The 54,204-nt window shown below is 60.8% G+C and carries 52 protein-coding genes and 2 tRNA genes; 18 read left to right on the top strand and 36 right to left on the bottom strand.

Annotation, left to right across the window (positions count from 1 at the left end; genetic code table 11):
- Positions 1-257: 257 nt before the first annotated feature.
- The 3 genes from ACM62R_RS14040 to ACM62R_RS14050 form a co-directional block, all read right to left on the bottom strand.
- Positions 258-1,136 (bottom strand): TIGR01459 family HAD-type hydrolase, encoded by an 879-nt coding sequence (locus tag ACM62R_RS14040; protein ID WP_415184667.1) that lies wholly within the window; start codon positions 1,134-1,136, stop codon positions 258-260.
- 122 nt (positions 1,137-1,258) lie between these two features.
- On the bottom strand, positions 1,259-2,176 hold the full coding sequence (locus tag ACM62R_RS14045) for a manganese-dependent inorganic pyrophosphatase (protein WP_415184668.1): 918 nt from the start codon (positions 2,174-2,176) through the stop codon (positions 1,259-1,261).
- 81 nt (positions 2,177-2,257) lie between these two features.
- Positions 2,258-3,259: a TraB/GumN family protein gene (locus tag ACM62R_RS14050; RefSeq protein ID WP_415184669.1), complete on the bottom strand. Its 1,002-nt coding sequence runs from the start codon at positions 3,257-3,259 to the stop codon at positions 2,258-2,260.
- A 192-nt stretch (positions 3,260-3,451) separates the two neighbouring features.
- On the opposite strand from ACM62R_RS14050, the gene ACM62R_RS14055 reads away from it, so the two are divergent.
- The 3 genes from ACM62R_RS14055 to ACM62R_RS14065 all read left to right on the top strand — a co-directional run bounded on the left by ACM62R_RS14055 (position 3,452) and on the right by ACM62R_RS14065 (position 5,883).
- Complete coding sequence (locus ACM62R_RS14055; protein WP_415184670.1) at positions 3,452-3,739, top strand: co-chaperone GroES; 288 nt, start codon at positions 3,452-3,454, stop codon at positions 3,737-3,739.
- Between the two features lie 46 nt (positions 3,740-3,785).
- On the top strand, positions 3,786-5,426 hold the full coding sequence (gene groL / locus ACM62R_RS14060; protein WP_415184671.1) for a chaperonin GroEL: 1,641 nt from the start codon (positions 3,786-3,788) through the stop codon (positions 5,424-5,426).
- Positions 5,427-5,676: 250 nt separating this feature from the next.
- Positions 5,677-5,883: a cold-shock protein gene (locus tag ACM62R_RS14065; protein ID WP_415184672.1), complete on the top strand. Its 207-nt coding sequence runs from the start codon at positions 5,677-5,679 to the stop codon at positions 5,881-5,883.
- 439 nt (positions 5,884-6,322) lie between these two features.
- Here the strand turns inward: ACM62R_RS14065 and ACM62R_RS14070 are convergent, their stop codons facing one another.
- The 8 genes from ACM62R_RS14070 to ACM62R_RS14105 form a co-directional block, all read right to left on the bottom strand.
- Positions 6,323-7,315, bottom strand: a complete 993-nt coding sequence (locus ACM62R_RS14070; protein ID WP_415184673.1) for an ABC transporter permease — start codon at positions 7,313-7,315, stop codon at positions 6,323-6,325.
- A gap of 29 nt (positions 7,316-7,344) precedes the next feature.
- Positions 7,345-8,856, bottom strand: coding sequence for a sugar ABC transporter ATP-binding protein (locus tag ACM62R_RS14075; protein WP_415184674.1), 1,512 nt, complete (start codon positions 8,854-8,856; stop codon positions 7,345-7,347).
- A 74-nt stretch (positions 8,857-8,930) separates the two neighbouring features.
- Positions 8,931-10,013, bottom strand: a complete 1,083-nt coding sequence (locus ACM62R_RS14080) for a sugar ABC transporter substrate-binding protein (protein WP_415184675.1) — start codon at positions 10,011-10,013, stop codon at positions 8,931-8,933.
- A gap of 228 nt (positions 10,014-10,241) precedes the next feature.
- Positions 10,242-10,949, bottom strand: a complete 708-nt coding sequence (gene rpiA, locus ACM62R_RS14085; RefSeq protein WP_415184676.1) for a ribose 5-phosphate isomerase A — start codon at positions 10,947-10,949, stop codon at positions 10,242-10,244.
- Between the two features lie 44 nt (positions 10,950-10,993).
- Entirely contained in the window at positions 10,994-11,833 is an 840-nt protein-coding gene (locus ACM62R_RS14090) for a MurR/RpiR family transcriptional regulator (RefSeq protein ID WP_415184677.1), read from the bottom strand.
- 13 nt (positions 11,834-11,846) lie between these two features.
- Positions 11,847-12,518, bottom strand: a complete 672-nt coding sequence (locus ACM62R_RS14095; RefSeq protein WP_415184678.1) for an HAD family hydrolase — start codon at positions 12,516-12,518, stop codon at positions 11,847-11,849.
- A gap of 18 nt (positions 12,519-12,536) precedes the next feature.
- A complete protein-coding gene (gene xylB, locus ACM62R_RS14100) occupies positions 12,537-14,054 on the bottom strand; it encodes a xylulokinase (protein ID WP_415184679.1) in 1,518 nt (505 codons plus the stop codon).
- Between the two features lie 3 nt (positions 14,055-14,057).
- Entirely contained in the window at positions 14,058-15,539 is a 1,482-nt protein-coding gene (locus tag ACM62R_RS14105) for an aldehyde dehydrogenase family protein (RefSeq protein WP_415184680.1), read from the bottom strand.
- Positions 15,540-15,799: 260 nt separating this feature from the next.
- Here ACM62R_RS14105 and ACM62R_RS14110 point away from each other — a divergent pair, with 260 nt between their 5' ends.
- The 8 genes from ACM62R_RS14110 (at position 15,800) to ACM62R_RS14145 (ending at position 24,287) form a co-directional block, all read left to right on the top strand.
- Positions 15,800-16,942 (top strand): fumarylacetoacetate hydrolase family protein, encoded by a 1,143-nt coding sequence (locus ACM62R_RS14110; RefSeq protein WP_415184681.1) that lies wholly within the window; start codon positions 15,800-15,802, stop codon positions 16,940-16,942.
- Complete coding sequence (locus ACM62R_RS14115) at positions 16,939-17,904, top strand: C-terminal binding protein (protein WP_415184682.1); 966 nt, start codon at positions 16,939-16,941, stop codon at positions 17,902-17,904. Before ACM62R_RS14110 ends, ACM62R_RS14115 begins: the two co-directional genes overlap by 4 nt.
- A gap of 15 nt (positions 17,905-17,919) precedes the next feature.
- On the top strand, positions 17,920-18,681 hold the full coding sequence (locus tag ACM62R_RS14120) for an SDR family NAD(P)-dependent oxidoreductase (protein WP_415184683.1): 762 nt from the start codon (positions 17,920-17,922) through the stop codon (positions 18,679-18,681).
- Positions 18,682-18,688: 7 nt separating this feature from the next.
- Positions 18,689-19,723 carry an NAD(P)-dependent alcohol dehydrogenase gene (locus tag ACM62R_RS14125; protein ID WP_415184684.1) on the top strand — a complete coding sequence of 345 codons (1,035 nt, stop codon included), beginning with the start codon at positions 18,689-18,691 and terminating at the stop codon, positions 19,721-19,723.
- A gap of 147 nt (positions 19,724-19,870) precedes the next feature.
- A complete protein-coding gene (glpX, locus tag ACM62R_RS14130; protein ID WP_415184685.1) occupies positions 19,871-20,836 on the top strand; it encodes a class II fructose-bisphosphatase in 966 nt (321 codons plus the stop codon).
- A 137-nt stretch (positions 20,837-20,973) separates the two neighbouring features.
- Positions 20,974-22,722, top strand: a complete 1,749-nt coding sequence (gene recJ / locus ACM62R_RS14135) for a single-stranded-DNA-specific exonuclease RecJ (protein WP_415184686.1) — start codon at positions 20,974-20,976, stop codon at positions 22,720-22,722.
- A gap of 103 nt (positions 22,723-22,825) precedes the next feature.
- Positions 22,826-22,900 (top strand) — tRNA-Glu (locus ACM62R_RS14140).
- 160 nt (positions 22,901-23,060) lie between these two features.
- Complete coding sequence (locus ACM62R_RS14145) at positions 23,061-24,287, top strand: tyrosine-type recombinase/integrase (protein WP_415184687.1); 1,227 nt, start codon at positions 23,061-23,063, stop codon at positions 24,285-24,287.
- A 337-nt stretch (positions 24,288-24,624) separates the two neighbouring features.
- Here ACM62R_RS14145 and ACM62R_RS14150 read toward each other — a convergent pair whose 3' ends face one another.
- From ACM62R_RS14150 to hemP, 11 genes are all read right to left on the bottom strand, one after another.
- Positions 24,625-25,497, bottom strand: coding sequence for a terminase large subunit domain-containing protein (locus tag ACM62R_RS14150; protein ID WP_415184688.1), 873 nt, complete (start codon positions 25,495-25,497; stop codon positions 24,625-24,627).
- A 354-nt stretch (positions 25,498-25,851) separates the two neighbouring features.
- Positions 25,852-26,076 carry a hypothetical protein gene (locus ACM62R_RS14155; protein WP_415184689.1) on the bottom strand — a complete coding sequence of 75 codons (225 nt, stop codon included), beginning with the start codon at positions 26,074-26,076 and terminating at the stop codon, positions 25,852-25,854.
- Positions 26,073-26,621, bottom strand: coding sequence for a head-tail connector protein (locus tag ACM62R_RS14160; RefSeq protein WP_415184690.1), 549 nt, complete (start codon positions 26,619-26,621; stop codon positions 26,073-26,075). The genes ACM62R_RS14155 and ACM62R_RS14160 overlap by 4 nt, the downstream gene beginning before the upstream one ends.
- Positions 26,618-27,064, bottom strand: coding sequence for a hypothetical protein (locus tag ACM62R_RS14165; protein ID WP_415184691.1), 447 nt, complete (start codon positions 27,062-27,064; stop codon positions 26,618-26,620). The genes ACM62R_RS14160 and ACM62R_RS14165 overlap by 4 nt, the downstream gene beginning before the upstream one ends.
- Positions 27,065-27,787: 723 nt before the next feature.
- On the bottom strand, positions 27,788-28,585 hold the full coding sequence (locus ACM62R_RS14170) for an energy transducer TonB family protein (protein WP_415184692.1): 798 nt from the start codon (positions 28,583-28,585) through the stop codon (positions 27,788-27,790).
- A complete protein-coding gene (locus ACM62R_RS14175; protein WP_415184693.1) occupies positions 28,582-28,980 on the bottom strand; it encodes an ExbD/TolR family protein in 399 nt (132 codons plus the stop codon). Before ACM62R_RS14175 ends, ACM62R_RS14170 begins: the two co-directional genes overlap by 4 nt.
- 45 nt (positions 28,981-29,025) lie before the next feature.
- Complete coding sequence (locus ACM62R_RS14180) at positions 29,026-29,406, bottom strand: ExbD/TolR family protein (RefSeq protein WP_415184717.1); 381 nt, start codon at positions 29,404-29,406, stop codon at positions 29,026-29,028.
- Positions 29,406-30,116: a MotA/TolQ/ExbB proton channel family protein gene (locus tag ACM62R_RS14185; protein WP_415184694.1), complete on the bottom strand. Its 711-nt coding sequence runs from the start codon at positions 30,114-30,116 to the stop codon at positions 29,406-29,408. The genes ACM62R_RS14180 and ACM62R_RS14185 overlap by 1 nt, the downstream gene beginning before the upstream one ends.
- A gap of 195 nt (positions 30,117-30,311) precedes the next feature.
- Positions 30,312-30,797 carry a bacterioferritin gene (gene bfr / locus ACM62R_RS14190; protein ID WP_415184695.1) on the bottom strand — a complete coding sequence of 162 codons (486 nt, stop codon included), beginning with the start codon at positions 30,795-30,797 and terminating at the stop codon, positions 30,312-30,314.
- A complete protein-coding gene (locus ACM62R_RS14195) occupies positions 30,745-31,044 on the bottom strand; it encodes a bacterioferritin-associated ferredoxin (protein WP_415184696.1) in 300 nt (99 codons plus the stop codon). The genes bfr and ACM62R_RS14195 overlap by 53 nt, the downstream gene beginning before the upstream one ends.
- A 38-nt stretch (positions 31,045-31,082) precedes the next feature.
- Positions 31,083-31,235, bottom strand: a complete 153-nt coding sequence (hemP, locus tag ACM62R_RS14200; protein WP_415184697.1) for a hemin uptake protein HemP — start codon at positions 31,233-31,235, stop codon at positions 31,083-31,085.
- Between the two features lie 474 nt (positions 31,236-31,709).
- Between hemP and ACM62R_RS14205 the strand changes: the two genes are divergently transcribed.
- Together ACM62R_RS14205 and ACM62R_RS14210 are read left to right on the top strand one after the other, a co-directional pair.
- Entirely contained in the window at positions 31,710-33,746 is a 2,037-nt protein-coding gene (locus ACM62R_RS14205) for a TonB-dependent receptor (protein WP_415184698.1), read from the top strand.
- A 152-nt stretch (positions 33,747-33,898) separates the two neighbouring features.
- Positions 33,899-35,011 carry an NAD(P)/FAD-dependent oxidoreductase gene (locus ACM62R_RS14210; protein ID WP_415184699.1) on the top strand — a complete coding sequence of 371 codons (1,113 nt, stop codon included), beginning with the start codon at positions 33,899-33,901 and terminating at the stop codon, positions 35,009-35,011.
- A gap of 9 nt (positions 35,012-35,020) precedes the next feature.
- Here the strand turns inward: ACM62R_RS14210 and ACM62R_RS14215 are convergent, their stop codons facing one another.
- The 4 genes from ACM62R_RS14215 to ACM62R_RS14230 all read right to left on the bottom strand — a co-directional run bounded on the left by ACM62R_RS14215 (position 35,021) and on the right by ACM62R_RS14230 (position 41,206).
- Complete coding sequence (locus tag ACM62R_RS14215) at positions 35,021-37,108, bottom strand: TRAP transporter permease (RefSeq protein ID WP_415184700.1); 2,088 nt, start codon at positions 37,106-37,108, stop codon at positions 35,021-35,023.
- Between the two features lie 76 nt (positions 37,109-37,184).
- Positions 37,185-38,192, bottom strand: a complete 1,008-nt coding sequence (locus ACM62R_RS14220; RefSeq protein ID WP_415184701.1) for a TAXI family TRAP transporter solute-binding subunit — start codon at positions 38,190-38,192, stop codon at positions 37,185-37,187.
- A gap of 109 nt (positions 38,193-38,301) precedes the next feature.
- Complete coding sequence (locus ACM62R_RS14225; RefSeq protein WP_415184702.1) at positions 38,302-39,681, bottom strand: phosphomannomutase; 1,380 nt, start codon at positions 39,679-39,681, stop codon at positions 38,302-38,304.
- A 91-nt stretch (positions 39,682-39,772) separates the two neighbouring features.
- Positions 39,773-41,206 (bottom strand): mannose-1-phosphate guanylyltransferase/mannose-6-phosphate isomerase, encoded by a 1,434-nt coding sequence (locus tag ACM62R_RS14230; protein ID WP_415184703.1) that lies wholly within the window; start codon positions 41,204-41,206, stop codon positions 39,773-39,775.
- A gap of 253 nt (positions 41,207-41,459) precedes the next feature.
- Between ACM62R_RS14230 and ACM62R_RS14235 the strand changes: the two genes are divergently transcribed.
- Positions 41,460-42,143, top strand: a complete 684-nt coding sequence (locus ACM62R_RS14235; protein ID WP_415184704.1) for an MOSC domain-containing protein — start codon at positions 41,460-41,462, stop codon at positions 42,141-42,143.
- An 82-nt stretch (positions 42,144-42,225) separates the two neighbouring features.
- On the opposite strand, the gene ACM62R_RS14240 is transcribed toward ACM62R_RS14235, so the two are convergent.
- Positions 42,226-42,302, bottom strand: a tRNA-His gene (locus ACM62R_RS14240).
- Between the two features lie 178 nt (positions 42,303-42,480).
- On the opposite strand from ACM62R_RS14240, the gene ACM62R_RS14245 reads away from it, so the two are divergent.
- The gene (locus tag ACM62R_RS14245; RefSeq protein ID WP_415184705.1) at positions 42,481-42,696 is read left to right on the top strand and encodes a DUF6324 family protein; all 216 of its coding nucleotides are present in this window, start codon (positions 42,481-42,483) and stop codon (positions 42,694-42,696) included.
- Here ACM62R_RS14245 and ACM62R_RS14250 read toward each other — a convergent pair.
- The 6 genes from ACM62R_RS14250 to ACM62R_RS14275 form a co-directional block, all read right to left on the bottom strand.
- Positions 42,680-43,144, bottom strand: coding sequence for an MmcB family DNA repair protein (locus ACM62R_RS14250; RefSeq protein WP_415184706.1), 465 nt, complete (start codon positions 43,142-43,144; stop codon positions 42,680-42,682). The two genes, ACM62R_RS14245 and ACM62R_RS14250, sit on opposite strands and share 17 nt — an antisense overlap.
- A gap of 260 nt (positions 43,145-43,404) precedes the next feature.
- Complete coding sequence (locus ACM62R_RS14255; RefSeq protein WP_415184707.1) at positions 43,405-43,719, bottom strand: hypothetical protein; 315 nt, start codon at positions 43,717-43,719, stop codon at positions 43,405-43,407.
- Positions 43,720-43,873: 154 nt separating this feature from the next.
- The gene (gene nusB / locus ACM62R_RS14260; RefSeq protein ID WP_415184708.1) at positions 43,874-44,374 is read right to left on the bottom strand and encodes a transcription antitermination factor NusB; all 501 of its coding nucleotides are present in this window, start codon (positions 44,372-44,374) and stop codon (positions 43,874-43,876) included.
- Positions 44,371-44,922, bottom strand: a complete 552-nt coding sequence (locus ACM62R_RS14265) for a 6,7-dimethyl-8-ribityllumazine synthase (RefSeq protein ID WP_415184709.1) — start codon at positions 44,920-44,922, stop codon at positions 44,371-44,373. The genes nusB and ACM62R_RS14265 overlap by 4 nt, the downstream gene beginning before the upstream one ends.
- A 4-nt stretch (positions 44,923-44,926) precedes the next feature.
- Positions 44,927-46,063, bottom strand: a complete 1,137-nt coding sequence (gene ribB / locus ACM62R_RS14270) for a 3,4-dihydroxy-2-butanone-4-phosphate synthase (protein WP_415184710.1) — start codon at positions 46,061-46,063, stop codon at positions 44,927-44,929.
- Entirely contained in the window at positions 46,060-46,659 is a 600-nt protein-coding gene (locus ACM62R_RS14275) for a riboflavin synthase (RefSeq protein WP_415184711.1), read from the bottom strand. The genes ribB and ACM62R_RS14275 overlap by 4 nt, the downstream gene beginning before the upstream one ends.
- Before the next feature lie 196 nt (positions 46,660-46,855).
- On the opposite strand from ACM62R_RS14275, the gene ACM62R_RS14280 reads away from it, so the two are divergent.
- From ACM62R_RS14280 to ACM62R_RS14290, 3 genes are all read left to right on the top strand, one after another.
- Positions 46,856-48,136, top strand: coding sequence for a capsule biosynthesis protein (locus ACM62R_RS14280; RefSeq protein WP_415184712.1), 1,281 nt, complete (start codon positions 46,856-46,858; stop codon positions 48,134-48,136).
- 81 nt (positions 48,137-48,217) lie between these two features.
- Entirely contained in the window at positions 48,218-49,351 is a 1,134-nt protein-coding gene (locus tag ACM62R_RS14285) for a polysaccharide biosynthesis/export family protein (protein WP_415184713.1), read from the top strand.
- Positions 49,351-51,399 carry a capsular polysaccharide biosynthesis protein gene (locus ACM62R_RS14290; RefSeq protein WP_415184714.1) on the top strand — a complete coding sequence of 683 codons (2,049 nt, stop codon included), beginning with the start codon at positions 49,351-49,353 and terminating at the stop codon, positions 51,397-51,399. Before ACM62R_RS14285 ends, ACM62R_RS14290 begins: the two co-directional genes overlap by 1 nt.
- On the opposite strand, the gene ACM62R_RS14295 is transcribed toward ACM62R_RS14290, so the two are convergent.
- From ACM62R_RS14295 to ACM62R_RS14305, 3 genes are read right to left on the bottom strand one after another with little or no spacing between them, the layout of a single operon-like run.
- Complete coding sequence (locus ACM62R_RS14295) at positions 51,400-51,669, bottom strand: nitric oxide reductase F protein (RefSeq protein WP_415184715.1); 270 nt, start codon at positions 51,667-51,669, stop codon at positions 51,400-51,402.
- 2 nt (positions 51,670-51,671) lie between these two features.
- Entirely contained in the window at positions 51,672-52,247 is a 576-nt protein-coding gene (locus ACM62R_RS14300; protein ID WP_415184716.1) for a cytochrome c oxidase subunit 3 family protein, read from the bottom strand.
- Positions 52,244-54,187 (bottom strand): nitric oxide reductase activation protein NorD, encoded by a 1,944-nt coding sequence (locus tag ACM62R_RS14305; RefSeq protein WP_415184718.1) that lies wholly within the window; start codon positions 54,185-54,187, stop codon positions 52,244-52,246. Before ACM62R_RS14305 ends, ACM62R_RS14300 begins: the two co-directional genes overlap by 4 nt.
- Positions 54,188-54,204 lie beyond the last annotated feature (17 nt).

The raw sequence follows: 54,204 nt of genomic DNA on the forward strand, positions 1-54,204 counted from the left end.
CTGCCGAGAACAGTCAAGCTGCATAAGCTGCGGTATCAATGGTACGGTTACGCTTCTTCTCCTATCGACTGGGATGATCGGCAGATAGGGCAAGGGAAGGACGAATGGAAAAGCTCGCATCGTAAAGGCTGCGAGCTTCAACATTTGCCGTCAGGGGCTGGGGCAGACAGCCCCCCACGCCACCCCCTTTGGGGGCGTCTCCCCCCGAGAGTATTTTAGCCAAACAAAAGCATATGGTTTTATCAATCAGTTGCAGGTCAGCGTAGCAGGCTGATTGCGTAGGTTGGGTTTTGATGATGGGCCGCTAGCCAGTCATTCAGCCGGGTCGGGTCCGGGTGATCAGCGCCGGGGCCGAAATGATCTGCGGCAATCCCGGCAGTAACGAAGACCGAGTCGAAGCCTTCGCCTTGCGCGCCTGCGATATCGGTGTTGATCCCGTCGCCTATCGCGAGCACCCGCCCCTCATCAACACCACCCATCGCGGCAAGGCGGCGGCGGGCGAGGTCGTAGATAGGCGGGTGGGGTTTACCGAAATAGAGCACCTGACCGCCCATTTCCTCGTAAAGTGCGGCCAGCGCGCCGGCGCAGTAAATGCGCCTGTCGCCCATATCCACGACAAGATCGGGGTTGGCGCAAAGCATTGGCAAACCCAATGTTTTCGCCATCAGAAAGCGGGCGCGGTAATCATCGGGGGTTTCGGTCATCTCGTCAAACGGGCCGGTGCAGACGATGCCGTCGGCCTGTTCCAGTGGGACACGTTCGATGGGCGGGGCATCGGCCCATTCGGTGGGGATATTGGTGAAAAACCCATCATCCTTGTCGGGGCCCAGGTGCCAGACCTTGTGCCCGACAGCGCCTGCGAACATGGCGTCTTGCGCGGCATCACCTGACGAAACCACCCCGTCCCACGCGTCGCGCGGCACGCCCAGCCGATCAAAGCTGGTGATGACGAAGGTCGCGGGCCGGGGGGCGTTGGTCAACAGCAGCACCTTGCCGCCCTTGGCACGAAATTGCTGCAATGCAGCAACAGCGTCCGGATAGGCTTTGACGCCGTTGTGCAGGCATCCCCAGAGGTCGCACAAGAGCGCGTCATAGGGCTGCGAGATGTCGGAAAGCGAGGCGATGATGCGGGTCATTGGGGTGTCTTTCTGGCTGAAATTACCGGTATGACATTCGTATGACTTGCGTATGACATCCGTGCATATGGCGAGGCGGCGGCGGGGCGGCCCAATGGCCCTGCCCCGCCGCCGTTTTTTGGTCAGAGTTTCAGCGCCGGGATGATTTGCTTTTTGCGGCTCATCACGCCGGGCAGCACGACGGTGTCGCCGCTGACAGTGCAGGGAAACGACGCCTCGGCCAGGGATTTGACCAGATCATTCGGGACCAGCAGGGTTGCTTCCTCGTTCAGGATATCGACGATGAAGAGCAGGACCTGATCGGCGCCGTCCTGGGTGGCGACGGCGGGCATGGCGGCCATCAGCGCGGCCTTGCGGTCGAGCAGCACCTTGGGCGCGGTCGTTTCGAGAACCGAGACGCGTAGCTGTTTGCCCGCAACTTCGTATTCCTTGCTGTCCATGCGCAGCAGGTCAGCATCCGAGAAGGCCGAGACATCGGATTTGGCGGCGAAGAGCTCTGCCGAGAAGGTGGCGATGTCGACGCCCAGATCAGCGGCGAGGCTTTCAGCGACGGCGCGGTCATGGGCGGTGGTGGTGGGCGAGCGGAAGGCAAGCGTGTCCGACAGGATGCAGGTCAGCATCGCGCCTTTGATCGCGCGGGGGGCGCGCGCCAGATCAGCGCCGATCAGGTCATGCATGATGGTCGCGGTGCAGGCCAGCGGGCGGATGGTCACATCGATCGGGGTTTTGGTCTTGAGGCCGCCGACCAGCATGTGGTGGTCGATGATCGCCAGGATCTTCGCGTCATTGATCGAGGGCGGCAGTTCGGCGGGGTTGTTGGTATCGACGATGACGCAGGTGTCATCGGCCGTCACGTCAGAGATGATTTCCGGTTTCGGCAGATCCCAGTGGCGCAGCATGAAGGCCGCTTCGGTATTGGGTTCGCCCAAAAGGACGGGGCGGGCCGGGGTGCCCTTTACCTCGGTCAGATACCAGGCCCAGATGATGGGCGAACCGGTGGCATCGGTGTCGGGGGATTTATGGCCAAGAACCTGAATCATTTGGGTGCCTTCGGATAAGTGGGTTTGGCGCCTTATAGGCGCTGTGAGGGGGGTTGTCATCCCGAGGTTGCGGGGGATGGGTCAGGGTATGGGCAGCGGTGTGAGGGTAAAGCCCGCCTCGGCCAGCAGATCCAGCAACCCGCCCTGCCCCGAGAGGTGCAGCGCACCAGCGGCCAGCACCACCGGGCCATCGGTCAGCGCCGCTTCGATCACCGGCAGCCAGGCACGGTTGCGCCGCAGCATCAGGATTTCTTCCGAGAGGGCAAATTGCGCGGCGACCTGCGCGGGGGAAAGACCCGAGTTTTCAAGGGCGTCATGGCGCGAGAATTCCCAGATCAGGCGGGGTTGCTGGGCAAAATAGGCATCGGCCAGCGTGGCAGTGTAGTCATCGGCGTGCTCGGCCATGGGCAGGGTCGACAAAATCATCTCGATCTGGGCGGATTCGGGGATGGTGCTGAACAGGGTAAAGACGGTGTCATAGGGTTCAAGCGCGCGGATCGTCAGGCCACGGGCAAGGGCGGCCTCCATCACCGCGTCATCAAGGCCACGCGCGCCGGCGGCGGCCTCGGCCATGGCACAGGGCGACAGGACAAGGGTGACGGCGGCATACCAGGGCTGAAACTTGGCCCCCAGAAAGGCAGGGATGGCGCGGGCCTGAAACGCGGTTTTGAGACGGTCCCATTCGGGTTTGGCCATCCGTTCAGGCAGGGTTGCACCGGTGGTGAACAACAGCGTGGGGTTGCTGCTGGCCGCGGCCTTTAGGGCGGCCTGTTCGTCTGGACCCGCCTCGACCAGCAGGGTCTTGGCATGGTCCAGATGCGGCGAAAGGGCAGTCAGCGTGGCGGCGTGACGCGGATCTGCAAAGTGGTAAGTGCCCAGCAACACAAGGGCCTGATCGCCGCGGACAGCCCGCCAGAGAAGGCCGCGGGCATAGGGGGCAGCGTCGGCCCTGGCGGCAAGCTGGGCCTGGGTTTCGGCGGGAAGGCGGGCAAAGAGGTTTTCGCCGGCACAGCCCGCCTGCACCTGCGGCGCGGTCAGCATAAACGCCGCAATCAGCCCGATGAAACCCCGTGAAACCCACATGCCCGCCGTGCCCCTTCTGGCTACCGTGAGCCAAACCCTGCCACGTTGCGCGCGCTTATCCAAGGGCGCGACATTTTTAGCGTCTGGCCTGTTGACACCGTGGGATGGGTTGCTTAGATCACCGGCTGTTGGCACTCACTGATAACGAGTGCCAATACCATTCAACCTGGAATCTCAAGGGAGTGTTACCAGATGGCATTCAAACCGCTGCATGACCGAGTGCTGGTCCGCCGCGTCGAAAGCGACGAAAAGACCAAGGGCGGGCTGATCATCCCCGATAGCGCAAAAGAAAAACCCGCAGAGGCCGAAGTTGTGGCCTGTGGCGAGGGTGCGCGCAAAGATTCGGGCGAGCTGATCGCAATGTCGGTGAAACCCGGCGACAAGGTGCTGTTCGGCAAATGGTCGGGCACCGAAGTCACGATCGACGGCGAAGAGCTGCTGATCATGAAGGAAAGCGACATTCTGGGCATTCTGGCCTGAGACTGCGCGCCTTTTAACGAAATTCAGACATACCAGGAGCTAGCAAATGGCAGCCAAGGACGTCAAATTCTCGACCGATGCCCGTGACCGTATGCTCAAGGGCGTCAACATCCTGGCCGATGCGGTCAAGGTGACGCTGGGCCCGAAAGGCCGCAACGTGGTCATCGACAAATCCTACGGCGCGCCGCGCATCACCAAAGACGGTGTGACGGTCGCCAAGGAAATCGAACTGTCGGACAAGTTCGAAAACATGGGCGCGCAGATGGTGAAGGAAGTCGCTTCGCGCACCAATGACGAAGCCGGCGACGGCACCACCACCGCGACCGTGCTGGCCCAGGCCATCATCCGTGAGGGCCTGAAGGCCGTGGCCGCCGGGATGAACCCGATGGACCTGAAGCGTGGCATCGACCAGGCCGTGACCAAGGTTGTGGACGCGATCAAGGCGGCTTCGCGCCCGGTCAAAGACAGCGACGAAGTGGCGCAGGTTGGCACCATTTCGGCCAACGGCGAAACCTTTATCGGCCAGCACATCGCACATGCGATGCAAAAGGTCGGCAACGAGGGTGTGATCACCGTCGAAGAAAACAAGGGCATGGAAACCGAGGTTGAAGTCGTCGAAGGGATGCAGTTCGACCGTGGCTACCTCAGCCCCTATTTCGTGACAAACCCCGACAAGATGGTTGCCGATCTGGAAGACTGTCTGATCCTGCTGCACGAAAAGAAACTTTCGTCGCTGCAGCCGATGGTGCCGCTGCTGGAATCGGTGATCCAAAGCCAAAAGCCGCTGCTGATCATCTCGGAAGACGTCGAAGGCGAAGCCCTGGCGACGCTGGTGGTGAACAAACTGCGCGGCGGGCTGAAAATTGCTGCCGTGAAGGCACCGGGCTTTGGCGATCGTCGCAAGGCAATGCTGCAAGACCTCGCGATTCTGACCGGTGGTCAGGTGATCTCGGAAGATCTGGGCATGAAGCTGGAAAACGTCGGCATGGACATGCTGGGCACTGCCAAGAAAGTCACGATCACCAAAGACACCACCACGATCGTGGACGGTGCCGGTGAGAAGGCCGAAATCGAGGCGCGCGTCAGCCAGATCCGCACCCAGATCGAAGAGACCACCAGCGACTACGACAAGGAAAAGCTGCAAGAGCGCGTGGCCAAACTGGCTGGCGGCGTTGCGGTAATCCGCGTTGGCGGGATGACCGAAGTCGAAGTGAAAGAGCGCAAGGACCGTGTCGATGACGCGCTGAACGCGACCCGTGCGGCCGTTCAGGAAGGCATCGTCGTGGGTGGCGGTGTTGCACTGGTGCAGGCCGGCAAGGTACTGGAAGGCCTGAAAGGCGATAATGCCGATCAGTCTGCCGGGATCGTGATCGTCAAGCGCGCGCTGGAAGCGCCGCTGCGTCAGATTGCTGACAACGCTGGCGTCGATGGCGCCGTGGTGGCTGGCAAGGTGCGCGAAAGTGACGACGTGACCTTTGGCTTCAACGCGCAGACCGAAGAATATGGCGACATGTTCAAATTCGGCGTAATTGACCCGGCGAAAGTCACCCGCACCGCGCTGGAAGACGCCGCCTCTATCGCGGGTCTGCTGATCACCACCGAAGCAATGGTGGCCGAAAAGCCCGAGCCCAAAGGCGCTGCTGGCGGCGGCATGCCCGACATGGGCGGCATGGGCGGCATGATGTAATCTGCCCCCGGACCCAGACAGTGGAAAGGGCGCCTACGGGCGCCCTTTTTCATGCGCGAATGGCAAAAGCCCGCCGCCTTTCGCAGGTAAGCACAGGCAGAGCTTGCATGATTCGCCAAAATGGTGCATATGGATCATGCGACGCTATCTCTATCGACCTTCTGTTTCCTCACGGTTCAGTTCTCGATCTTGATCTGACAGAGCCGGGCTACCGCGATTTTGTGGGTGGCAATGAACAGGAGTAAACACGATGGCCAAGGGCACCGTGAAATGGTTTAATGCTACCAAAGGCTTCGGCTTTATCGCCCCGGAAGGCGGCAACCGTGACGTGTTCGTGCACGTTTCGGCGCTGGAGCGCGCAGGCATCCGCCAGCTGGACGACGGTCAAGCCGTAACGTTCGACATCGAAGCCGGCCGTGATGGCCGCGAGTCGGCAACGAACCTCGCGCTGGCCTGATTTCGTCAGGTAGGAATTCGGATCAGGGCGCCTTTTGGGCGCCCTTTTTCATGCCCGGCAGTAGCGCATCGGGCACCGCCCGGAGCCTCCGGCGGGAGTATTTTTACCAAAAAAAAGCCAGGAGGAATGCTGCACCCCGTGAATGTAGCGGTGCGCTGGCGGGCCATTGAAAAGGCACCACCAGCGCTGGCGAAGGCTGGGCGGGCGATGATCATGGCGTTGATGAAGATAACGGGCGGCCGGCGTATCTGGCCTGTGCCTTGCGGCGTCTGGGCTGCATCAGGTGGCCCGAACCGGGGCCCCGACAACCGCGCACAATAGTGGGAACTATCTGGCAGTTGAAGATGGGGCACGGGGCGGGCGGCCCGATTACGGCCAAGGGCCACAAGCAGGTCAAACAGCTACGATCCGGCACAGCGATGACGCAACAGGTGCCGCGTCATCCAAAGTAGCGAACGCGCAGCGCGTCAATCGCCACGGCGATGAAGATCATCATGCCGCCGATCATTCCGACATAGAACGACGGCACATTGATGATTGCGAGTCCGACCTGAATGACCGTCAACAGCAGGACGCCGCCCAGTACCCCCCAGGTATTGCCACGCCCACCAAACACGCTGACGCCGCCGATGATTGGGGCCGCGATGGCGTAGAGCAGATAGCTTGCCCCCTGGTTCGAGGTGATCGCCATTTGCCACGATGCCAGCAAAAAGCCCGCAAGCGCCGCCAGAAAGCCCGAGATCGTGTAGGTGATGATCTTGACCCGGTCGACCCGTATACCGGCCGAACTGGAGGCCACCGGATTGCCACCCACGGCATAGACCGACCGGCCAAGAACGGTCCGGCGCAGAACCACGCCCATCACGGTCAGCGCAAGCAGAAAGACGATCGGCATCAGCGGCCAGCCGCCGATGGTGGCCTGACCGATCCAGACATAGCCATCGGCCAGGTTGGTCAGCGTTCTACCTTGGGTCAGCGCCAGTAGCGCGCCCTGCAGGATGATCATCATCGCCAATGTCTCGATCAATGAGACCATCTTCAGTTTGGTGATGCACAGGCCGTTGAAAAACCCGATCAGCGTGCCGGTCAGCAGCCCGATCAGTGTGGCGATGAACCAGGGCAGTCCGAGGTCGGAATAGGCAAGCGCCCCCACGGCTGCCGAAAACCCGGCATTAGCCGGAATCGACAGGTCAATTTCCGCCACCAGCAGCGGTAGCGCGACCGCAAGGCCCAGCATCCCCAGAACCGTCGCCTGCACCATCACGTTTTGCAAGTTGAAGATGGTCAGGAAGAAATCGTTGAAAGCGCCAAAAATCGCCACCAGGGCAATCAGCCAGATCCAGACGACGTTGTGCAAAACCCAGCCAAAGACTGCGTGGCGGGTGATACCGGATGCCGGGGCTGCCGTATCGTTAGCGGTTGCGTTGCTCATTGCCGAGCCTCCTGTCTTAACGGTTTGCGTCATGCCTGCACCGATGCGCGCAGACGCTCGACGGTGATGTCCCTGCCGGTCAGCATTTCCCTGATATCGCCCTGATCAAAAACGCACACCCGGTCAACGGCGCGCACCAATTCATCAGTGTCGGTCGAGACGATGATGACCGAAACGCCGGTATCTGAAAGCTCATCAATGATGCGCAGCACATCCTGTTTCACACCCACGTCAATGCCGCGGGTGGGTTCGTCGACGATCAGCAGGCGCGGATTGGTGGCCAGCACACGGCCCAGACACACTTTTTGCTGATTGCCACCGCTAAGCGTATCTACAGCATAGTCCGGGCTGGGCGCTTTGACGTCCATGGCGTCGAAATAACGTGTAATGACCGAGGCTTCTGCCCCGCGGTCAATGAAGCCGAATTTTGTGCGCGCCGGCAGCGAGGAAAGGGCGATATTCGCGCCGATCGACATCTGGCCAACCGCGCCATCCTTGCGGCGGTCATCCGACAGATAGGCAATGCCCGCCTTGATGGCGGCGTAGGGATTGGCCGGCAGGCCGCCGGTTTTCCCCTCCAGCATGATCGTGCCCGTCGCCGGGTTCAGGCCAAAGATTGCGCGGGCAAGTTCTTTTGCACCCGCACCCGGCAGCCCGGTGAACCCCACCACTTCGCCCGGCGCGATATCAAGCGCCTTGACCGAAAGATGCCGTCCCCGCACGTCGCGCACCGAAACTGTAGCCGCTTTGCCGCTGTGATCGCGGCGCTTGCGCTGAAAGAGTGCGAGACCCCGGCCCAATACCAGTTCGCTTAGCTGTTCAGAGGACATCGCCCCTACATCTTCTGAGCCTCCCGCAAGGCTGCCATCGCGCAAGACCGAAACCGCGTCACAGATTTCCAGGATCTCGTCATTGTAATGCGAGATGAAAATAAAAGTGACGCCCTCGGATTTCAGCCGCCGCATGAAATCAAACAGGACCTTGCGGTCGGCCACGGTCAGCGCGGCCGTTGGTTCATCCAGAATGATGACTTTGCCGCCCGAGAACATGGCACGCAGAATATTCAGCTTGCGCCGCGCCACCGCATCAAGCCGCCCTGCGGTTGCCTCGGCGGGAATACCCGAGCCGTCCAGCATCCGCGCCGCATCACTGCGCAGTTTCTTCCAGTCGACAAGGCCGCCGCGCGTGGGCCAGATACCCAGCATCAGGTTTTCGGCGGCCGTCATGTTGTCGATGATCATCGGTTCCTGCGTCACCAGAAAAACGCCGGCCTCTTCCATCGACTTCACATCGACATGCGCAAGCGGGGTGCCGTCCATGATGATCCGGCCTGATGTAGGCGCGCGCTGACCGGAAATGATATTGACCAGCGTCGATTTTCCCGCACCGTTTTCACCCAAAAGACCATGGATCGTTCCACGCCGGATCTTCATCGAAACGCCGCGCAGTGCCTTGACCGGCCCATAGATTTTCGCAACGTTCTCTATTTCAAGAACGGCATCCGCCATGGCGGGCCGTGTGCGCGGGTCATGCATCGCCATTTTGGTTCTCTCCACCTTTTAGAAAGAAACCGAAGCGATCAGGACCGCTTCGGTTTTGCCGCAACCGGCAGGCATCACGCGTAGGGGATGCCCCATTCCTTTTCAGCGACCGCGCCCCAGTGGCGCGGATCGGCGGCGTTGTCGCCATTGATGACAAAGGCCGGAATGATCAGCGTCGGGCCGGTCTTGCCTTCGACGATTTCACCCTTTTCCCAGAAATACTTTTTGTTTTCATAGGTGCCGAGCGGAACCGCCTCACCTTTCAGCGAGTGTTTCAGGATCATCTCGACCGCGATTTCGCCATAAGCGATCGGGTCTTGCGAGACGCAAGCATCCATATAGCCTTCCTGGACCCAGTTCACCGCCACCGGCTCACCGTCGATATTGACGAAGATCACATGCCCGTCCTCGCCAACCTTCTTCCAGCGGTCACGCTGCTGAAGGGCTGTGGCGATGCCGCGAGCCGGCGAATCCGAGGGGGCGTGAACCGCATCAAGATCAGGGTATTCCGACAGGGTCGAAAGGGTCACGGAAAGCATCTGTTCCAACTGACCTTCGGTCGGGCGCGCCAGATAGGTGATGTCGGGATACTGGGCAAAGACCGAATCCATGCCCTCTTTGCGCAGACGCCAGGCCACCGAGGCCAGCGCGCCGTAGCAGTTCAGAACGGTGCCTTTCGGGCTGCCGTATTTCTTGATCAGGCGGTTGATGATTTCGTTCGCGGCCATAACACCGCCTTCGAAGTTATCGAAGCTGACGGTGATCGCAACGTCGCCGCCATCGGCCGGGGTATCAATGATGCCCACCGGAATTTTTTGTTTGTTGTAACGACGGATCGCCGAAACGATCGCCTGACTGTCGATCGGGTCCGAGATGATCGCAGAGGGTTGCGACAGCAGAAGGCTTTGCCACTGCTCCAACTGACGGGTGTTGTCAAAGTTGGCGTTGGTGGCCTGGAATTCGCCTTTATTGGCCTCGACGGCGCGCTTCACGGCCTCTTCCTGGATCACAAAGAAATAGTAATCGAGGCTTTTGTTGGAATAGGGGATCGACAGGCGATCCTGCGCAAACGCACTGCGCCCCAGCATTGCACCCAGCCCCAGCGCGGCACTACCTGCCATGACCTGACGCCGGCTCACATTTGTCAATCTTGTCATAGTATCCTCCCTGAGACAAAACCGTTGATCTAGTAAAGCTAGATATTTTCGAGTCTGTCAATAGGCGGACACTTAGAGAATTCATATTTCGCCTTGTTGGTCGAACAGAGGTCAAGGTACGGTTTTCCCATTCCTCGTTAGATAACAATAAGTTACCTATAGTCACGCGTTTAAGGGATGCGCAAAGCCTTTGCCCTGCACACCCTTGCCATACGAAGTATTACTATATTACCGCATCGCAACGTAGGACGTACCGTCGAAGCAGCCCACCACCATGCCCGCCGCCTCACGGGTGAAAAGCCCGTTTTCGACAACCCCGGGGATCCGGTTCAGCTCGATCTCCAACGGGGCGGGGTTTGTAATCACCGGGCCGCAGTGGCAATCGAGGATGAAATTGCCGCTGTCAGTCACGACGGGTTGGCCGTCGCGCATCCGGCGTTCTATCCGGCTGTCTTTGATGCCATGTTCCACCAGAACCCGCGCGACCATGCGCTCGGTTTGCTTCCAGCCGAATTGCACCACTTCGACCGGCAAGGGAAACTTGCCCAGACAGTCCACAATCTTCGATTCGTCACAGATGCAAATCATCTTTTTTGATGCATGGGCGACAATCTTTTCCCAAAGCAGGCAGGCACCACCGCCCTTGATCATGTTCAGGTTGCGGTCAATTTCGTCCGGACCGTCGACGGTCAGGTCAATCTCACCAATTTCATTGGGATCGGTAATCTCAATCCCCACTTCGCGGGCAACGTCGATGGTTGAGCGCGAGGTGGTGGTGCAGGTCAGCTTCAGCCCTTCCGCTACATGCTTGCCAAGCTCCCGCACAAAAAAATGCGACGTCGTCCCCGAGCCGAGGCCAAGTTTCATCCCGTCACGCACGAATTCCTCGATCACCCGGCGTCCGGCGACCCGTTTGGCTTCGTCCTGCTGGCTCATAATTGTCTCCTCTGGCGTAGCCGCTGCCGCGCCGCTTCGGGGTTTCAGATCTTGTCGGTTTGCCAGCTATCAAGCGCTGGCAGCTGATCGGGGAACTGGCTGCCACTGTCGATGGCGATGGCAGTGACCAGCATATTGGTGACAAGGTGGTGGTTGAGCCGCGAGGCAAGCGGCGTCATCATCTCTGTCCGGTCATAGGGCAGCACGGCAACCACCGCATCCGAGACCCGCGCCAACGGGCTGTCGCCAGCCGCAACCGAGACCACGCGCCCACCCCCGGCGCGTACCGCCGTCGCCACCTCGACCATCTGTTTCGTATGACCCGACTGTGAAAAAATCAGCGCTACGTCTCCGGGGCGGGCGCTTTCGGCATGCATCCACTGGCGCTGCTTACCCAAAAGTGCCTGACACCTTATCCCCAGACGCTGAAACTTGTGTTCGGTATCCAGCGCGTTCACTTCGGAAATGCCGGTCGCGTAGATCCCGGTCCAGGTCGCGGCACCCAACAGCCCGGCGGCCGCCTGAATCTGCTCTGGCGCCAGATCTTCGGCCAGACGCTGAATTGCGTTCAGCGAATTGCGGCAGGTTTTCAGAACGATATTGGCAATGCTGTCCTGTGGCACGATCTGCTCATAGGCAAAAGGTGCCGACGGGACCAGGCTTTGCGCCAGAGAAAGCTTGAAATCCTGATAGCCATCAAAGCCGAAACGGCGGCAAAAACGCATGATGGTCGGGTCGCTGACCGAACAGGTTTCAGACAGTTTCGCCATGCTCATATGGATCACCTCAGAGGGCGACATACCAACAAAGTCAGCTACACGGCGTTCGGCCGGGTACATGTCATCGCGTTCCTGAAGGACCTTTTGCAATAGGCTGACTGTCATGGCTTTGCTACCTCTACCCCGTGGCGCTTGTTGTAGCATCGCGGTGAAGCAGATCAGCCAGCCTCGTCAACCGAAAACCGGGCGAAACCTCGACTTTGCGGCCGCCGCCCCAGGGAACGACAAAGAACGGGATACCCGCAGCGGCGGCTGTGGCCTTGTCAACGCCCGTGTCGCCAACATAGGCCCAGGTGCCGGGTTGCAGGTCCATCGCCTTGGCAACCGCCAAAAGATGGCCCGGATCGGGCTTGCAGGCCGGGACGGCATCCGCCCCGATCGCGGCTGTGAACAGATGGTCCAGTTCAAGTTGGGCCAGAACCTTCAGGGTAATGTCGTGGTTCTTGTTGGTGCAGATCCCCAACCGGATGCCCGCCGCATGTAACGACGTCAGATCCTCGCGCACATGGTCAAAGAACCGTGTTCGCCCGGCTGGATCTGCAAGGTAGGCTTCCAGATAGCCCTGATAAGCCGAATGGATCAGCGCCTCGTCATAGGGGATATGCTGTTCTTCGAGAATGTCGATGATCAGGCGGTGCGGCCCATTCCCGATGAAACGCTCAACGTAGCGGGTCTCCATCGCGGGCCAACCATTGCGGGCGAACCCGGAATTGATGGCTGCTGCAATGTCAGGCGCGCTGTCAATCAGCGTGCCGTCCAGATCGAAAATGAGCGCCGAATAGTTTGGCATAATGCGGGCTCCTGAAGATTACTGATCGAAAATACGGTCACCAAGCGCAGCAAAGCTGTCGCTGAGCAACGGGTAAAGGTTGCGGTAAATCTGATGCGCGTGGGCGTAGACCGCGCCGGTCATCGGGTCGGGATGCTCGGTTGTCAGATTACGGCAGGTCGTGACGGCGGTGGCGGCGTCGGGCCAGACATCAACCGCAAGCCCGGCAACCAGCGCCGCCCCAAAGGCCGCCCCTTCGGCCGCGCTATCCGTCGTCACCACATCGCAACCGAAAATATCGGCCTGGATTTGGCGCCATAGCGGCGATTTCGCCCCTCCGCCCGACGCATTGACGATGCGCCCGTCAATCCCCATCGGCTTCATCAGCGAATGCATGTCCGCAAAGGCGTGAACCACACCTTCCATCAATGCGCGGGTGATCGCGCCGCGACCGTGGCGACCGGTCAGCCCGATGAAGGCGCCCCGCGCGGTCGGGTCGGGGTGCGGGCAGCGCTCGCCATTCAGATAGGGCAGAAACAAAAGCCCCAGCGCGCCTGCGGGGGTGGCGGCAGCCTCTTCGACGATCGCGTCGAAGGACGGTTTTGCGCCGTCGGGTCCAACGCAAAGCGTGTCACGATACCACCCCATCGCGCCACCGGCATTCAGCGAAACGCCCATACAGTGCCACTTGTCTGCGGCCACATTGCAAAAGACCTGAAGGCGCCCGTCGGGGTTGTTCTGCGGCGCATCCAGTGCCGCCGCAAGAATCCCCGCCGTGCCGATGGTGGTTTGCAATTCGCCCGGCGCGATCACGCCTGAACCAATTGTCTGAATCACACTGTCGCCGCCGCCCCCCGCTACCGGGATACCTTTGGGCAGGCCGAAAAGCGCAGCACCCGCAGCGGAAATCCGCCCCGAGATCACCTTTGATTCATGGACCGGCGGCAAAAGGTCGGGGTCGATGCCGATGGCCCCGATCAGCCCCGTCGCCCAGGCACGCCTACGAACATCGAAAAGACCGGTTCCAGACGCATCCGAGACTTCGGTAGCGATTTCCCCGGTCAGCCGAAAACGCAGATAATCCTTTGGGTTCAAAAAGACCTTCATGCGCGCAAAAAGGTCAGGCTCGTGGTTTCGCATCCACAGGATCTTGCCGCCGGTGTAGCCCACCAGCATCCGGTTATTTGTGGCCGCCAGCAGACCGTCGATACCGCCCGCGGCTTCGGTGATCGCCGCGCATTCCGCGCCGTTGCGCTGATCGTTCCACAAGATTGCCGGCCGCAGAACCTGATGGCGGCCATCCAGCGGCGTCAGCCCGTGCATCTGCCCGGAAAGCCCGATACAAAGAATTTCTGTTGCAGGAGCCTTCGCAAGCGCACCGGCCACCGCCTTGCGCGCGCCTTCGATCCAAAGTTCCGGGTCCTGTTCGGTCCAGCCCGGACGCGGCTGCGACATCGGATAGGTCGCGGTGTCGGCGGCAATCACCGCCCCATCGGTCGCAATCAGCAGCGCCTTGCAGCCGGATGTCCCGATATCAATGCCCAAAAGCGCCTGCACAGCTTAGTTCCCGACGCCGTGGTGCAAACGGACGTGTTTAAAGTTGAAATACTCCAACAGCCCTTCGCGCCCGTGTTCATAGCCTACGCCGCTTTGTTTGCGCCCACCGTAAGGGGCGTTCATGATCCCCGCATCGACATTGTTGATGGCGACATTGCCGTAATCGAGCTCTTGCGAAAGGGTCTGGATTTCGACCAGATCGCGGGCATAAACGTAAGAAGCAAGGCCGTAGGGCGTATCATTCGCCAGCCGGACCGCCTCATCCAGGTCATCAAAGGGCGCCACACCGATCAGTGGGCCGAACGTCTCTTCGGTCATCACCTTCATCGAATGATCACAATCGGCCACGACGGTCGGGCGAAAGAAATGCCCCCCGGCATATTCCGCGCCTTCGGGCGCCTTGCCGCCTGCAATCAGCCGCGCGCCTTTTTCCAGCGCATCGGCAAGATGCTCTTTCGTTTTCGCCAGCGGCTCGCCCGAGGCCATCGCCCCCAGGTCTGCGGCCGCATTTTCGAGGCCGTTGCGCACGCTCAGCGCATCTGCCGCCGCACCAAGCTGCGCCACGAATTCATCGTAGACGGAACGGTGCACATAGATCCGGTTGATCGCGATGCAGATCTGCCCACAATTGCGAAAGCTGCGCCGCGCAGCCCCTTTGACCGCCGCGGCTACGTCTGCGCTGGCCGTCACGACCAGCGGGCAGTTGCCGCCCAATTCCAGTGACAGCCGCTTCACCTGCGGACAGCTTTGCTGGATATGCAGGCCCACCGCGCTGGACCCGGTGAAGGCAATCTTGTCAACATGCGGATGTTCGACCAACGCCTGCCCCACCTGCGACCCCTTGCCGGTCAGCACATTCACCACACCCGCCGGAATGCCCGCGTCGGCGCATTTTTCCGCGATGGCCAGCGCGGTGTAGGGCGTGATTTCAGCCGGTTTGATGACGATGGTGCAGGCAGCCGCGAGGCTTGCGCACAGCTTCCAGCCGACCAGTTCCGCCGGGTAGTTCCAGGGCGTGATCGCCCCGACAACGCCGATCGGCTCGCGCACGACAAGGCTTTGGAAACCGGGCTGATCATTGGGCACAATCTCGCCATGCACGCGGGTCGCCTCTTCAGCGTAGAAATGACAGGCCTCGGCAAGCTTCAAGATCTCGCCTTTCGCCTCATTTACAGGCTTGCCCTGTTCGGCGGTCATGATCCGCGCCATGTTCAGCGCGTCCGCCGCAATCAGATCACCCAGCCGGTGCAGGGCATTGGCGCGGGTACGCGGCAGTTCGCGCGACCAGATACGGAACGCAGCGCGGGCAGCAGCAACGGCCGCATCGACCTCGGCCCCGGTCGCGGCGGCAATATGGCCGATGGTTTCGCCCGTCGCGGGGTTTTCAACCGGCAGTCTTGATCCTTCGCCGGGGCGGAAAGCACCACCGATGAAAAGCTGTCCATCAAGGCGGGAAATCGAGTCGAAGTACGATGCATCGGCCATATTGATTCTTCACCCCTTCGCGGTTCCGTGATCCTGATTTAGCATCAAACATATAGCACAACTAGATTATCGCAAGATGTTTTTGCCCCTCCCCATCATCCGCTTCAGGGCATGATGTTTGGGTAATAGCAACTAATATATTGATAAATAGTGTATTTATTTGGAAATATACGAAACGGCCCATCAATAATCTCTGTGCTTGCCAGAATTGTAGTAGCGTGTATATCTAGTTAAACTATTTATTCGAGGAGGAGTCATCCATGCTGCCCAATTCCACCGAAACCGCAAAGTTCGTTGGCCGCGCCTGGCTACCCGGAAAGGGGCCGTCGGTTGTCATCTTGCGCGATGGCAAGCTTGTCGATGTGACGGCCGAGGTCGTCTCGATGGCGGATTTCCTTGACAGCGACCCAGCCGCGCGCTTTGCGGCGCTGAAAGGCGAGGTAATCGGCACGCCCAAAGATCTGGTGCTTGATCCGGCCGAAATGGGCTATCACTCTGATCGTCCCTGCCTGCTGGCTCCGTGCGATTTTCAGGCGCTGAAAGCCTGCGGCGTAACCTTTGCGCGCAGCATGATCGAACGCGTTATTGATGAGCGCACATCGGGTGATCCGGCGCGTGCCGATACCCTGCGCCAGCGGATCGGCACGCTGATCGGTGACAGCCTGTCGAATGTGCAGGCCGGGTCGGAAAAGGCCGCCGAGGTGAAGGCCGCGCTGATCGCTGAGGGGCTTTGGTCGCAGTATCTTGAGGTTGGTATCGGCCCCGATGCCGAAGTGTTCACCAAATCGCAGCCTATGTCGTCGGTGGGGTATGGCGCCCAGGTTGGGGTGAACCGGATTTCCCAGTGGAACAACCCCGAACCAGAGGTGGTGCTGGCGGTCGATGCCAGCGGCAATATCCGGGGCGCAACGCTGGGCAACGACGTGAACCTGCGCGATGTCGAAGGGCGTTCGGCGCTGCTTTTGGGCAAGGCCAAGGACAACAATGCATCGTGTTCCATCGGCCCGTTCATCCGCCTGTTCGACGAAAACTTCACTCTGGCTGATATCGAGAATGCCGAACTTACCATGACCGTCACCGGCACGGACGGGTTCGTCATGTCGGGCAAATCGAACATGGCCGAAATCAGCCGCAAGCCCGCCGATCTGGTCGCGCAGACGTGCAACAAATCGCATCAGTACCCCGATGGGTTCATGCTGTTTTTGGGCACGATGTTCGCGCCAACCCAGGACCGCGCGGAAAAGGGCTCGGGTTTCACCCACAAGCCCGGCGATAAGGTCGAAATTTCGACCCCGCTACTGGGAACGCTTACCAACACGGTGGTGTTTTCTGACGAGGCGCCCCAGTGGACCTTTGGCACCCGCGCCCTGATGCGCAATCTGGCAAAGCGGGGGCTACTGTGAGCGGATCGAATCTGAAATTGGTGGTTACCGACCAGGCCTTTGGCAACACCCGCCACGAACAGGCGGCCGCAAAAGCCGCCGGAGCCGTCTTTTTTGAACATCAGTGCAAAGCCGAGGACGAGACCTTGGCTGCAGTTCAGGGTGCGCAGGCGGTTTTGAACAATTTCGCGCCGATGACGCGGAAGGTGATGGCCGCACTTGCGCCCGGTGCCGTGGTGGTGCGCTATGGCGTTGGCGTTGACAATGTTGACCTTGTGGCGGCAAAGGACCTTGGCGTTCGGGTCTGCAATGTGCCCGATTACGGGGTCGAAGAAGTGGCCGATCACGCCACCGCCTTCTCGCTTGCGCTTGCGCGCAAGCTGGGCAGTTTTGATAGCGGCATCCGCTCTGGTGAATGGAAGATCGCCAGTATGGTCAGTGGGTTGCGCTCACTGCGCGACACCACGGTCGGGCTGATCGGCATGGGCCGGATCGCCCGCGCCTATGCGGCGCGGATGGCGGTGTTTGGATGCAAGATCACCGGCTTTGACCCCTATGTCAGTGACGAGGATGCAAAAGCTGCCGGAATCACGCCGCTTGCGCGCGATGAGGTTATCGCCTCGGCCAATATCCTGTCGCTGCATCTGCCCTTTACACCGCAGACCCGGCATCTGATCAACGCTGCCGCGATTGCGACGATGCCGGCAGGCGCCATCGTGATCAACTGTTCGCGCGGCGGCCTGATCGACGAGGATGCCCTGGCAGCGGCGCTGGTCTCGGGGCAGCTTTCGGGGGCCGGACTGGATGTGTTTGAGAAGGAACCGCTGCCGGATGCCTCGCCGCTGCGCAAGGCGCCGAATGTTCTAATGTCGCCTCATGCGGCATTCTATTCGGATGCGTCGGTCCGGGCGCTGCAACGGCTGGCATCGGAAGAGGCATTGCGCGGCCTGCGCGGCGAGGCGCTGCGCTGTGCGCTGACCTGAATGAAAGAGGCGGAAATGGATTACAGGGCGAAACTGGATCTGACCGGCAGGCTGGCGCTGGTTACAGGTGCCGGCCAGGGGATTGGCGCGGCGATAGCCGGGGCGCTGGCCGCGACCGGGGCCGAAGTGGTCTGCACCGATATCTTGAAAGAACGCGCCGAGGCCACCGCCGCCGATTTGCGGGCCCAAGGCTGGAAGGCGCAGGCCAAGGCGCTTGACGTGACCGACAGCACCGGAATTGATGCCTTGGCCAAGGCGCTTTCACCCCTTGATATTCTGGTCTGCAATGCTGGCGTGGTGACAAACACCCCGGCCGAGGACATGACAGACGCCGAATGGGACAAGGTGATCACCGTCAATCTGACCGGCGTGTTTCGCACCTGCCGCGGTTTTGGCCGCCGGATGCTGGAAGCGGGCCGTGGATCCATCATCAATATCGGATCGATGTCGGCAGAAATCGTCAATGTTCCGCAACCGCAGTGCCATTACAATGCGTCAAAGGCCGGGGTGCATCACCTGACGAAATCGCTGGCCGTCGAATGGGCAAAGCGCGGCGTGCGGGTGAATGCGGTCGCGCCCACCTATATCGAAACGCCGCTTTTGAAAGAACTGGAAGGCACGCCCGGCCTTCTATCCCGTTGGCTGGACATGACGCCCGCTGGCCGAATGGGGCAACCCCATGAGGTTGCCTCGGTCGTCCAGTTTCTGGCGTCGGATGCGTCAAGCCTTCTGACTGGATCCATCCTGACGGCTGACGCCGGCTATACCTGTATATGAGGCGAAAATGGCAAAAGCACTTGTTCTGGAACGCCCGCGCGAACTGACGTTGCGCGATATTGATCTGCAAATGTCGATGGGGCCGCAGGATGTGCGCATCCGAATGGATGTTGTCGGCATCTGTGGCAGCGATGTGCATTACTATCGTCATGGCAGGATTGGCCCCTTCGTGGTGACCGAACCGATGGTGCTGGGCCATGAAGGCGCGGGCACGGTGCTGGAATGTGGCGCGGACGTCAGCCATCTGCGGCCCGGCGACCGTGTCTGTATCGAGCCCGGTATCCCCGATTTTTCCAGCGATGCCAGCCGGATCGGGCTTTATAATCTTGACCCTTCGCTGACCTTCTGGGCAACGCCGCCGGTGCATGGCTGCCTGACACCGGAAGTCACCCATCCAGCCGCGCTGGTTTACCGCCTGCCCGACGGCGTTTCACAGGCCGAAGGCGCGATGGTGGAACCACTGGCGGTAGGGATGCAGGCGGTATCGAAAGCGCGGGTGATGGCGGGCGATGTTGCGGTTGTCATGGGGGCCGGGCCGATTGGTATTCTGACGGCGCTTTGCGCGCTTGCCGCGGGCTGCGTGCGGGTCTTGATCTTTGATCCATCTGCGCAAAAGGTGAAAACCGCCACGCAATACCCCGGCATCGAGGCGCTGGCAGCCCATCCAGAGGGGCTGCCAGCGCAGGTTATGACGCAGACCGGGAACCGTGGCGCTGATCTGGTCTTTGAGTGTTCCGGCGCGGCGGCGGCCTTTGCCGGTGTAGCAGGTCTTCTTCGCCCGGGGGGAACGCTGGTTTGCATCGGCATGCCGGTAACGCCGGTGGCGATGGATATAGTCGCCCTGATCGTGAAGGAAATTCACATTGTGACCGCCTTTCGCTATGCGAATGTTTACGACCGGGCCATTGCGCTGCTGGCCAGTGGCAAGATTGATGTAAAACCCCTCATCTCGGCCAGCTATCCCTTTACGCAATCTATCGACGCCTTTGAACGCGCAGATCAGGCCCGGCCAGACGACGTGAAGCTGCAAATCTTTTTCTGATTGCCATGGGGTCAATGGCAGGATGCGGGACGCAGCATCAGCGGGCAGGATGCCCGGTGGTTTGCGTTGGCGCTACCGGACTTGCCCAACGGCCGACAAGCGCGCTAGATGCCGCCAAGAGCCTATCCCCGATGCAGGACCCATAAAATGTCAAACTCGCTTGAATTCTCTGACCGTATGCTTTCGCTGGGCCTTGCCCGTGTGTCGGAGGCCGCCGCCCATGCCTCTGCACACCTGATCGGCCGCGGCGATGAAAAAGCCGCCGACCAGGCCGCGGTCAACGCGATGCGCCAGCAACTCAACATGCTTGATATCAAAGGGGTTGTGGTGATTGGCGAAGGCGAACGCGACGAAGCCCCGATGCTGTTTATCGGTGAAGAGGTCGGCACCGGCAACGGCCCTGCGGTCGATATCGCGCTGGACCCGCTGGAGGGCACGACGCTGACCGCCAAAGACATGCCCAATGCGCTGACCGTCATTGCCATGGCGCCACGCGGCACGCTGCTGCATGCGCCAGACGTCTACATGGACAAGCTGGCAATCGGGCCGGATTACCCCAAGGACGTCGTCAGCCTTGATATGTCACCCTCAGAACGCGTCAATGCGCTGGCAAAAGCGCGCGGCGTAAAACCCCAAGACATCACCTGCTGCGTGCTTGAGCGCCCCCGCCATGATGATCTGATCGCGGAAATCCGCGCCACCGGGGCGGCAATCCGGTTGATCACCGATGGCGATGTTGCCGGTGTGATCCACTGCGCCGAAGCCGATATCACCGGGATCGACATGTATATGGGATCTGGCGGCGCACCTGAGGGGGTATTGGCGGCCTCGGCGCTGAAATGCATGGGCGGGCAGATGTGGGGGCGGCTGCTATTTCGCAACGACGATGAACGTGGCCGCGCCGCCAAGGCCGGGATTACCGATCTGAACCGCATCTATGCCCGCGACGACATGGTCACCCGCGATGTGATTTTTGCGGCGACCGGCGTCACCGACGGCTCGATCGTGCGGGGGATCAAGCGCGAGCCGGGCTATGTCACCACCGAGACAATCCTGATGCGCTCAAAAACCGGGTCGGTGCGCCGGATGATCTACCGTAGCCCGGTCAAGTGATCGCATTGTAGCGCCGGGGGGCTGTCTGCCCCCCCAACGCCGCTTTTTCAAAGCGGCGCCCCCCCGAGAGTATTTTCACCAAACAAAAGCCAAATGAAACCTATGGCACCCCGGGGCGGAATCAGCGATGAAGGGGCATGACTGTATCAGCCTTTTTGAATGTCGAAAGCTCGGCCACAGGCAGACGCTGGATTGGCCCCGGTATCGAAGCTGATCGGCTTGCCGAAGCGATGGCACAGGAAACCCGCCTGCCGTTGCCGCTGGCCCGTGTGTTGGTGGCGCGTGGGGTCGAGCCGCAGGATGCGGCACGATTTCTGGCGCCGCAGTTGCGAGATCTGCTGCCCGACCCACGCAGCCTCAAGGGTATGGAGCGTGCAGCCACTCGGTTTTTGACCGCCGTCAAGGCGCACGAGAAAGTGGCGATTTTTGCCGATTACGATGTGGATGGCGGTGCCTCTGCTGCGCTGCTGATCACCTGGTTACGGCAGATGGGGCAGCGGGCGACGCTATATATTCCCGACCGCATCAGTGAGGGCTATGGCCCCAACGAGCCTGCGATGGCCGAACTGGCGCAGGCTCATTCGCTGATCATTTGTGTTGACTGCGGCACGTTGAGCCATGCGCCGATTGCGGCGGCTGAAGGCGCAGATGTGCTGGTACTGGACCATCATCTTGGCGGTGAGGAGCTGCCCCCTGCATTGGCGGTGGTCAACCCGAACCGGCAGGATGAGGATGGCGCGCTGGGGCATCTGTGCGCCGCCTCGGTGGTGTTTTTGATGTTGGTCGAGGCCAACCGCCAGCTGCGCGCGGACGGCGTGCAGGGGCCGGATCTGATGGCGATGCTGGATCTGGTCGCACTGGCGACGGTGGCAGACGTGGCACCGCTGATCGGCGTCAACCGTGCATTGGTGCGCCAGGGGCTGAAGGTGATGGGACGGCGCGAACGCCCCGGCATGGTAGCGCTTTGCGATGTGGCACGGATGGATCAGGCCCCCAGCACCTATCATCTGGGCTTTCTCCTGGGGCCGCGTATCAATGCTGGTGGCCGGATCGGTGCCGCTGATCTTGGCGCAAGGCTACTGGCCAGCGACGATCCACATGAGACGCAGGCCTTGGCCGAACGGCTGGATATGCTGAACACCGAGCGGCGGGATATTGAAAACCGGGTGCGCGACGCGGCCTTGGCGCAGGCTGAGGCGCGCGGGCTGGATGGCCCTTTGGTCTGGGCAGCGGGCGAAGGCTGGCACCCTGGTGTGGTGGGTATTGTCGCTGCGCGGTTGAAAGAGGCAACCAATCGCCCCGCAGTCGTGATCGGATTGGAAGGCGGTATCGGCAAGGGCTCAGCCCGGTCGGTGGCGGGGGTAGATCTTGGCGCGGCAGTGCAGCGCGTCACCGCCGAGGGGCTGTTCTTGAAAGGCGGCGGCCACAAGATGGCCGCCGGGCTGACATTGGCCGCGGATAAGCTGGAACCCGCAATGGCGCGGCTGGCCGAGCTGCTGGCCCGCCAGGGCGCTGGCAATGCCGGGCCCCGCGATCTGCGCCTTGATGGTCTGCTAATGCCCGGCGCCGCCACCACAGGGTTGATCGACGAAATCGAGAAGGCCGGCCCGTTTGGTCAGTCCGCCCCTGCGCCCCGCTTTGCCTTTGCCGCGATGACGGTTTTTGCGCCGCGCCGGATTGGCGAAACCCATCTGCGCTTTAGCTTTGGCGATGGAATGGGCGCCCGTATCGACGCCATCGCCTTTGGCGCCTTTGACGGCCCGCTGGGGCCGATGCTGGAACAGCCGGGGGCTGCGCGCTACCATCTAGCCGGGCGATTGGAGATCAACAGCTGGGGCGGGCGCAACAAGGTACAACTACGCCTTGAAGACGCGTCAAAAGCCTGAGATTGCTTATCTTTCATCCCCACCCGCAAAGTTTTGCGAAAATCATGAAAAACCCCTTGCGAGTCACACCCGCCTGGCCTAAACACCGCTCCACGCCAAGTGTGGCCCGTTCGTCTATCGGTTAGGACGTCAGGTTTTCAACCTGAAAAGAGGGGTTCGACTCCCCTACGGGCTGCCACTTCCCCTTCGAAATGTGTTACAGTCGATTTCGCAGGCGAGAAAATCGTTTAAAATCAATCTTGCCAAAACCCATGCGTCTCCATGAGTGTCTATGCATCTCAGCGATGTTGGTATCAAATGCTGGTATCGGATTCGTCCGCGATACCAACAGGTGAATCATGGCTCTGGTTGACACGGCACTCAGGGGGCTGAAACCCCAACAAAAGCCCAAGAAATATAGCGATGGCGGCGGGCTGCACCTCTTGGTGAACCCCAATGGATCGAAGCTGTGGCGCTTGGTATACCGCTTTGAAGGCAAGCAAAAGACGCTGGCGTTCGGGGTCTACCCCAAGGTCTCACTGGCAGATGCCCGCGCCTTGCGGGACCGCGCTAAGAAGGCGCTGGCTGATGGTATCGACCCGGCGCGCAATACCAACAGCGCCACGACAGACCATGACACCTTCGAAGCCATCGGGCGTGAATGGCTGCGGGCGCAGGAACCGACATGGGCACCCAAATATGCCCCGCAGGTGTTCCGCCAGTTTGAACGAGACGTGTTCCCTGCGCTGGGCGCTCGCCCCATTACGGACATTGAACCCAGCGAAGTCTTGAAGCTCTTGCGGGCGGTAGAGGCGCGCGGGGCGCAGGACATTGCCAAGCGGCTGCGCCAGAAGATCAGCGCGATCTTCCGCTATGCCATCGCAAGCGACCGGGCCAAGCATGACCCAGCGGCCAACTTGAAAGGCGCGTTGAAGCCCCCACCCAAGACCCGCCACATGGCCGCGCTGAAAGCGGGTGAAATGCCCGAATTCATGCAGCGGCTACGCGCCTTCGACGGCCAGGCTAAGACCGCTTTGGCCCTGGAACTTGTCATTCACACCATGACCCGAACCAACGAAGTGCGCTTCGGGCGCTGGGCAGAGGTAGAGGGCGGTCTGTGGCGCATCCCTGCCGAACGTATGAAGTCGGGCCGGGATCACGTCATCCCCTTGTCACAGCAAGCCAAGGCAATCCTGGAACGGCTAAGGGCGCTGGCAGGCGACTCAGAATGGATAGCCGAAGGAACGCGCGGCAAGCCCATGAGCGAAAACACGATGCTCTTTGCTCTTTACCGCATGGGCTACCACAGCCGCGCCACTACGCACGGCTTCCGCGCCACCGCGTCGACCATTCTCAACGAAAGCGAACTGTGGCGTCCCGACGCGATCGAGCGCCAGCTTGCCCATGTTCCGGGCGACTCGGTGCGTTCCGCCTACAGCGCTGCGCTGTATCTGGATGAGCGGACGCGGATGCTACAATGGTGGAGCGACAAGCTGGATGAATTCGAGGCGGAGGGGAAGCCAGTCCAAGCAACGACAAACTCGCGCCTATCCGATACCGACCTATCAGACCTACTCGGCACCTAAGCGCGTAAGCTGTCTGCTTATCCAGACTTTCACATTTAGCGTGAAACTTCAATCACTTGCGCAGAATTCCCTCTGACGCTATAGTCGTCTTCGACCCTGTTCGATTCTGCCGCCACAAAAAAGAACAGGGCCATCGGGAAGCACCCCGATGACCCTTTGTGGAGATTACTATGGCAGAGTATGTCAGCACTATTGACCTTTTGCAATATCAAACTGACCCTGATCTGAGTGAAATTTCGACCAAAGCCCAAGGCTGCGATGTCCCACTAGCCGTTTCGATGTTCGCGGATGTGAAAGCGCAGCGGATTGAGTCGAACAACCTTTCCCTAAAACAGCTTCAAGCCCGGCTGCACCACACAACAGCTTCTGACAAGGCGTCCCTGCCGCTTGTCAAGCTGGCATCCTTCGGGGATTTGCGAACCGAAAATGGCAGCCTGCGCCATGATGCGAACCTGTTGAGCGTGTCGGGCGTGGAAACTCCCGCGCCTGTCAGCGCCGCTATCTGCACATCCAACTTCTGACCAACGCTGCTGCCTAAGCCGGACAGGATGGCGTTTTCTAGATCGTCGCCCTTGTCGCGCACCCATGCCGCCCGTTCATCCATGATTGCAAGCGTTGGGGCCCCGCCGAGAATGGACTTGCCATCAGCTGCGATCACCCGCACCAGCCCGCCGCCATTGCCCTCAAATTCAATTTCCAGTTTCGAGCCGCGCCGAATGATGAACTGCGCCTGATCCGCCTCGGGCAATCCTTGGATAAAGCCGAGAATAAAGCTGAACGCAGTCTTGGCCTGATCGCGGTTGCGGGCAGCGATGATGACTTCCCGCTGGGGCTGGGGCTTCACATCGAGTGCGCCAACCAGCTCAGCCAGAGCAAGGCCAGCGGAAAGGGCGGTCTTAGCGTTGCCGCGCCCGATGGACAGGACGCCAACCATCACTCCTTTGGAAAGTGCGCCTTTGACGAATTTCCTTTGAAAATCAGCGAGTTTAAGGGGTTTTCCAGCGTTTTTGCCTTGAGGAACGCGCAAAAGCCCCAAAAACTGAATTGCGCGTATCGGCTGCGATTTTCCCCGGATTTTTTCAAGAAGAGAGAAAGGACAACTCCCTCCCCGGTCCCCAGCCTTTTGCAAGGTCGCGGCATTGGGACCATTCCCGAAGAGGTCGGCGTGCTCATGAAGGTCTCTTGCTCTGATCATCGTGTTCTTCCTCATCTCTTCGCTTCTTCGTCGCTCTGTCCTCTTCATCCTGCTGGATGGTGAGGGTTGTTGTGATGGGTATAGGAAGGCAGCCCCGGCGCTTGCCGAGGCTGCCCCTATACCCACCGCGATCTTGCTGGCCGGAGCCGGGCCGCCGCTTAGGGTCCATCCATGCGCGCGTCCTCGCTGGATGGTTGACCGCTGCTTTCTGCACATGGACGCCGTGCAGGGGATCGGGCCTCGGTCTCTAGGACTGCCCTTGCTTTATGATCCCGCCCCGTGGTAAGCGCTTCCCTGTGCGGGGCCACTGTCTGAACCCTCCCCCGCACATCGGCCCGCCGCGTTAACGGCGGGCTTTCTTCTTTTCCCTCAACCCCTCTCGATCACGTCAATCTCGCCATCGTCAGCACCATGGATGAACAGCTCAGCAACCATCTGTTGCATGAGTGACAGTTGCTTAGATGAAGGGTGCCAGTCGGGGCGGCGGCGCGCCTTCTGGATCGACAGCGCGAAGTTGCGCGCCCATCCTGGCGGTGCCTTTCCAATCACTGTCCGCCAATGAAACAACAGCTCGTCAATGGTGCGTTGCGTCATAGCGAAACCCCCCGATACCTGGCCGCAATGCGGGCCATGTGTGGCGAGGTCGTCAGCGACTTGGCGCCCATCGGTGAACGCCCGTCATAGTAAAGCGCGGCCTGATCCATCACGGCTTGCGCAAGGTCGCGCGGCACATCTTGTTCAGACGCGCCAAACCCGGCTTGGTATTCAATGGTTAAGCGGTCGGGTAGTAACTCGTAGAATGGGGCGCGCCATCGAATATACGGACGCGCGCCGCCCTCAAAGGTGAACGCCGTAAACGGTTCGCCGTCTATTGTGACAGTTGGAACCGTGTCGTCAGCGGTTGGCCCGATAGGCAAGGTCAAGCTGCACTCGATTGCCGGGTCGAAGATCACCACACGGATGGTCTGATTTAGTAACGCGATCTGGGCGAATTGCTCGATCTCCGCAGTAGCCGCATCAATCATGATTGCAATTGCAGCGTCATCATCATTGTGACTGACGCGCATATGATTTTTTGCCGTATGGAGAGCGACAGCCGAGGCCGTGCCATTTGCGATTCGATGCACAAGCATTTTCATTGGCCGGCCTCCTTCTGCACATAGGCGAGGAAAGCGGCCTGATCCTTTGCGGGCATCGCCTGAAAGCAGACCAAGGCATAAGCTTTATGTTCTGCCGGAGTTGACCGCTTCGCCCAGCTCTTCGCTTCATCCATTGCGTTGATCAACGGAACGGGTGGCACTGGAACGCGCATGTCGTCCAGCGCGGCGGACATGAGCAACGCCGCGTCAAGTGGGTGGCAATCGGCAATCGCCTGGATCAACAAGGTTGAAGCCATCGCCCGAAGGCGATACTCTTCTAAGTCGAAGATACTGCTTTTCTGATCAGCCCCGATTGCGCCCGCCAGCGCGTCGGGGTTTTTCGTTTTGCCGTTGGACAAAGCGGGATTTTTCGCTTTGTTGTCAGAGGGGGTATTGGTGTCGATTGGACAGCCTATGCCCTTGTTATCGCTGGAAACTGACACAACCCTACGGGCTGTCACCTTACCATTTAAGTTTTTGATTTTATTGAGATTTTAAAAACTCTGAAATCTTTACCTAAAGACTGCCTAGACTTTCAAACGGCACGTTTAGGCGCGTGGACCACCAACCGAAGGCCATAACCGTTCACGCAAACGTGAGCCAGTCGCTTGCCGGGTGCATCCGCTTCGCGGCGTACTATGGCGACAGAAATGAATTTAAATGGAAAACATTACTTCGGACGCTCTTACGGGCTTGGGTTTGGTGATTACCTTTTTCGGGGCTGGAATAACGGCTCGCGCTGTCATGGTGAAGGACGACGGCGCAATTGAAATCGGAACGGCGCGGGTAATGGCCGATAACCGCGCCGACCGCATTCACAACCCAATGGTGCAGAACTTGCTTGCGTCCTCACGCGGGGCACGGCGTGGTTTGTGTCTTATCGCTGGCGGCACTTTGCTGCAAATTGTCCCAATAGCCTGTCGCCTTATTTCGTAGGCAATCGCTTAAAAACGCACCGGCGCTTCGCACAGCCGGGGTAGTCGTTCCTAATTGGGTCCATGGGATTTCAGAAACAGATTTCGGCGGCGCCGATTACAGGGCAATCGCACCGCCCTCGGCGGAATCTGGGCGGACAACCCCGTGAACTGCCGCGCCTATGGATATGCACCAGCCCAATATGGGCGCATTGATACCGCCGGAAAATTTTCCGCATTCCCAAAGCGGGCCTAACGGGAAAACTGGATCGCGAGCGAGAAGTCATAGCCCGTCTCCGAAAGGCCCTTGGGGGCAGCCGGGAATTTTCCGGCGCGTTTCACCGCCTGTAGCGCCGCCTGATCCAACGCCGCGTTACCCGATGACCGCACCACCGATACGGCCGCAAGCACGCCCGCACGCGTTACCTTCAGCCGCACCGTTACCTTGCCTGATGCACCATTGGCCGCCGAGGGATAGGTCTTGCGCCTTTCGATACGGGCGCGAATGGCTGCGCCCCAACTGGCCCGCAGATCCTGGGTGCGGGCCTTTGACAACGTGCCTGCCTGCGCCTGCCCGCCCGCCCCCACTGACGCGCCGCCCCCCGAACCCGCAGCACGCGCAGCGGGGGCAGCAGCGCTGGGTTTGCGGCTTTCAGCCTTTGGCTGAGGGTGTTTGACGGGTTTCGCCACAGGGTCGGGCTTGGGCAGGGGTTTGGTGTTTGGCAACGGCTTATCGGGGGGCGGTGGCGGGAATGTTGGCGCCTCTGGCGGCAACAGCGACAGTTCTGGCAACTCGATCTTGAACACCGGAATTTCGGGCGGGGTATCGGGCAGTTTCAAGTCAGGCTCGGGTAGGGTAATGCGTTCCCAATCTGCGATCAGCGCCAGCGTGGCGGCATCGGCGGGCTCCAGGCTGATCAGATCCTCGCCCCCCGCCCCCGAGGCAACCGCCCCCGCCCGCTGCGCGCCCATCGCAAACAGCCCCACATGCAGCCCCAGCGCCAAGGCGCCAAAAACACCAAACTCCAGCAGGCCGCGCGCGCGTGTCATGGTGCGGCCCCCACCACCGCCACCAGATCGACCGAGGCAAACCCCGCCTGCCCCAGTTGCGGCAATAACGCCGCCAGCCGGGCCGTTGGGGCCTGTCCGTCGGCGCGCAGCAGCAGGCGCGCGGGGGTCAGGTCACAATCCTCAAAGGCGCAAAATTCCTGACGCGCGGCGATCAGCGCCTCAAACAGTGGGGTGTCGTCATCGGCGCCGGTGCTGATCAGATCGTGAAAACCCAAAGCACCCTCAGCGCTGAGATAAAGGGTGAAATCCCCCAATGCCTCGGCCTCGGCGCGGGCCTCGGGCGGGGTGATGGCAAAGGGTTCGGGCGGGGCCATCTTTGCCGAGATCAGAAAAAAGATCAGCAGCAAAAACACCACGTTGATCATCGGCAACATGGTCTCACCGCCACGTCGGCGCGGAGGGGTGGAAAAATCCATCCCCTATTCCACCAGAATAAGCCGGGTAAAGCCGGCTTCGCGCAGATCATCCATTATCGTTACCAGATCTTGCAGGCTGGCGGTTTTGCCGCGCAGGATGATCGGGTCTGTCGGGGCGGACACCAACTGGCCAAGCTGTGCTATAAGGGCATCGCGTGGCAGATCCGCCCCGTTCAGCGCCAACATCCCACCGGCCCCGATATCCAGCAGACGCGCGGGCCCCTGCCACTGACCGCCTTGCCCCGTAGCCGCCGCCAGCGGGATAACACTGTCATGCGCAAACCGCGACGACAGCATAAAAAACACCAAAAGCAAAAACACGACGTCAATCATCGGCGTCAGGTCCGTGCGGCGGCGTGGTTTGGGGGTGGCAAAGGAAAACATCACTCGGCCGCGGCGGCGACAACCGGCTTGGCTTGGGTCGCGGCAGGCGCCGCGCCAATGAATACCCGCGTTGCGGTGTCTTCCATGTCGTGGCGCAGGCGGTCAACAACGCTTTCAAACCACGTCAACGCGATCTGCGCCGGAATTGCCACCGCCATACCGGCCGCGGTGGTCAAAAGCGCCTCCCAGATACCGCCGGCAAGGGCTGAGGGGTCTGCCCGCGCACCCGCCTCTTGCAGCGCCTGAAAGGCCGCGATCATACCCGTAACGGTGCCCAAAAGCCCCAGCAGCGGCCCGATGGTCGCGGCCAGTTCCAACCCGCGAAGCCCGCTGCGCGCCTGCGCCAAAAGCGCACGGGCCTGACGGGCGGTTTCAGTTTTGGCGTCCGCCTCAGAGAGGCCGGGGTCGGCGGCGCTGTCCATCGCAGCGCGCAGCAAACGCGCGCGCAATGACCGCCGACCGGCAAGGCAGATCCGCGCCTCATCTTGTTGCCCCTGCGCCCAGAACGCCAGCGCGCGCGCAGACCGCCGGCCGCCCGACCAGGCCCCAAACCACATCAACTGCCAGACCTTCCACAGGATCAACGTGGTCATCAAAACCGAGACCACCGCGATGGCCCACATCGCCGGGCCGCCCATGACGATAAAATCACGCAGCGTTTCAAGCCCCTGAGAGGCATCGAAAGCATAGGTCGTCAACAGTTGGTCCATCATCGTCTCCGGCAGGCGGTGTCAGCGGTTCGGCCCCGCATTTCCTACATATCTTCTCAATTTGCTTCCAGATATTTCGCGCAAGCGTTTGCTGGCGAGGCAAGTATAGGGCAAGACCCCGCCAATCAAAACAGCACGCCCAAACGAAAGGGCGCCCAAGGGCGCCCCGCGTTGCCTGAGATGATCACGGCGCGGTTATTCGGCCTCGTTCGCGGGCTTGGCGTTCAAAAGGCCGTATTTTTCTTCACCCAGACGGTCAAACAGGCCCAGTTGGGTCTCCAGATAATCAATATGCCCTTCTTCATCGGCAATCAGCGCATCAAAAAGGGCGCGGGTGACGAAATCACCCACCGCATCGCAGTGCTTGCGTGCCTCTATGTAAAGGGTGCGGGCGTCATGTTCGCCGGCAAGATCACATTCCAGTGTTTCGCGCAGGGTCTGGCCAATCCGCAGCGGATCCAGCTTTTGCAGGTTGGGATGGCCTTCCAGAAAGATGATCCGATCAATCAGCCGATCGGCATGGCCCATTTCTTCAATGCTTTCGGCACGGGATTTGGCGGCAAGATGACCGTAACCCCAATCTTCCTGCAAGCGAAAATGCAGCCAGTACTGGCTGACCGCTGTCAGTTCAGACCGCAGTGCCGCGTTCAGATACTCGATGACTTTGGCGTCGCCCTTCATGATATTTTCCTGTTCCAAGGTTCGGAATTGACCGGTCGGCCTCTGTTGCCCCAGCCACCTTCAAACTGGCACAACTACGCATTGTGTCAAGAAACAGTGGCATACAACCGCCACAATCAGCGCGTTTTCCCAATGCGCGATACACCTTGCCGGGGGTGATGATGGTAGCGGGATCAGCGGCGCGCATCCAATCCACAGCGGCGCGGATCTGGTGGTTCGTTATGTTCATGCAGTGGCAGACGATCATGGGACTCTCTGGGTAAGATTAAGCTGGGGGGTGAATACCTATTTGGTCAGGATCAGTTTTCCGGCCTTTGTGATGCGTAAAGTGTAGATCTGTTCATCCAGCACTATGCGCGCGCATGTCTGCCCCGCAGTCATGGCACGGGCATCATAGGAGGGCGTGTTATCCGCCAAGGTGGGGGACAGCATGCTCATGTCGCGTCCCTCAAGGGGTTCGACACTGCGTCGATCAGCGATTCTGGGCTGGGCCACCTTGAAAAGGCTTGCGCCAGTATTTCCATAAGCGACACGGACGTTTCCATATCATTCAAGTCCCACAAAGGCGTCTGCACAGTTTGCGCTTGCATATCTTTCTCCTTGGCAAGGCTACGCCGGGCTGTCCCCGCAGGGTGGCTGGGTCGTTTGTGTAATCTTATTTATTTAGTCACCTTTGTAAATCAGATTCTTTTAGTCACCTATAGCACGGCAATATTTGCCGCACCCGGTGCGGCACTATGGCGGCGCTTTGGTGTGGGAATTTGACCTATATCAATGATAACTCTGCCTAGAGTACGCATTAGCAACCGCTCGTTGGCGGGTAATCCGCTCGTTTTATATGGCGCCCGGCACGTTGCCGGGTTCCCGCCACCCCCGCTTGCCAGAACCGCCCTTGGTTCAAAGGATGACATCATGACCTGCCCTACCCCGCGCCACCCAAAGATCAGCCTCGCACTTTTGCTGGGGTCGGCCCTGCCGCTGGCCACCCCCGCCCTGGCGCAAGACAGCGATATTTTTGTTCTTGACGCAATTTCGGTAATCGGCACCGGCCTGCCAACCGAGGTGCTGAAAAATCCCGCCACCATCACTGTAATTGACGGCGAGGCGCTGAAGAAAACAGCGCCGGTTTCTGTTGCTGCGCTGCTGCGCGATGTGCCGGGGGTTCATATTGCCGAACAGGGAATCGAACGTATCAGCATCCGGGGCGAAAACTCGCGCCGGGTGGCAATTTTGATTAATGGGCAAAAGCTGGCCGATCACACAGACTATGGCCCCCCGGTACTGGTGGACCCAACCACGATTGAACGGATCGAGGTGGTGCGCGGTTCATCCTCGGTTGTGTCGGGTAGCGGCGCGATTGGCGGCGTGATCAACATCGTCACGAAAAAGGGGGCCAGCACCCCGTTCAGCCTGTCGACCACAGCGGGCTATATGTCCGCAACCGACGGCTACCGTTTGTCTGCCACCGGCGCGGGCACGATCAATATGGGCGAAGGCGCGCTGGATTACCGGCTGAGCCTGGGCAAGATGGATCAGGGCGACCGCAAAACACCCGATGGCACGCTGGACAATTCGGATGTGCAAGATGAAAGCCTGTCGGCGTATCTGGGCTACCGTCAGGGCGACCACTACTTTGGCGTCAGAACACAGGCCTATGACATCGCCTCCAACGTTTATACGGGCGATCCGAGTTTTACCCTGTCGCTGCCGCGCCGCGAGCTGCGCAAATTCTCTGCCTTTTACGAAGGCACCAATCTGACCCCTTGGCTAAACCATTTGACTGTTGACGCCTTTCGCCAGACGATTGACCGTGAATTGGTGACCAATCTCATCCAAGGGCCCATCGGTGTCAGGTCCCGCGCGGTTGATGATCAGGCAACCTGGGGCGCCAATCTGCGCGCAGAGATGAGCTTTTCCGACACCAGCCGCACCATGGCGGGGCTGTCCTATACCGATGATCAGTTGATCGCCAACAAGACCACATCCATAAGCCGCCCTCCCCTTCCCTTGCCGATCACTACCGTCACGCGTGATGACGCCACGCTCAAAACCTTTTCTGCCTTTGCGCAGCATGAAATTGAGCTTGGCAATAATCTGACCGCCACATTTGGCGGGCGCTGGTATGACGTTCAGGCCAGCCTTGACGCATCAACAAAAAATGGGGTCAACAACCCGCTGTTTTCAAACTCTGACAGTATGGGGCTTGTTTCGGCCGGGCTGGTCTGGTCGCCGGATGAGACGCTGGCACTGCGCGCGAACCTGTCGCAAGGCTATATCTATCCGACGCTGGGCCAGATGTTCCTGACCGCTACGGGTGGTGACCGCACAATTATCGGCAACCCCGATCTTGCGCCGGAAAAATCCACCACCTTCGAACTTGGCGGCCGGTTCGACCAAGGTGGCACAGTAATTGATGCGACGCTGTTTTACACTGACGCCAAGGATTACATCGCCGTTGTCAACACCAGCGCGCCCGGCGCGACCCCCCGTACCGCCACCTATGAAAACGTTGACAAGGCCCGCAGCTACGGGGTCGAGCTTTTGGCCGAGCAGCACATGGATGCCTGGGGCATCACGCCCTATGCCTCGGTTGCGCTGATGCGCCGGGAACTGACCTATGCCAATAGCTTCAGCACAACCGATAGCGGCACCCCGGCCTTTTCGGGCAGTGTTGGGGTGCGCAAGGACTGGGCACTAGCCAACGTCACAGGCACGTTCGATCTGTTCCTGCGCGGCGAATCCTCCGTCGATTTCCGGGCCGAAGATGGCGTGGTAACAGATTCGGCTGCGGGCTACGGCACACTGAACCTGCGTTCTGACATGGTATTCAACAACGGCATCACCCTGACGGCCGAACTGAACAACATCACCGATCGCAGCTATCAGGCCTACGATCAGGCGCCAGGAACAGAACGCTCGCTCAGCCTGTTTGTCACCAAGACATTTTAAGCATGCGAAGGGGGGCCTGCCCGTCCGGTGCCGGCCCCTCCATATTGACTGCAAAACCATCGGCGCCCAGGCCCACGGCTTGCCCGGTTGCAGCTTGGCACCGGCTTTGGGAAGTGTAACCTTGGGCGCGCAATCCTGCTGCCGGAGGTTTTATGGATACCGTCGATTGCATCGTTGTCGGCGCGGGGGTTGTGGGCCTTGCCTGTGCGCGCAAGCTGGCGGAATCCGGGCTTGAGACGATCATACTGGAGCGGGCCGGTGCCTATGGTACCGAAACCAGCTCACGCAACTCCGAAGTGGTGCATGCCGGGATCTACTACCCCACGGGCAGCCTGAAGGCTCGGCTTTGTGTTACCGGTCGCGCGCAGCTTTATGATTATGCCGTTCGCAAGGGGGTGCCGCACCACCGCTGCGGCAAACTGATCGTGGCGACCAGCGCAGCGCAGGATGCAGGGCTTGCCGCCATTGCCGAAAGGGCCGCCGCCTGCGGGGTCACTGATCTTTCCCTGCTTGACCGGGCAGAGGCGCAGCGCATGGAACCCGCCCTGAACTGCACCTCGGCGCTGCTGTCCCCTTCAACCGGGATCATCGACAGCCATGCGCTGATGCGCGCGCTTTTGGGCGATGCCGAGGCGGCGGGCGCGGTGCTAAGCCTTAACAGCGAAGTGACCGGCGGGCAGATCCGCGAGGGGCTGTTCGTGCTACGCACCCGTGACACCCAAACCGGCGAAGATTTCACGCTTGCCGCGCGGCATCTGGTCAACGCCGCCGGGCTATGGGCCAGCGGGGTGGCGGCGTCACTGGACGGATTGCCCGCGCGTCATGTGCCACAAACGCGCTTTGCACGGGGCAGCTATTTTGCGGTGCCGGGGCGCGCGGCCTTTTCGCGGCTGATCTATCCGGTGCCGGAACCGGGCGGGCTGGGCGTGCATCTGACGCTGGATTTGGGCGGCAACATGCGTTTTGGCCCCGATGTCGAATGGATCGACAGTATTGATTACCGCACATCGGACGCACGGCGCGATCATTTCGTGACCGAGATCCGCAAATACTGGCCCGCCTTGCCGGCTGATGCGTTAGCACCCACCTATTGCGGCATCCGGCCCAAACTTTCTGGCCCCGGCGAGCCGGCGGCAGATTTCAGCATCCAGGGCCCCGCGCAGCACGGCGTTGCCGGGCTGATCAATCTGTTCGGCATCGAAAGCCCGGGGCTGACGGCCTCTTTGGCCATCGCGGATGAGGTGGCGCGCGGGCTGGCGCGGTAGGCCAACGGCTTACCGCGCGACCCGCCGCACGGGCCAGACCCCCATCATCTGCCGCAAGATGATCGGGATCATCAGCGCAATGCCCAGCGCCGTTGCCATCAGATCCGGCGCCACCAGCAGCAATGCCGCCAGCACCAAAACGACCCGCTCAATCAGATGAAGCGGCGCGAACAGCCAGTTCGACACCGCCGAGGCCAGCGCCCAGATACCCAAGGCGGCCCCCCCGGCGGCAAGGAAAAACGCCCCCCAGGTGAACCCGTCCGTAACCAGCAACAGCGACGGCGAAAACGCAAAGACGAAGGGCACCAACACTTTGCCCATCCCCAACCTGAATGCGGTATTCCCGGCCTTGAAGGCGTTGCCCCCCGCAATACCCGCCGCCGCATAGGCCGCCATCGCCACAGGTGGCGTGATGTCCGCCAGCACCCCGTAGTAGAAGACAAAGAAATGCGCGACCAGCGGCTGCACCCCCAATAGCCCCAGGATGGGCGCGGCGACCGCCACCATGATGATGTAATTCGCCGTCGTCGGAATTCCGCAACCCATCAGGATGCAGACCACCGCCGTCAGCAACAGCGTGAACAGCAGCGTCAGCGCCCCGACGCCCATCACCTCAAACGGCAGCACCGACAGCCACCCCGACACCGACGTGGCCCAATCAGCGGCAACGCCAGTGACCATGTAGGCGATCTTGAAGCCCACGCCGGTCAGCGTCACCACGCCGATCACGACCCCCACCAAAGCCGCCGCAGCGGTGATCGCCAGCGACTGTTTGGCGCCCAGAACAAACCCTTCCCACAGATCCTCGGCCGCCGCGCGCAACCCGCGCACCACGCCCATTGCGATCAGCTTTTGCACCAACAGAACTGCGATACAGGAGGTGATTGCCCAGAACGCAGCGGCAAAGGGCGTGCGCCCGCTAAGCAGCACCACGATCAGCAAGATAAGTGGCACCGTCGACAGCCAGCCTGATTTGAACACGCGCCAGGCATTGGGCAGCTCATCCCGGCTCAGGCCGCGCAGGCCCAGGCGGCGGGCCTCAAGGTGGACCTGCACCAGCACCCCAAAAAAGTGCATGAAGGCCGGCACCAGCGCCGCTGTCAGAATCGTGGTCAGCGGCAGACCCAGATACTCGATCATCAGGAACGCGACAGCGCCCATGACCGGTGGCGTGATCTGCCCCCCGGTCGAGGCAGCCGCCTCAACCGCCGCTGCAAAGTGGCGCGGATAGCCAATGCGGATCATCGCCGGAATGGTCAGCGCCCCCGTCGTCACCGTATTGGCAATGGACGACCCGGAAATCGACCCCAGCATCGCAGACGACAGCACCGCAACCTTGGCAGGCCCGCCCGCATATCGCCCCGCCAGCGCCGAGGCGAGGTCAATGAACAACTGCCCCAGCCCGATCTTGGTCGCCATCACGCCAAACAGCACGAAATGGAACACATAGGTTGCAATCACCCCCAGCGCGGTGCCGTAAATACCCTGCGACGTCAGATAAAGATGGTTGACGATATTGGACCAACTTGCCCCCGGATGCACCAGTATCCCCGGCATCGAACGGCCAAAATAGGCATAGGCCATGAACAGGATCGCAATCACCGGCAGCGGCCAGCCCATGGATCTGCGCGTCGCCTCCAACAGCACGACAATCAAGATGGTGCCCATCACAATGTCGATCGGCAGCGGGTTGCCCACGCGAAACGCAAGCTGGTCATAGATCCACGGCACATAAAGCGCCGCCACCGCCCCGGCGATAGCCAGCACCCAATCCGCCAGCGGTAACCCAAACGGGGCCAATATCCCGGCGCGCACGGGCCGGTCGGAAAAGGCCGAAAAGCTGAGAAATACCAGAAAAATCGTAACCGCCATATGGATGCCGCGGTGCGTCGTTGCCCGCGGAATACCGTAACCGGCGGTGTAGAAGTGATAACATGACAGCAAAAACATGATCGTCGCTGACAGGATCGTCAGCGACCGGCCAAGACTGCGAAACCGCATTTCGGGGTCAAACCGTTCTTCAAGCTTGGCCAGGTCCGCTGTTGTCAGAACAGGCGGGTCACCCGCGGCTTCGGTCTTGTCATGCTTTTCGTTCATCTATCCCGCCTCTGAAAATGCGAACGCAGGGCCACCCGTGTATGGCCGCCCTGCGCAATGGCTCGCCTCGTCTGGCTTACTTCAGCAGGCCGGCTTCCTTGTAGAAACGCTCGGCCCCCGGATGCAGTGGAATACCCACACCCGCCAGCGCGGTCTCGGCGCGGATCAGCTTGCCTTTGGCGTGACCTGCATCAAACTGCTTGCGGGTGTTTTCGTTCCACAGCGCCTTGGTGATGCCGTAGATCAGTTCTTCGGGCTGGTCGGCGCTGGTGATCCACTGGGCGCCTACCGACAGGGTTGGGGTGTCTACGTCCACGCCCTGATAGGTGCCGGCCGGCACCATATCGCTGGCAAAGAAGGGATACTTCTCACAGGTGTCGCCCGCCTCTTCGCAGCGGATCGGCACCAGCGTCACAGGATGCTGGCTGGCCAGTTCGGCAATCGCGCCGGCCGGAAAGCCGCCCACGAAAAAGAACGCATCCATCGCGCCGTCGCGCATCCGGTCAGCGGCCTGATCGGGCTTCAAAAATTCAGCCTGAACGTCATCCTCGCTTAGGCCATAGCCCTCAAGGATGATCCGCGCATCGACCAGCGTGCCAGAGCCGGGCTCGTCCATCGACACTTTCTTGCCCTTCAGGTCTGCCACACCGGAAATGCCCGCATCGGCGCGCGCGACCAGATGGATGCTTTCGGGGTAAAGGTTTGCAATCGCACGCAGTTTTTCGACTGCGGGTTTGCCTTCCCAGATCCCGGTGCCGCTATAGGCCCAGCTTGCCACGTCCGACTGCGCAAAGCCGGATTCCAGCGTGCCACCGGCAATCGCGTTCACGTTCGCCACCGAACCGTTGGCCGCCAAAGCCGAGGCCACCAGCCCCGGCACGCCGCACGATCCGCCCTGATCGCATTCGCGCGACCCCGGCGGGTTTGAAATCGCGTTGGCGATCAGCCCACCGATCGGATAGTAGGTGCCTGCCGTGCCGCCGGTGCCAATGCGGAAAAAGGTCATATCCTGTGCCACCGCAGGGCCAGTCGTCAGACCCAGGGCCATCACAAGGCCCACAATGGCGTTGAAACGTTTCGTCATAATCCTTCTCCCGTCGTGCAATAGGTTATCGTCACACTTGACCGGATGACTTTAGAGGCACCCTTTGGCTTGGCGCAACCCGGTATTGCGTGGCGGTCACCGCATCGCCCTAGGGTGCGGCAAACCCGGCCAGCACCGACCGGATACCGGCCACGCCCTCGGCCACACGCGCGGCGTTACCCTTGGCCTCGACGTTCAACCGCACCACGGGCTCGGTGTTGGACGCCCGCAGGTTGAAACGCCAATCCTCAAAGGTAAGGCTCATCCCGTCCATATCCTCGACCATCAGCGCGCCGGGGGCATAGGCCGCGCGCACGGCGGCCATTGCCGCCACCGGGTCCGACAGCCGAAAGTTGATTTCACCGGATGACGGAAATCTTGCCCGCCTGTCGGCCACCAAATCGGCCAGGCTGGTGCCGCTACGGCCCATCAGCTCCGCCACCAAAAGCCAGGGGATCATGCCGCTGTCGCAATAGGCAAAATCCCGAAAATAGTGGTGAGCAGACATTTCTCCGCCGTAAACAGCGCCCGTTTCGCGCATCTTCTGTTTGATAAAGACATGTCCGGTCGCCGACAGAACAGCCCGCCCCCCGGCCTTTGCCACCACATCAAGCGTATTAAGCACCACACGAGGGTCATGCACGATCTGTTCGCCGGGGTGCTTTTCCAGAAACACCGCCGCCAGCAGGCCCAGAATATACTCGCCATCAATGAACTGCCCGTCTGCGTCAAAGAAAAAGCAGCGGTCGAAATCGCCATCCCATGCCACGCCCATATCGGCGCCGTGGGCGCGCACCGCATTTGCGGTGATCGGCTGGTTCTCGGGCAAAAGCGGGTTGGGGATGCCGTTTGGAAAACTTCCATCCGGGTCATGGTGCATCCGGACAAAGCGCAAGGGCGCGCCATGGGCCTCAAGTTCGACTGCCACGGCGTCGAACGCCGGGCCCGCCACGCCATTGCCGGAATTGACAAGAATGGTCAGCGGGCGCAGCGCCGCCGGGTCCACAAACTTCATCACCGTCTGCACATAGGCAGCCCGTGCGTGGGTTGCATCGCGGCGCACGCCCCCCCGCTGCGGGGCGGCAAATTCGCCGCTTTCGGCAAGGCGGCGCACCGCGCCCAAGGTGCGGTCGGGGTCAATGGGGGTGGCATGGGGGCCAACCAGTTTCATCCCGTTATAGTCGATCGGGTTGTGCGATGCTGTGACCTCAATCCCGCCATCGGCACCAAAATGATGCGTTGCGTGATACATCTCTTCGGTGCCCGCCAGGCCGATATCCAGCACCTCTGCACCGCTTTCCAACAGCCCTTCAATCAGCGCCTCGGCCAACGGACCCGAGCTTTCGCGGCAATCGCGGCCCACCACCACACGGCGCGCCGCCAGCACCTCGCAAAAGGCACGGCCAATGCGTTTCGCGATAGCCGGGTCAAGATCAACGCCGACCCGGCCCCGGATGTCATAGGTCTTGAAACAGGTCAGTTCTTGCACCCGCGCCCCTCCGTTTATCACTGGCTGGGACCTGGGTTACCCCGGCCCCGTTCGGATCAACATATCCGCCCGCCAAAGCCGTGACCAGCGCTCAGCACGCGGCAATATGCGCGACTTCCCGAGGCAGCGGGGCGGCATCGGCGGCGGTATCTTCGCCCGCCCCCGCGATGCCATTTCCGACCTGCATCACAACCCAAACAGCAGGCACGTCGCCCGGATTCTCAACCGTCACGGCCGCGCCCGGCGCAACGTCAACCGCTTGAAAAACGGCCACTTTGCGCAGCCATTCGCCCTGCACAAGCTGTGCTTCGCCCGATACCAGCCGCCAGGTTTCACCCCAGCCCAGCGGGGCCTGTGTATGCATCACCCCCCCCGGATACAGCACCACCCGGCGCAACGTATAGCCTAACCCTGCGGCCAGAACCTCGACCGTGCCGCCTGCCAAATGACGCAGCGTCGCATTGCCAGCGCCGGCACCCAACCCAAGCACCTCGACCACGCGGCGCACCTCTTGCGCGCATCTGCGGTCTGCAACCAGTACCGCATCCGGGGTCGATACCGCGATGATCCCCTCCAACCCCATACCGATCAGCGCCGGCCCACCGCCATCCGCGTGCAACAGCGTATCACGGCACCCCAGCGCCTGCGCCGCGCCTACGGTTGCGACACCCTCTGCATCGGGCGCGCTGGCACGCCAGACCGCCTCCCAACTGCCCAAATCAGACCACTCGCCGGTATAGCGCACGACCGACAGGTTTTTGGCATGTTCCATCACCGCGTAATCAACTGAAACCGCCTCTGTCTTGGCCCATGGCGCGGGGGCAAGGCGCAAAGACCCAAGGTCGGCCCGCGCATCCGCCAAGGCGGCCTGAACCGGCCCGAAAAGCTGTGGCGCGTGAGCGCGAAACGCAGCCAGCATCGTCGCTGCGGTGGCAAGGAATATCCCCGCGTTCCAAAGGTATTGGCCGGATGCCACCATGCGCGCCGCCTCATCCGGTGCAGGTTTTTCAACAAACCGGCGCACCCGGCACAAGGCCGACATATCCCTTGTTTCCAGATAGCCAAAGCCGGTTTCTGCCCGGGTCGGGGAAATACCAAAGGTAACCAGATCACCCGCCAACGCCGCCGCAACCCCGGTTGCCACCACCGCACGAAACGCCGCCTCGTCCGGGATAACGTGATCCGAGGGCACGACCAACATCAACCGGCCGGGGTCAACTGCCGCCAAATGCAGCGCGGCCGCCAGTATCGCGGGCGCGGTATTGCGCCCCTCTGGTTCCAGCAGAACCGGGCCCGGATCAACCCCGACAGCCGCCAACTGTTTGGCCACAATAAAGCGAAAGTCAGTGTGGGTAATGATAAGCGGGGCAGCAAACCCAGAACCGTGTAGCCGCCGGGCCGTAAGCTGAAAAAGGGTTTGATCGCCACAAATTACAGCGAACTGCTTGGGCAGGCTTGCGCGTGACAAAGGCCAGAGCCGTGTTCCCGCGCCACCACACAACAAAACCGGCGTGATGAGGCGCATAATCTACTCCGTTGATCAATCGACCATCGGCACTCTAACTGCTTCATCACAAAAAACAACCATAAGGAGAGTTTTGAAATTATCGCGCCAAAATTATGACCCCCATCCCTTTACTGTTACAACCGGACTTCATTGCGCGCACGATGTCAGCCAATTATATAGATGGCGTATACCGCCCGACATTCTCAGACCGTGTTGGGGCAGCGCTGCACCGCATCCGGACCGAAGAAATTTGTATTGAACGGGGTCAAGCATGACTTTGACGACGACAATAGGGGCGCTTTTTATCGGTCAGGCAGAAACCCATTGGGTGGGCAGGCCGGCATCTGCAATCGTCAAACACCCGGTCACGACCCGGCTTGAGATTACGCCCACGGGGATTGTCGGGGACGCGCAGGCGGATCTGACCTTCCATGGCGGCCCGGAAAAGGCGATCCATCACTACGCGGCGGAACATTACCCAAAATGGCAAACCGAACTGGGGCGCAGCGATCTGTTTCCGGGGCGGTTTGGCGAAAACATCTCGACATTGGGGATGACCGAAGACACCCTTTGCATCGGAGATATTCTGACCCTTGGCACCGCCACCGTCCAAATCAGTCAGGGTCGGCAACCCTGCTGGAAGCTTAACGCCCATATGGGCGACAACAAGATGGCCTTCAGGTTTCAAAATACCGGGCGTACCGGCTGGTATTACCGGGTGCTGACCATCGGCCATGTCGCCCCTGGGGACCTGATAGAGGTGGTTGAACGGCCCTGCCCACAATGGTCTGTGCGGCTGGTAACACAGGCCCGGTTGACACGCCGCATCGCCCCGGAAAAGGCCGCAGAGCTGGCCGAACTGACCCAACTGGCACCCAGTTGGCGCAAGGCTTTTGCGCGTTTCGCCCAAGGCGTGGCAGACGAAGATACCGCGCCACGGCTAAGCGGCACATAGATCCTTTGGCCGGATCCAACCGCAAAGCCGGGGCCTTTGCCCAACTTCGAGACGCTCTTGCGACCAAACTTTCGGGAAATTGTGGTACAGCTTCCCCGGCTCGAACGGGGGACCCCCAGATCCACAATCTGGTGCTCTAACCAACTGAGCTAAAGCTGCACTGCGCGGGGATTTAGCCTCAGTACGACCCGATTGCAAGGGGCTATGCGTCACAACCTTAGATCCCGGCCCCTCTTGCCCGCGCTGCCAAGACAGGTTAACCCGCCACAAACCCACACGCTATTACGCCTGTGAACGCGCCAGACCTTGGGCAAAACCGGCTGCATCGGAGAATTTGATGGGCATAGACAAGCAAAGCGATATTGCGGCCAATGTGCAGATCGGCCCCACGACATTGGGCATGGTACGCCTGTATATTGAGGCAGAAGGCATTGAATTGCCCTTGGATTTCGAGCCAGAAGAAGCCGACGAGATTGCCGAGGAACTGCGTGCCGCCGCCGAGGCAGCCCGCGCCATGACCCAAAGGGCGCCAAAATCTAAACCGAAGAAGTGACCATAACGCCCGGGTCACGCAACCCGTGCAGCCTGACCGCAGCAGTACGCGCAAAATTGCGCAACAACACCTTGCGGCGGGCCGCCGGCAGCGGCATTTCCGGGCCCAGACGCAGCACCTCGGCGTCATAACGGTCGGCCAGAATCAGGCCGGTCTGGTCGGGTAGGATTTCGACCGGAAAGTCGGCATCCACCGCCCAAAAGAAGCGATCACACCACGGCAAATACCCTTGCCATTTGCGGTCCGCCTGAAAATCCGCCCGGCAGGATTTACACTCAACAATCCAGATTTCCGCCTTTGGCCCCAAACACATAAGATCAACCCGCAGGCCCGGGGCAGGGGTGAATTCGGGCACCGACACAAAATCAATCCCCAACATTGCGCGCGCGACGCCGCGCGCCAGCATTTGGCCCGGTTGCAAGGGTTGATCAGGGTAAGGTCGGGTCATCCGGTCATGATGAACAAAGAACGAACATCGTGCAAGCCTTGTATATCGGCAATGCGCGCCCTATCTGTGGTGCTGGCGGGTTCTGCTCTTCTCGTGACCGGCACTTTTCCAGTGGCCGATAAGCAACTCCGAGGCGGCTGGCTCTGTCAGGATCCTGGTCCTGATATCTGGCTACCACCTGGTAAAACCAGGCTCTCGGGAAAAAACGCGCGGCACGGCCGCTGCGGATCCCGCCGCCTTAACGCTTCGATATATTTGGCTTAATTTGCGCCCTTACGGGCCGCAGAGGGAACCGGGATCAGATCACCGGTAATTGGGATTTCATCGCGCTTACCCCCTTGGCCGCCATCCTCGGGATCGGCCATCCGCATAACGGCGATGGCGAACTGAACGCCCGAAAACACCACCGCGTTAAAGACGACCAAAAGCGCCACCGCGATCATCCCCACATCAGAGGTAGAGATCAGGTGCCACAGGTTCCCGACATTGAACCACATCAACAGCCCGACAAATACGACCGAAAGGCATGATCCAATCGCAATGTTGCGCAGATACAGGCGGACGAGTTGCGGCATCTTGGGTCTCCGAAGGGTGTGGTTGAACATGTAGTGCGGTGACGCAAAAATCAACCGCCCCGACCGCGCAACCCTGTATGACACCCGAGGGGACCAAGGTTTCTGCCTTGGGCGGCAACGCGAGAGATCGGCGGCGCATACCCCCCCGCGTGCGTTAGCTGAACGCCTCGGGGCGGAACGCGCGGGCCATATGGTCCAGCACGGCGTTGACAAATTTCGGCTCTTTTCCTTCGGGAAAAAATGCGCGCGCGACATCGACAAATTCGTTGATCACCACTTTGGGGGGGGTCGCGGGGGTGACCAATTCTGCCCCTGCGGCACGAAAAAGAGCGCGCAAGGTCGGGTCGATCCGGTCAATCGGCCAAGCGGCCAACAGGGCGTTATCGGTGGCCTGGTCAATCTTTGCCTGCCACATCACCGCGTCATCCAGCAGACGGCGGAACAGGTTGGTGTCGCCTTCAGCCATCTCATCGCCTTCATAGACAGCGCCAAAGCGATGGTTTTCAAATTCGGAACGCACACGGTCCACGCCTTGTCCTGCTGCCTCCATCTGAAACAGCGCCTGCACGGCATAAAGCCGGGCTGCGGATTTACGCTGGCGCTTTTCTTCCAGCGTTGGTTTGCGCGTGGGGGCGGCGGGCTCGGGGGTCGTCATGCGGTCGGGTATCCTTCTGGGTCACCGGCCAATAGGATCGTCTCGCCCGATGGGCGGAATCCAATACCCTTGGTCCGGCCCGCCCATTTGCGGGAAAGCGCGACCAGATGCAAGGCCGCAGCGGCCGCCCCGCCGCCCTTGTTCTGGCCCTCGGGATCGGCACGAACCTCGGCCTGGGGGCGGTTTTCAACCGTGAGGATGCCATTGCCGATTGAGACCCCGTCCAACCCCAGCATCGCAAGCGCGCGCGAACTGTCATTGCAGACCGTATCGTAGTGGGTAGTTTCGCCGCGAATCACACAGCCCAGCGCGACAAAGCCATCATAATCAGCCATGCGGGCGGCCATCGCGATGGCTGTAGGCACCTCTAACGCGCCGGGCACCTCGATCAGGTCCACGACCGCCCCGGCGGTGGCGGCAACAGCCCGCGCACCGGCAACCAGATTGTCAGCGATATCTTTGTAGTAAGGGGCCACGACGATCAGCAGACGCACCGGTTTATCAAACGTTGGCATCGGCAAAACGTAATGGGTTTCATGTCCGGCCATGGGATCAATCCTCGGGTTTCGCGTAGGGCGTCTCAATCGGGCGGGTGCTCTCGATGGTCAGACCATAAGCCTCAAGCCCAACAACCTTTGGCCTGCCCGAATTGGACAAAAGCACCAGCTTTGACAGGCCAAGGGCCGAAAGTATCTGTGCGCCAAGCCCGTATTGGCGCAGGATCTGCGGGCTAACCTCGCCGGGGGTGGCAATTTTCAGCGCCGTATCGCGCAGCAGCACGACCACGCCGCGACCTTCATCCGCAATCATGCGCATCGCGGCAGGCAGTTGACCCGCATGACCGGGATTAAGGCCCAACACGTCATCCAGCGGATCAAGCGCGTGCATCCGCACGAGAACCGGCTCGGCCGAGGAAATATCGCCCATGGTCAGAACGATATGTTCCGCCCCATGGGTTTCATCGGCAAAGACACGCATCGCCCAGTGTCCGCCGTAAACCGAGGTCACGGCCCGCTGCGCCACTTCGTTCACAAGGTTATCATAGCGGCGGCGATAGCCGATCAGGTCGGAAATGGTGCCAATCTTCAGCCCGTGCCGCTGCGCAAAGGCAACCAGGTCCGGCAGGCGCGCCATGGTGCCGTCTTCATTCATGATCTCGCAGATCACCCCGGCGGGATTCAGTCCCGCCAACCGCGCCACATCTACTGCCGCCTCGGTATGGCCCGCGCGCACCAGAACGCCGCCTTCGCGGGCGCGCAGCGGAAAGACATGGCCCGGTGTGGCAATGTCGGCGGCGCCTTTGGACGCATCGATAGCAACGGCAATCGTGCGCGCCCGGTCATGCGCCGAAATGCCAGTGGTCACGCCTTCGCATGCCTCGATCGACATGGTGAAGGCGGTTTCGTGGCGCGACGAATTCTTGGGCGACATCAGCGGCAGGCCCAGCGCATCAATCCGGCTGCCGGGCATCGCGAGGCAGATCAGCCCGCGGCCGTGCATCGCCATGAAGTTGATTGCATCCGGCGTGGCCATCTGCGCGGGGATCACCAGATCGCCCTCATTCTCGCGGTCTTCGTGATCCACAAGGATGAACATCCGGCCATTGCGGGCATCTTCGATGATGTCCTCGACTGCTGAAATGGCGTTGCGCCAGTTTTCCTCTACCGGGCCGGGTTTTTCAAACGTCATGCTTTCCACTCCGCCAGCCGCGCGACATAGCGCGCGAGCGTATCAATTTCGAGATTCACCCCGTCCCCGACGCGGGCATCGCCCCAGGTGGTGACAGATTTCGTATGCGGGATGATATTCACCCCAAAGTCGGTGCCTGTCACCTCGTTTACCGTCAACGACGTGCCGTTCAGCGCGACCGAGCCCTTTTGCGCGACAAACCCGGCCAGCGCATGCGGCGCGCGAAAGGTAAAGCGGGTGCTGTCGCCCTCATCGCGCATCGCGACGATTTCGGCCAGACCATCGACATGGCCTGAAACGATATGGCCGCCCAGTTCGTCCCCGACCTTCAGCGCGCGTTCAAGGTTGATGCGTTTGCCGGGGGCCCAGGTGTCGATATTGGTGCGCGCCACGGATTCGGCAGAAATCTGCACCTCAAACCAGTGTTGCGGGTCTGTGCCCGTGGCGATGACCGTCAGGCAGACGCCATCGCAGGCGATTGACGCGCCAATGTCGATGCCCGCCACATCATAGCGCGTTCCGATCCGCGCGCGCAGATCGCCCGCGCGGGTCAGCGCCAGCACCTCGCCCATATCGGTGATGATCCCGGTGAACATCAAATCCCCCAAGTTGCGTTGTCCCTGCCTAGCCCCCACCGGGCAGAGTCGCAAGGGCGCTAGGTGCCGGGTATTGAGGTCTCTTGCGGGGCAACACCGGGCCTTGCGGGTGCCCACCCGCAACTTAACCCGTGACAGAAACGATTTTTGTCGTCAAATCAGGCATATCGGGGCAAACCCCTTGGCAGGACCGTCGATGACGAACCAAAGAACCTTTTTGATGCTGCAAGGTCCGCATGGGCCATTCTTCCATCAACTGGCAAAAATGCTGCGCAAGGCGGGCGGCACGGTCTGGCATGTCAGCTTTAACCGCGGGGATGAGAGTTTCTGGTTTCACCCCGAAAGCCTGATCCGCTATACCGACCGGGCCGAGGATTGGCCCGCCCGGATTGCCGGCCTGATTGCTGAAAGGCGCGTGACCGATCTGGTGCTATACGGCGACACCCGCCCGATCCACGCGCAGGCAGTTGCGGCGGCCAATGCGGCAGGGGTTCGGGTGCATGTCTTTGAAGAGGGCTATCTGCGGCCCTATTGGGTGACCTATGAACGGGGCGGGTCGAACGGGAATTCGCGGCTGATGGCCATGGATGTGGCCGGTATGCGCGCGGCGCTGGCACATTCGCAGATCGAGCAACCCCTGGCCCCGGCACGTTGGGGCGATATGCGTCACCACATCTTTTACGGCGCGCTTTACCATTTTTTTGTGATGGCGCGTAACGGTCGCTACCGCAATTTTCGCCCACATCGGGGGGTCAGCGTAGCGGGCGAATTCCGGCTTTATCTGCAGCAACTGGCGCTGATGCCGGTGCATATCGCGCAGCGCTGGTGGGCGACGCTGCGCATCCGCTATGGTGGGTTTCCGTTTCATCTGGTGCTGATGCAATTGGAACATGACGCAAGCTTTCGGGCGCATTCGTCCTTCACCTCGCAGACGGAATTTGTCGAATTATGCATCGACGGCTTTGCCAGGGGCGCGCCGCGCCACCACCATCTGGTGTTCAAGGCCCACCCGTTGGAAGATGGCCGTGCCCCGGTGCGCCGCGCGATCCGCAAGGCGGCGCAGGCGCAGGGGGTGGCCGACCGGGTGCATTTCGTGCGCGGCGGCAAACTGGCGGGGTTGCTGGCGCAGGCGCGGTCGGCGGTGACGGTAAATTCCACCGCCGCGCAACAGGTGCTGTGGCGGGGGCTACCGCTGAAAGCCTTTGGCCGCGCGGTCTTTGACCATCCCGAATTCGTTTCACCACAGCCCTTGCCCGAATTTTTCGCTGCCCCCAGTCGCCCCGACAGCCGCGCCTACCGCGACTACCGGCACTATCTGCTGGAAACCAGTCAGGTGCCGGGCGGGTTTTATTCAGCGCGCGGCCGCCGGCAGTTGATGCGCCAGGTAGTTGACATGATGCTGACCCCCGAAGACCCCTATGACGCGCTGACAACCGGCAAAGCGGCACCACGGCAACAGTTGCGGGTAGTGAGTTAAGCGCGCTGGATATTTTTGTCGCGTTTCTGTAGCCTTGCCCGCAAACGGAAAGGCAATTTCCCGGCAAGAGGAGCCTGAGCAGTGAAACTTTGGACTTACCGGGGGGCGCGCCTCGCCGCCCTCGTGGTGCTTGCAGGAAGCGTTGCGGCCTGTAGTTTGCCTCGCTCTGGCCCCAGTAAAGATGAGATTTTTTCAGGTTCCGTGCAGCAAAAAGGTGATTCCTTTGTTGTCACCGTCAACGATCGTGTCACGCGGGCGACGGCGGTTGTGCCGGCGCTTGGGTTTTCGTCGGGGTTTCAGGGCGCTGGAATCGTCGGATCAGATGAGATCAGGCCCGGCGATACACTGGGCCTGACGGTTTGGGAAAACGTCGATGACGGGTTACTGGCGGGCAAGGGTGCGAACTCAACACAATTGTCAGAAGTGCAGGTTGACGGCGAAGGCTATATCTTTGTGCCCTATGCCGGACGGATCAAGGCGGCGGGCAACTCGCCCGAGGCGTTGCGCCAGGTCATCACGTCAAAGCTGGACGCGCAGACACCGGACCCGCAGGTCTCGGTGCAGCGGCTGGCGGGCAATGGTGCGACGGTTTCGGTAATGGGTGCGGTTGGCGGACAAGGCGTCTACCCGATCGAGCGCCCGACACGCACCTTGTCGGCCATGCTGGCGCGGGCAAGCGGTGTTTCGGTCAAACCCGAGATCGCAACAGTGACAGTCAAACGCGGCGGGCATTCGGGCAAGATCTGGCTGACTGACCTTTACGCCAACCCAAAAATGGATATCGCCTTGCGCCCGGGCGACGTGATCCTGGTCGAGGAAGACAAGCGGGCGTTCACCTCGCTTGGGGCAACAGGCACGCAGGCCCGCGTGCCGTTTGACACGCAAACGCTAAGCGCGATTGAGGCGATCGCGACCGTAGGCGGGCTGAAATCCAATCTGGCAGATCCAACCGGGGTGTTCATCTTTCGTAACGAGCCAGCCGAGATCGCCAATTCCGTTCTGGGCCGGAACGATCTGCAAGGCGATCAGCGCATGGTCTATGTGTTGAACCTGACCGAACCCAACGGCATATTCATGGCGCGCGATTTTGTGGTGCGCGACGGCGACACCGTCTATGTGACCGAGGCCCCCTATGTGCAATGGCAAAAGACGCTTTCAGCGCTGACTGGCCCCTTGGCCACGGCCAATACGCTGAACTCCATTGCCGGGGACTGATGCATAAGACAGACAGAAACCACGCCGCCGGGACCGGTTCCCGGCGGCTTTTCTTTTATAATGGCGGCTTCTTGCGCCAACCCAGGTTGCGCCGGATACTGGCGCTGGCGGGGTATGATTTGCGGTTGGGTCTACCGAGGCCGGGTGACGGGGTGGCGGTCTGGGGCCGCAGCCCCTATGCCGCGCGCGGTGAGGCGGTGGCGGCCAAACGCGGTGCGGGTCTGGTGCGGCTGGAGGATGCGTTCCTGCGCTCGGTCCGGCCGGGGCGCATGGGGGATGCGCCATTGGGCCTGTTGATTGACCCTATGGGCGTGCATTTTGACAGCGCCACCCCATCGCGGATCGAGCAGTTACTGGCGACTGCCCCCTTGGACGATACCAACATTTTGCAACAGGCCCGGGACGGAATAGCACGGTTGCAGGCGTTGGTTCTGTCAAAATACAACAACTTTGACGAGACGCTTTTACCGCCGTCGCCCGGCTATGTGCTGGTGGTGGACCAGACGTTAGGCGATGCCTCGATCCGGCACGGCGGGGCCACGGCGGCGACGTTTCGGGAAATGCTGGCCTATGCGCAGATTGAAAACCCCGGCGCGCGGATTGTGATCAAAACCCATCCAGAAACCATGCTGGGTCTGCGCGGTGGTCACTTTGATGACAGGCACGGTGACGCGCGCACCATGCTCTTGCGCGATCCAATCTCGCCCTGGGCGCTCTTGGAGGGTGCGATTGCTGTTTACACGGTGTCATCGCAACTGGGCTATGAGGCAATTCTGGCCGGGCATAAGCCGCGGGTCTTTGGCCAGCCGTTTTATGCGGGCTGGGGGCTGACGGTTGATCAAAGCCCGGTGGCGCGGCGCCAAAGGACGCTGACGCGGGCACAGATTTTCGCGGTCTCCCACATCCTCGCACCCCTGTGGTATGATCCCTGCCGCGACAGACTGTGCAGCTTTTCCGAGGTGGTCGACCAGTTGGAAGCCGAGGTGCGTAGCTACCGCGCCGACCGCGTGGGCCATGTGGCGCTGGGGATGCGGCTGTGGAAACGTGGCGCACTGCAAAAGGTCTTTGGCCGCGAACGGCCCTTGGTTTTTGCCCGTGACGCTGCGGGCGCGGTTGCCAAGGCCCGTGCGACGGGCCGGGGTATTCTGGTCTGGGCGGGCAAGGAAACCCCCGATCTGGCGGCGCAGGCGCAGGGCATTGCCGTGGTACGGGTCGAGGATGGATTCGTGCGCTCTCGCGGGTTGGGCGCTGATCTGGTGGCGGCGCTGTCACTGGTGACAGATCAGCGCGGGATCTACTATGATCCGGCGCGGCCTTCGGACCTTGAGGCGTTGATTGCCGCGCCACCTCTGCCCGGCGGGAAACTGCGGGCCGAGAGGCTATTGGCGACCATTCGCAGGGCGGGCCTGTCAAAATACAACCTGCGCAACCCTGCCCTGCTCATCCTGCCAGAAGGGCGCCGGATTCTGGTGCCGGGGCAGGTCGAGGATGATGCATCAATCCGGTGTGGGGGCGGTAAGGTTTGCACTAATCTTGCATTTCTCGCGCAGGTTCGGGCCGAAAACCCAGCCGCAATTATCATTTTCAAACCTCACCCCGATGTTGAGGCCGGTCTGCGCCCCGGCAGGATCGACCCCCAATCAGCCGGGCTCTATGCAGATGTTGTGGCAGCCCATGCCGATCCGGTCGCCCAGATCGACGCCGTCGATGAGGTTTGGACGATGACCTCGCTGCTGGGGTTTGAGGCGCTGGTCCGCGGCAAGCGGGTCACCTGTCTGGGCGCACCGTTCTACGCCGGTTGGGGGCTGACGCATGATCTGGGGCCGAAGGTGGCGCGGCGCAGCGCAAGACCCGATCTTCTGCAGCTGACCCATGCCGCGCTAATCGCTTATCCGCGCTATTTTGACCCGATCAGCGGCCGCCCCTGCCCGCCCGAAGTCGTGATGGAACGGTTGGAAACCGGATATGTAGGTCGCGCAGGCGTCATGAACCGTGTGCTGGCCAAGGCGCAGGGCATCATGGCCAGCTTTGCCCCACTTTGGCGCTGATCAGCCGGCCAGATAAAGGCCAAGCAGCAAGATCGCGTAAAACGCAAGCACCATTTCAAAGCCACGCCGCCAGAATGGCGCCTCTGCAAGCCCCAGATACTGCACGAGAATTATCCGGGATTTCGCCCAAGCCAGAGTCAAAATCAGGGCGCCCCCCACACTGATCATCGGACCGCTGAGTGCCCCCCGTGCGACCGCAATCGACAGCGCTGTCGACACGCCCGACAGCGCAACAAGCCATATCCATGCGCGGATCAAAGGGTCAGACATGGTTACCTCAGCAAGTAGATGACAGGGAACAGCAGCACCCAGACCAGATCGACCATATGCCAAAAGGCTGCGCCAACCTCAACCGTGCGCGGGGTACAGCGGTAGCCAACCACGGCAAGTATCAAAATACCAAATACCACATGCGCGGCGTGAAAGCCGGTAAGCAGATAGTAAAATGTAAAGAACGGGTGTGTTTCCGTGCCGATGCCTTGTGCAAACTTCGCAGCGTATTCCATGCCCTTGATGACAAGAAACACGACCCCCAACGCCGAAGCGCCCGCCAACAATGCGCGGGTGCGCCAAATCAGCCCGACATGAGCCGCCCGAACCGCCAACGCGGCCAGGAAACCCGAGGTGACCAAAACCAACGTATTCAGACCGGCCCCGGCCCGAAAGAGATGGTCTTGCGCCTCTGCAAAACCGATGGGATCGGTGATCCTGACGGCCAAGAAAGCGGCAAGACCGGCGCCAAAAACCAAAAGTTCTGAAATGATCAGAACCCACATCATCAGATCGCCCGGAAGCTGATCGATAGCCGAAAGCTGTTCCAGCGGTTGCGGGTTAGAAGGTTCTGTCATGCGCCCACCAATTGACGATAGATTTCAGGAAGGGCTGCGGTCAGATGGTCGGCGTGCGGGATCAGCGCATAGCCGCCGCGTCCAAACATCCGCGGAAACCACGATTTGCCCTGCCGATCAACCGTGATGCCAAAGACCGCGTGACCGGCGCGGCGTGCTTCGCGAACGGCCATACGGCTATCTTCGATGCCGTGGCGGCCCTCGTAATGGTCAAGATCGTTGGGCTTTCCATCAGTGATTACCAAAAGCAGACGGCGTTTTTTGCTTTGGCGCGCCAGATCGGCGCTGGCATGGCGCATGGCTGCCCCAAGCCGCGTGTAAAAACCCGGTCGCAACCCCGCAATCCGGGCCTCGACCGTGCGGCTCATCGGTTCACCAAATTCCTTGCAGCCCAGCATATAAACGCGATCGCGGCGTAAAGACGAAAACGCGTTGATAGCGAAATCATCGCTGCACGCATCCAGACCCCAAGCAAGGGCGGTCAAGGCTTCACGTTCAATATCAATAACCTGACGCCCCGTAACCGCGCTCTCGGTAGATCGTGACACATCCAGCAGGATCGACACGGCTAGGTCGCGGGCCTGTGGCCGGGTCTGACGCCAGATCCGCTCGCCCGCCTGGCCGGTGGCCAGAAGATCGGCGCGCGCACGCACGGCCGCCTCGATGTCCAACTCATCGCCATCAAGATGGCCCGACGTCATGATCCGGCCGGGGCGCATCGCCTCGAACTGACGTTTGACAGCGCGGATGCGATGCGCTGCGCGCGGATCTTTCAGGAATTCGGGTTCCTCGGAGCTGGGCTCTTGCTGGCTTGCCAGAACGCGGACGTGATCACGCATATAGCTGCCGGTGCGCACATCCCATTCCGGGTAGGTGTGAATTCCTGATAGCTCTTCGCGGTTGACGTCTTCGGGGGCAAGGTCAAGGTGCAGTTTCAGCCGCGTGGCAGGCGCCTTTGAAATCTGTCCAAGGCCAATTTCATCCTGATCGTCGGCGGCCTTCTTGGCGTCGTCGTTTTCGTCATCCTCAACGCGGCGGTTGAGGTTCAAAAACTCAGCCCACGACAGGATCGCCTCGAATTTGTGCAAGATAAAGCTGTCTGTCCGGTTCGCCTGATCGGCGTTGCGACGGCGTGCGCGGTGGGTGCGCTCGGAATCGCTGCCCTGCTCGGGCGTGCCTTCGGTGTCGCGGCTTTCCACCTCGGAGGCGGCAGAGGTCGTCAATTCGCGCAGGTCGGGCCATAGCGGCACGGGGCGGAACGGCTGATAGCCGGTTGGCAGGCGTAGCGGGGCAAAATCCTCGGCATGCACCGCGGCATCGTAGGTTTGGGATAGCGCCGAAAGGGGGGCCGGGTCGCCCAGATCATGTCGGATCAATGCCTCGATCGCGGCTTCGGCGTGGGGTAGCTTGGGAAAGGGGCGCAGCATCAGGTAGGCGGCGCTCAGATCACGAAAAAGCGGGCGCAGGCCGGGGGCATTTTCCAGCGTAGCGGTGACAGTCGCGCGGGCGGTGGCCAGTGCAGCCAAATCGCTGTGCAGCAGGTCGGCCTCTCCGATTTTACCGGTAGCATGGGCCGCACAGGCGGTTAGCCACAGGTAAAGCGCGGCATTCGCGGCGCGCTCGGGAAAGACCGACAGGCTTTCGGGCAGGCGCAGCGACGCGCCGTCAAAACTGGCGCGGGGCGTCCGCTCAGACTCGGCCCCCAAACGTCGCCAGAATGAGAGCCGGTGGTGGCTGATTTCCGGCGCAACCGGCTTGATCTCGACGGCAGAGGCGCCGCCGAGACCCCGAAAGAACACGGCCAACCGGCCGCCGATCTCACTCAGATCGACACGCGCATCATCATGCACCAAAGGCGCATCCAGACGGCTGGCAAACGAGTGCCATAGCTTCCCGACGGTTTCCTCGGGTTCCCAAGGCTCAAAGTCGATCCTGGTCACGCCCGGCCTCACCCGAA

This window comes from Phaeovulum sp. (genome assembly GCF_047638075.1).
GTDB lineage: Bacteria > Pseudomonadota > Alphaproteobacteria > Rhodobacterales > Rhodobacteraceae > UBA6197.

Excerpts from the sequence above, each read along its gene's own strand:
- ACM62R_RS14040 (WP_415184667.1), bottom strand. The coding sequence starts at position 1,136 with ATGACCCGCATCATCGCCTCGCTTTCCGACATCTCGCAGCCCTATGAC.
- ACM62R_RS14045 (WP_415184668.1), bottom strand. The coding sequence starts at position 2,176 with ATGATTCAGGTTCTTGGCCATAAATCCCCCGACACCGATGCCACCGGT.
- ACM62R_RS14050 (WP_415184669.1), bottom strand. The coding sequence starts at position 3,259 with ATGTGGGTTTCACGGGGTTTCATCGGGCTGATTGCGGCGTTTATGCTG.
- ACM62R_RS14055 (WP_415184670.1), top strand. The coding sequence starts at position 3,452 with ATGGCATTCAAACCGCTGCATGACCGAGTGCTGGTCCGCCGCGTCGAA.
- groL (WP_415184671.1), top strand. The coding sequence starts at position 3,786 with ATGGCAGCCAAGGACGTCAAATTCTCGACCGATGCCCGTGACCGTATG.
- ACM62R_RS14065 (WP_415184672.1), top strand. The coding sequence starts at position 5,677 with ATGGCCAAGGGCACCGTGAAATGGTTTAATGCTACCAAAGGCTTCGGC.
- ACM62R_RS14070 (WP_415184673.1), bottom strand. The coding sequence starts at position 7,315 with ATGAGCAACGCAACCGCTAACGATACGGCAGCCCCGGCATCCGGTATC.
- ACM62R_RS14075 (WP_415184674.1), bottom strand. The coding sequence starts at position 8,856 with ATGGCGATGCATGACCCGCGCACACGGCCCGCCATGGCGGATGCCGTT.
- ACM62R_RS14080 (WP_415184675.1), bottom strand. The coding sequence starts at position 10,013 with ATGACAAGATTGACAAATGTGAGCCGGCGTCAGGTCATGGCAGGTAGT.
- rpiA (WP_415184676.1), bottom strand. The coding sequence starts at position 10,949 with ATGAGCCAGCAGGACGAAGCCAAACGGGTCGCCGGACGCCGGGTGATC.
- ACM62R_RS14090 (WP_415184677.1), bottom strand. The coding sequence starts at position 11,833 with ATGACAGTCAGCCTATTGCAAAAGGTCCTTCAGGAACGCGATGACATG.
- ACM62R_RS14095 (WP_415184678.1), bottom strand. The coding sequence starts at position 12,518 with ATGCCAAACTATTCGGCGCTCATTTTCGATCTGGACGGCACGCTGATT.
- ACM62R_RS14105 (WP_415184680.1), bottom strand. The coding sequence starts at position 15,539 with ATGGCCGATGCATCGTACTTCGACTCGATTTCCCGCCTTGATGGACAG.
- ACM62R_RS14110 (WP_415184681.1), top strand. The coding sequence starts at position 15,800 with ATGCTGCCCAATTCCACCGAAACCGCAAAGTTCGTTGGCCGCGCCTGG.
- ACM62R_RS14120 (WP_415184683.1), top strand. The coding sequence starts at position 17,920 with ATGGATTACAGGGCGAAACTGGATCTGACCGGCAGGCTGGCGCTGGTT.
- ACM62R_RS14125 (WP_415184684.1), top strand. The coding sequence starts at position 18,689 with ATGGCAAAAGCACTTGTTCTGGAACGCCCGCGCGAACTGACGTTGCGC.
- glpX (WP_415184685.1), top strand. The coding sequence starts at position 19,871 with ATGTCAAACTCGCTTGAATTCTCTGACCGTATGCTTTCGCTGGGCCTT.
- recJ (WP_415184686.1), top strand. The coding sequence starts at position 20,974 with ATGACTGTATCAGCCTTTTTGAATGTCGAAAGCTCGGCCACAGGCAGA.
- ACM62R_RS14145 (WP_415184687.1), top strand. The coding sequence starts at position 23,061 with ATGGCTCTGGTTGACACGGCACTCAGGGGGCTGAAACCCCAACAAAAG.
- ACM62R_RS14150 (WP_415184688.1), bottom strand. The coding sequence starts at position 25,497 with ATGAGGAAGAACACGATGATCAGAGCAAGAGACCTTCATGAGCACGCC.
- ACM62R_RS14155 (WP_415184689.1), bottom strand. The coding sequence starts at position 26,076 with ATGACGCAACGCACCATTGACGAGCTGTTGTTTCATTGGCGGACAGTG.
- ACM62R_RS14160 (WP_415184690.1), bottom strand. The coding sequence starts at position 26,621 with ATGAAAATGCTTGTGCATCGAATCGCAAATGGCACGGCCTCGGCTGTC.
- ACM62R_RS14170 (WP_415184692.1), bottom strand. The coding sequence starts at position 28,585 with ATGACACGCGCGCGCGGCCTGCTGGAGTTTGGTGTTTTTGGCGCCTTG.
- ACM62R_RS14175 (WP_415184693.1), bottom strand. The coding sequence starts at position 28,980 with ATGTTGCCGATGATCAACGTGGTGTTTTTGCTGCTGATCTTTTTTCTG.
- ACM62R_RS14180 (WP_415184717.1), bottom strand. The coding sequence starts at position 29,406 with ATGTTTTCCTTTGCCACCCCCAAACCACGCCGCCGCACGGACCTGACG.
- ACM62R_RS14185 (WP_415184694.1), bottom strand. The coding sequence starts at position 30,116 with ATGGACCAACTGTTGACGACCTATGCTTTCGATGCCTCTCAGGGGCTT.
- bfr (WP_415184695.1), bottom strand. The coding sequence starts at position 30,797 with ATGAAGGGCGACGCCAAAGTCATCGAGTATCTGAACGCGGCACTGCGG.
- ACM62R_RS14195 (WP_415184696.1), bottom strand. The coding sequence starts at position 31,044 with ATGATCGTCTGCCACTGCATGAACATAACGAACCACCAGATCCGCGCC.
- hemP (WP_415184697.1), bottom strand. The coding sequence starts at position 31,235 with ATGAGCATGCTGTCCCCCACCTTGGCGGATAACACGCCCTCCTATGAT.
- ACM62R_RS14205 (WP_415184698.1), top strand. The coding sequence starts at position 31,710 with ATGACCTGCCCTACCCCGCGCCACCCAAAGATCAGCCTCGCACTTTTG.
- ACM62R_RS14210 (WP_415184699.1), top strand. The coding sequence starts at position 33,899 with ATGGATACCGTCGATTGCATCGTTGTCGGCGCGGGGGTTGTGGGCCTT.
- ACM62R_RS14215 (WP_415184700.1), bottom strand. The coding sequence starts at position 37,108 with ATGAACGAAAAGCATGACAAGACCGAAGCCGCGGGTGACCCGCCTGTT.
- ACM62R_RS14220 (WP_415184701.1), bottom strand. The coding sequence starts at position 38,192 with ATGACGAAACGTTTCAACGCCATTGTGGGCCTTGTGATGGCCCTGGGT.
- ACM62R_RS14230 (WP_415184703.1), bottom strand. The coding sequence starts at position 41,206 with ATGCGCCTCATCACGCCGGTTTTGTTGTGTGGTGGCGCGGGAACACGG.
- ACM62R_RS14235 (WP_415184704.1), top strand. The coding sequence starts at position 41,460 with ATGACTTTGACGACGACAATAGGGGCGCTTTTTATCGGTCAGGCAGAA.
- ACM62R_RS14245 (WP_415184705.1), top strand. The coding sequence starts at position 42,481 with ATGGGCATAGACAAGCAAAGCGATATTGCGGCCAATGTGCAGATCGGC.
- ACM62R_RS14250 (WP_415184706.1), bottom strand. The coding sequence starts at position 43,144 with ATGACCCGACCTTACCCTGATCAACCCTTGCAACCGGGCCAAATGCTG.
- ACM62R_RS14255 (WP_415184707.1), bottom strand. The coding sequence starts at position 43,719 with ATGCCGCAACTCGTCCGCCTGTATCTGCGCAACATTGCGATTGGATCA.
- nusB (WP_415184708.1), bottom strand. The coding sequence starts at position 44,374 with ATGACGACCCCCGAGCCCGCCGCCCCCACGCGCAAACCAACGCTGGAA.
- ACM62R_RS14265 (WP_415184709.1), bottom strand. The coding sequence starts at position 44,922 with ATGGCCGGACATGAAACCCATTACGTTTTGCCGATGCCAACGTTTGAT.
- ribB (WP_415184710.1), bottom strand. The coding sequence starts at position 46,063 with ATGACGTTTGAAAAACCCGGCCCGGTAGAGGAAAACTGGCGCAACGCC.
- ACM62R_RS14275 (WP_415184711.1), bottom strand. The coding sequence starts at position 46,659 with ATGTTCACCGGGATCATCACCGATATGGGCGAGGTGCTGGCGCTGACC.
- ACM62R_RS14280 (WP_415184712.1), top strand. The coding sequence starts at position 46,856 with ATGACGAACCAAAGAACCTTTTTGATGCTGCAAGGTCCGCATGGGCCA.
- ACM62R_RS14290 (WP_415184714.1), top strand. The coding sequence starts at position 49,351 with ATGCATAAGACAGACAGAAACCACGCCGCCGGGACCGGTTCCCGGCGG.
- ACM62R_RS14295 (WP_415184715.1), bottom strand. The coding sequence starts at position 51,669 with ATGTCTGACCCTTTGATCCGCGCATGGATATGGCTTGTTGCGCTGTCG.
- ACM62R_RS14300 (WP_415184716.1), bottom strand. The coding sequence starts at position 52,247 with ATGACAGAACCTTCTAACCCGCAACCGCTGGAACAGCTTTCGGCTATC.